The sequence below is a fragment of the Pedobacter sp. KBW06 genome, from assembly GCF_003852525.1.
Taxonomy (GTDB): domain Bacteria; phylum Bacteroidota; class Bacteroidia; order Sphingobacteriales; family Sphingobacteriaceae; genus Pedobacter.
Genome location: NZ_QAJL01000003.1, coordinates 301,975 through 359,645 on the forward strand (window position 1 = coordinate 301,975; position 57,671 = coordinate 359,645).

57 protein-coding genes (2 of these 57 only partly in view) are annotated in these 57,671 nt (G+C 40.5%); 15 read left to right on the forward strand and 42 right to left on the reverse strand.

What is annotated here, in order from left to right; genetic code table 11:
* The 15 genes from DBR43_RS16105 to DBR43_RS16175 all read right to left on the reverse strand — a co-directional run.
* A protein-coding gene (locus DBR43_RS16105; protein WP_158622516.1) for a lipopolysaccharide biosynthesis protein crosses the window boundary here: on the reverse strand, positions 1 to 391 show its 5' end (the start). Its footprint begins 920 nt before the window's first position; 391 of the gene's 1,311 nt are visible here — the first part of the coding sequence; it begins with the start codon at positions 389 to 391; the stop codon falls past the left edge of the window.
* A gap of 393 nt (positions 392 to 784) precedes the next feature.
* Positions 785 to 2,197: a hypothetical protein gene (locus DBR43_RS16110; RefSeq protein WP_124582599.1), complete on the reverse strand. Its 1,413-nt coding sequence runs from the start codon at positions 2,195 to 2,197 to the stop codon at positions 785 to 787.
* Positions 2,198 to 2,640: 443 nt separating this feature from the next.
* Positions 2,641 to 3,444: a glycosyltransferase gene (locus DBR43_RS16115; protein WP_124582601.1), complete on the reverse strand. Its 804-nt coding sequence runs from the start codon at positions 3,442 to 3,444 to the stop codon at positions 2,641 to 2,643.
* Positions 3,445 to 3,456: 12 nt separating this feature from the next.
* Positions 3,457 to 4,599, reverse strand: coding sequence for a glycosyltransferase family 4 protein (locus DBR43_RS16120; RefSeq protein ID WP_124582602.1), 1,143 nt, complete (start codon positions 4,597 to 4,599; stop codon positions 3,457 to 3,459).
* A 24-nt stretch (positions 4,600 to 4,623) separates the two neighbouring features.
* Positions 4,624 to 5,793, reverse strand: a complete 1,170-nt coding sequence (locus DBR43_RS16125) for a glycosyltransferase (protein ID WP_124582604.1) — start codon at positions 5,791 to 5,793, stop codon at positions 4,624 to 4,626.
* A gap of 9 nt (positions 5,794 to 5,802) precedes the next feature.
* Positions 5,803 to 6,999, reverse strand: a complete 1,197-nt coding sequence (locus DBR43_RS16130) for a glycosyltransferase (RefSeq protein WP_124582606.1) — start codon at positions 6,997 to 6,999, stop codon at positions 5,803 to 5,805.
* 13 nt (positions 7,000 to 7,012) lie between these two features.
* Positions 7,013 to 7,627 (reverse strand): acyltransferase, encoded by a 615-nt coding sequence (locus tag DBR43_RS16135; protein ID WP_124582607.1) that lies wholly within the window; start codon positions 7,625 to 7,627, stop codon positions 7,013 to 7,015.
* A gap of 121 nt (positions 7,628 to 7,748) precedes the next feature.
* Positions 7,749 to 9,059, reverse strand: coding sequence for an O-antigen ligase family protein (locus DBR43_RS16140; RefSeq protein ID WP_233602996.1), 1,311 nt, complete (start codon positions 9,057 to 9,059; stop codon positions 7,749 to 7,751).
* Between the two features lie 194 nt (positions 9,060 to 9,253).
* Positions 9,254 to 11,404 (reverse strand): exopolysaccharide transport family protein, encoded by a 2,151-nt coding sequence (locus DBR43_RS16145; protein ID WP_124582610.1) that lies wholly within the window; start codon positions 11,402 to 11,404, stop codon positions 9,254 to 9,256.
* Positions 11,405 to 11,427: 23 nt separating this feature from the next.
* Entirely contained in the window at positions 11,428 to 12,108 is a 681-nt protein-coding gene (locus DBR43_RS16150) for a TolC family protein (RefSeq protein WP_124582612.1), read from the reverse strand.
* Positions 12,109 to 12,189: 81 nt separating this feature from the next.
* Positions 12,190 to 13,254, reverse strand: coding sequence for a sugar transferase (locus DBR43_RS16155; RefSeq protein WP_199757104.1), 1,065 nt, complete (start codon positions 13,252 to 13,254; stop codon positions 12,190 to 12,192).
* An 11-nt stretch (positions 13,255 to 13,265) separates the two neighbouring features.
* Positions 13,266 to 13,769 (reverse strand): PleD family two-component system response regulator, encoded by a 504-nt coding sequence (locus DBR43_RS16160; RefSeq protein WP_233602998.1) that lies wholly within the window; start codon positions 13,767 to 13,769, stop codon positions 13,266 to 13,268.
* 91 nt (positions 13,770 to 13,860) lie between these two features.
* Positions 13,861 to 14,232, reverse strand: a complete 372-nt coding sequence (locus tag DBR43_RS16165; protein ID WP_124582616.1) for a hypothetical protein — start codon at positions 14,230 to 14,232, stop codon at positions 13,861 to 13,863.
* A 363-nt stretch (positions 14,233 to 14,595) separates the two neighbouring features.
* Entirely contained in the window at positions 14,596 to 15,075 is a 480-nt protein-coding gene (locus DBR43_RS16170; protein WP_124582618.1) for a YMGG-like glycine zipper-containing protein, read from the reverse strand.
* 53 nt (positions 15,076 to 15,128) lie between these two features.
* On the reverse strand, positions 15,129 to 15,368 hold the full coding sequence (locus DBR43_RS16175) for a hypothetical protein (RefSeq protein WP_124582620.1): 240 nt from the start codon (positions 15,366 to 15,368) through the stop codon (positions 15,129 to 15,131).
* 175 nt (positions 15,369 to 15,543) lie between these two features.
* Between DBR43_RS16175 and DBR43_RS16180 the strand changes: the two genes are divergently transcribed.
* From DBR43_RS16180 to DBR43_RS16195, 4 genes are all read left to right on the forward strand, one after another.
* Positions 15,544 to 15,750 carry a cold-shock protein gene (locus DBR43_RS16180; protein WP_062548063.1) on the forward strand — a complete coding sequence of 69 codons (207 nt, stop codon included), beginning with the start codon at positions 15,544 to 15,546 and terminating at the stop codon, positions 15,748 to 15,750.
* 83 nt (positions 15,751 to 15,833) lie between these two features.
* Complete coding sequence (locus tag DBR43_RS16185) at positions 15,834 to 16,685, forward strand: SDR family oxidoreductase (RefSeq protein WP_124582623.1); 852 nt, start codon at positions 15,834 to 15,836, stop codon at positions 16,683 to 16,685.
* A gap of 38 nt (positions 16,686 to 16,723) precedes the next feature.
* Positions 16,724 to 18,121, forward strand: a complete 1,398-nt coding sequence (locus DBR43_RS16190; protein ID WP_124582625.1) for an MBL fold metallo-hydrolase — start codon at positions 16,724 to 16,726, stop codon at positions 18,119 to 18,121.
* Positions 18,122 to 18,370: 249 nt separating this feature from the next.
* Entirely contained in the window at positions 18,371 to 19,723 is a 1,353-nt protein-coding gene (locus DBR43_RS16195) for an OmpA family protein (RefSeq protein ID WP_124582627.1), read from the forward strand.
* 112 nt (positions 19,724 to 19,835) lie between these two features.
* Here the strand turns inward: DBR43_RS16195 and DBR43_RS16200 are convergent, their stop codons facing one another.
* Positions 19,836 to 20,198, reverse strand: coding sequence for a hypothetical protein (locus DBR43_RS16200; protein WP_124582628.1), 363 nt, complete (start codon positions 20,196 to 20,198; stop codon positions 19,836 to 19,838).
* A gap of 167 nt (positions 20,199 to 20,365) precedes the next feature.
* Here DBR43_RS16200 and DBR43_RS16205 point away from each other — a divergent pair, with 167 nt between their 5' ends.
* On the forward strand, positions 20,366 to 20,701 hold the full coding sequence (locus tag DBR43_RS16205) for a hypothetical protein (RefSeq protein ID WP_124582630.1): 336 nt from the start codon (positions 20,366 to 20,368) through the stop codon (positions 20,699 to 20,701).
* A gap of 80 nt (positions 20,702 to 20,781) precedes the next feature.
* Here DBR43_RS16205 and DBR43_RS16210 read toward each other — a convergent pair whose 3' ends face one another.
* The 8 genes from DBR43_RS16210 to DBR43_RS16245 form a co-directional block, all read right to left on the reverse strand.
* Entirely contained in the window at positions 20,782 to 21,786 is a 1,005-nt protein-coding gene (locus DBR43_RS16210) for a TerC/Alx family metal homeostasis membrane protein (RefSeq protein ID WP_124582632.1), read from the reverse strand.
* Positions 21,787 to 21,831: 45 nt separating this feature from the next.
* The gene (locus tag DBR43_RS16215; protein ID WP_124582635.1) at positions 21,832 to 22,794 is read right to left on the reverse strand and encodes a hypothetical protein; all 963 of its coding nucleotides are present in this window, start codon (positions 22,792 to 22,794) and stop codon (positions 21,832 to 21,834) included.
* 9 nt (positions 22,795 to 22,803) lie between these two features.
* Positions 22,804 to 23,901, reverse strand: coding sequence for a toxic anion resistance protein (locus tag DBR43_RS16220; RefSeq protein WP_124582637.1), 1,098 nt, complete (start codon positions 23,899 to 23,901; stop codon positions 22,804 to 22,806).
* Positions 23,902 to 23,933: 32 nt separating this feature from the next.
* Entirely contained in the window at positions 23,934 to 24,548 is a 615-nt protein-coding gene (locus tag DBR43_RS16225; RefSeq protein ID WP_124582639.1) for a TerD family protein, read from the reverse strand.
* Between the two features lie 6 nt (positions 24,549 to 24,554).
* On the reverse strand, positions 24,555 to 25,109 hold the full coding sequence (locus tag DBR43_RS16230; RefSeq protein WP_124582641.1) for a TerD family protein: 555 nt from the start codon (positions 25,107 to 25,109) through the stop codon (positions 24,555 to 24,557).
* A 1-nt stretch (position 25,110) separates the two neighbouring features.
* The gene (locus tag DBR43_RS16235) at positions 25,111 to 25,947 is read right to left on the reverse strand and encodes a phosphoribosyltransferase family protein (protein WP_124582643.1); all 837 of its coding nucleotides are present in this window, start codon (positions 25,945 to 25,947) and stop codon (positions 25,111 to 25,113) included.
* Positions 25,944 to 26,639 carry an HAD family hydrolase gene (locus DBR43_RS16240; RefSeq protein WP_124582645.1) on the reverse strand — a complete coding sequence of 232 codons (696 nt, stop codon included), beginning with the start codon at positions 26,637 to 26,639 and terminating at the stop codon, positions 25,944 to 25,946. The genes DBR43_RS16235 and DBR43_RS16240 overlap by 4 nt, the downstream gene beginning before the upstream one ends.
* A 129-nt stretch (positions 26,640 to 26,768) precedes the next feature.
* Complete coding sequence (locus DBR43_RS16245) at positions 26,769 to 27,335, reverse strand: helix-turn-helix domain-containing protein (RefSeq protein WP_124582646.1); 567 nt, start codon at positions 27,333 to 27,335, stop codon at positions 26,769 to 26,771.
* Between the two features lie 190 nt (positions 27,336 to 27,525).
* On the opposite strand from DBR43_RS16245, the gene DBR43_RS16250 reads away from it, so the two are divergent.
* Both DBR43_RS16250 and DBR43_RS16255 read left to right on the forward strand, forming a co-directional pair.
* Positions 27,526 to 28,752 carry a multidrug effflux MFS transporter gene (locus tag DBR43_RS16250; RefSeq protein WP_124582648.1) on the forward strand — a complete coding sequence of 409 codons (1,227 nt, stop codon included), beginning with the start codon at positions 27,526 to 27,528 and terminating at the stop codon, positions 28,750 to 28,752.
* Positions 28,753 to 28,775: 23 nt separating this feature from the next.
* On the forward strand, positions 28,776 to 29,408 hold the full coding sequence (locus tag DBR43_RS16255) for a class I SAM-dependent methyltransferase (protein ID WP_124582650.1): 633 nt from the start codon (positions 28,776 to 28,778) through the stop codon (positions 29,406 to 29,408).
* A gap of 20 nt (positions 29,409 to 29,428) precedes the next feature.
* Here DBR43_RS16255 and DBR43_RS16260 read toward each other — a convergent pair whose 3' ends face one another.
* On the reverse strand, positions 29,429 to 30,394 hold the full coding sequence (locus DBR43_RS16260) for a hypothetical protein (RefSeq protein ID WP_124582652.1): 966 nt from the start codon (positions 30,392 to 30,394) through the stop codon (positions 29,429 to 29,431).
* Positions 30,395 to 30,598: 204 nt separating this feature from the next.
* Between DBR43_RS16260 and DBR43_RS16265 the strand changes: the two genes are divergently transcribed.
* The gene (locus tag DBR43_RS16265) at positions 30,599 to 31,207 is read left to right on the forward strand and encodes an ankyrin repeat domain-containing protein (RefSeq protein ID WP_124582654.1); all 609 of its coding nucleotides are present in this window, start codon (positions 30,599 to 30,601) and stop codon (positions 31,205 to 31,207) included.
* A 137-nt stretch (positions 31,208 to 31,344) separates the two neighbouring features.
* Here DBR43_RS16265 and DBR43_RS16270 read toward each other — a convergent pair whose 3' ends face one another.
* On the reverse strand, positions 31,345 to 31,518 hold the full coding sequence (locus DBR43_RS16270) for a helix-turn-helix domain-containing protein (protein ID WP_255420975.1): 174 nt from the start codon (positions 31,516 to 31,518) through the stop codon (positions 31,345 to 31,347).
* A 342-nt stretch (positions 31,519 to 31,860) separates the two neighbouring features.
* On the opposite strand from DBR43_RS16270, the gene DBR43_RS16275 reads away from it, so the two are divergent.
* Positions 31,861 to 33,024 carry a GNAT family N-acetyltransferase gene (locus DBR43_RS16275; RefSeq protein ID WP_124582656.1) on the forward strand — a complete coding sequence of 388 codons (1,164 nt, stop codon included), beginning with the start codon at positions 31,861 to 31,863 and terminating at the stop codon, positions 33,022 to 33,024.
* Between the two features lie 29 nt (positions 33,025 to 33,053).
* Here the strand turns inward: DBR43_RS16275 and DBR43_RS16280 are convergent, their stop codons facing one another.
* Positions 33,054 to 34,511 (reverse strand): adenosine deaminase, encoded by a 1,458-nt coding sequence (locus DBR43_RS16280; protein ID WP_124582658.1) that lies wholly within the window; start codon positions 34,509 to 34,511, stop codon positions 33,054 to 33,056.
* Positions 34,512 to 34,673: 162 nt separating this feature from the next.
* On the opposite strand from DBR43_RS16280, the gene DBR43_RS16285 reads away from it, so the two are divergent.
* Genes DBR43_RS16285 through DBR43_RS16310 form a run of 6 tightly spaced genes read left to right on the forward strand, consistent with a single transcriptional unit; the run spans position 34,674 to position 41,454 of the window.
* Entirely contained in the window at positions 34,674 to 35,849 is a 1,176-nt protein-coding gene (locus DBR43_RS16285; RefSeq protein WP_124582660.1) for a hypothetical protein, read from the forward strand.
* Between the two features lie 19 nt (positions 35,850 to 35,868).
* Positions 35,869 to 36,519, forward strand: coding sequence for a head GIN domain-containing protein (locus DBR43_RS16290; RefSeq protein WP_158622517.1), 651 nt, complete (start codon positions 35,869 to 35,871; stop codon positions 36,517 to 36,519).
* A gap of 11 nt (positions 36,520 to 36,530) precedes the next feature.
* Positions 36,531 to 38,033, forward strand: a complete 1,503-nt coding sequence (locus DBR43_RS32960) for a DUF4833 domain-containing protein (protein ID WP_158622518.1) — start codon at positions 36,531 to 36,533, stop codon at positions 38,031 to 38,033.
* Between the two features lie 50 nt (positions 38,034 to 38,083).
* On the forward strand, positions 38,084 to 38,689 hold the full coding sequence (locus tag DBR43_RS16300; RefSeq protein ID WP_233603001.1) for an RNA polymerase sigma-70 factor: 606 nt from the start codon (positions 38,084 to 38,086) through the stop codon (positions 38,687 to 38,689).
* Positions 38,690 to 38,701: 12 nt separating this feature from the next.
* Positions 38,702 to 39,664, forward strand: a complete 963-nt coding sequence (locus DBR43_RS16305; protein ID WP_124582664.1) for a FecR family protein — start codon at positions 38,702 to 38,704, stop codon at positions 39,662 to 39,664.
* The gene (locus tag DBR43_RS16310; protein WP_124582666.1) at positions 39,664 to 41,454 is read left to right on the forward strand and encodes a hypothetical protein; all 1,791 of its coding nucleotides are present in this window, start codon (positions 39,664 to 39,666) and stop codon (positions 41,452 to 41,454) included. The genes DBR43_RS16305 and DBR43_RS16310 overlap by 1 nt, the downstream gene beginning before the upstream one ends.
* A 6-nt stretch (positions 41,455 to 41,460) precedes the next feature.
* On the opposite strand, the gene DBR43_RS16315 is transcribed toward DBR43_RS16310, so the two are convergent.
* The 15 genes from DBR43_RS16315 to DBR43_RS16385 all read right to left on the reverse strand — a co-directional run.
* Complete coding sequence (locus DBR43_RS16315) at positions 41,461 to 42,162, reverse strand: SIR2 family NAD-dependent protein deacylase (RefSeq protein ID WP_199757069.1); 702 nt, start codon at positions 42,160 to 42,162, stop codon at positions 41,461 to 41,463.
* Positions 42,122 to 43,072: an HTTM domain-containing protein gene (locus tag DBR43_RS16320; RefSeq protein WP_124582670.1), complete on the reverse strand. Its 951-nt coding sequence runs from the start codon at positions 43,070 to 43,072 to the stop codon at positions 42,122 to 42,124. Before DBR43_RS16320 ends, DBR43_RS16315 begins: the two co-directional genes overlap by 41 nt.
* A gap of 8 nt (positions 43,073 to 43,080) precedes the next feature.
* Positions 43,081 to 43,557: a hypothetical protein gene (locus DBR43_RS16325; protein ID WP_124582672.1), complete on the reverse strand. Its 477-nt coding sequence runs from the start codon at positions 43,555 to 43,557 to the stop codon at positions 43,081 to 43,083.
* A 148-nt stretch (positions 43,558 to 43,705) separates the two neighbouring features.
* The gene (locus tag DBR43_RS16330; RefSeq protein WP_124582674.1) at positions 43,706 to 44,134 is read right to left on the reverse strand and encodes a hypothetical protein; all 429 of its coding nucleotides are present in this window, start codon (positions 44,132 to 44,134) and stop codon (positions 43,706 to 43,708) included.
* 142 nt (positions 44,135 to 44,276) lie between these two features.
* Positions 44,277 to 47,051 (reverse strand): CHAT domain-containing protein, encoded by a 2,775-nt coding sequence (locus tag DBR43_RS16335; protein WP_124582676.1) that lies wholly within the window; start codon positions 47,049 to 47,051, stop codon positions 44,277 to 44,279.
* 15 nt (positions 47,052 to 47,066) lie between these two features.
* Entirely contained in the window at positions 47,067 to 48,440 is a 1,374-nt protein-coding gene (locus DBR43_RS16340) for a S8 family serine peptidase (protein WP_124582677.1), read from the reverse strand.
* A 12-nt stretch (positions 48,441 to 48,452) separates the two neighbouring features.
* Positions 48,453 to 49,193, reverse strand: coding sequence for a hypothetical protein (locus tag DBR43_RS16345; RefSeq protein WP_124582680.1), 741 nt, complete (start codon positions 49,191 to 49,193; stop codon positions 48,453 to 48,455).
* Complete coding sequence (locus tag DBR43_RS16350; RefSeq protein ID WP_124582682.1) at positions 49,190 to 49,777, reverse strand: RNA polymerase sigma factor; 588 nt, start codon at positions 49,775 to 49,777, stop codon at positions 49,190 to 49,192. The genes DBR43_RS16345 and DBR43_RS16350 overlap by 4 nt, the downstream gene beginning before the upstream one ends.
* Before the next feature lie 248 nt (positions 49,778 to 50,025).
* Positions 50,026 to 50,610 carry a DUF6580 family putative transport protein gene (locus DBR43_RS16355; RefSeq protein ID WP_233603003.1) on the reverse strand — a complete coding sequence of 195 codons (585 nt, stop codon included), beginning with the start codon at positions 50,608 to 50,610 and terminating at the stop codon, positions 50,026 to 50,028.
* 103 nt (positions 50,611 to 50,713) lie between these two features.
* Positions 50,714 to 51,817: a DUF5074 domain-containing protein gene (locus tag DBR43_RS16360; protein ID WP_124582686.1), complete on the reverse strand. Its 1,104-nt coding sequence runs from the start codon at positions 51,815 to 51,817 to the stop codon at positions 50,714 to 50,716.
* A gap of 27 nt (positions 51,818 to 51,844) precedes the next feature.
* Positions 51,845 to 52,960: a PKD domain-containing protein gene (locus tag DBR43_RS16365; RefSeq protein WP_124582688.1), complete on the reverse strand. Its 1,116-nt coding sequence runs from the start codon at positions 52,958 to 52,960 to the stop codon at positions 51,845 to 51,847.
* 35 nt (positions 52,961 to 52,995) lie between these two features.
* A complete protein-coding gene (locus tag DBR43_RS16370; protein ID WP_124582690.1) occupies positions 52,996 to 54,096 on the reverse strand; it encodes a DUF5074 domain-containing protein in 1,101 nt (366 codons plus the stop codon).
* A 35-nt stretch (positions 54,097 to 54,131) separates the two neighbouring features.
* Positions 54,132 to 54,983, reverse strand: a complete 852-nt coding sequence (locus tag DBR43_RS16375) for a cell surface protein (protein ID WP_124582692.1) — start codon at positions 54,981 to 54,983, stop codon at positions 54,132 to 54,134.
* A 47-nt stretch (positions 54,984 to 55,030) separates the two neighbouring features.
* Positions 55,031 to 56,182, reverse strand: coding sequence for a YncE family protein (locus tag DBR43_RS16380; protein WP_124582694.1), 1,152 nt, complete (start codon positions 56,180 to 56,182; stop codon positions 55,031 to 55,033).
* A 1-nt stretch (position 56,183) separates the two neighbouring features.
* Positions 56,184 to 57,671, reverse strand: the 3' portion of a protein-coding gene (locus DBR43_RS16385) for a TonB-dependent receptor (RefSeq protein WP_124582696.1). It continues 573 nt past the right edge of the window; only the last 1,488 of its 2,061 coding nucleotides appear in the window; the start codon falls outside the window, past its right edge; its stop codon occupies positions 56,184 to 56,186.

Consider the following 57,671-nt stretch of genomic DNA (forward strand, 5'->3'; position numbering starts at 1 on the left):
GAACCACACAATTTGCCATAAAAGTAGGCAATGTGATCACAGAAATTATAGAGAAGTATTTTAAAAACAGAACCAATCCTTCATTGCTCACATAACTTGCAATGAAATATGCAGGAATATTTAATAAGAGTAGAAATACCGTGATTAAAAGCGCGATCACCCAGGCAGCACCTGCAACCACCTCTCCTCTTTCTTTTTCGGTACCCGTGTAAAATTTTACGAAAGTAATCGTTAGAAAACCTGCTCTTAATGTATCGATTAAGCCTATTGCTGCCAAAAAGAAAATGTAAGTACCAATATCTGTGACCGAAAGCCCGCGATACAAAATGGCCAGTGTGATCATCCCAAAGCCCGCCATGACTGCATTTCCCAATAGCGATTGAAAATGCATATTCTTAAATATGGAAAACAGTTTTCTGAAGAGTGAGACCATTTATAATAGGGTATCTGTGGTGAAACTTAAAATGATAAAGAAGATTCTAAAAATATTCATCTCAAAGATGTAGAATTAAAGCTTACCATGATAACTCCTTGCTGATAAAAAATACTAAAAAACATTTAACGGTCTAAATATGTGAAAAAAAAATGCCTGAAACCAGACTACAAACCGCAAATGCAATAAACAGACCAAAGAAACAAATGGCACATTAAAGAGACTGTACAAATGAATCATCAGTAGAACCTCTTCTAAAATTTAACCCCGGCATTACAAAAATCCCTTAAATAAAAAATCCCTCTGGCCAAATTGCTCAGGGGGATTTCCATATATAAAGATTAACATTTCTTATTCAACTGCCCCTGCAGAGGGTTTAGACGAAGATCTTGGATTATTATAGATATCCAGATTAACAGCAGGACTTACCGGAGACTGGAAATTTTGACTGGCCAATGAAGCACCTGAATTTTTTGCAGGTGAATTTGAGTTGAGCTGAAGCTGGTTCTCATCTGCAATTCCGGCCTCTCCGGAAGATTTAAAATATTTATTATTAAAAGCACCCGGCGGCGTATCTCCCATATCATTCCAGATGAAATTGGTATTATTTTGCCCCACTAGTGTAAAGTTATACCCTAAATTATTGAAGATATCACACTTTCCACCTTTCAGACCATACAAATCAAGTACCTGAGCTGGAAAAGCCTCCTTAGGCAATAAATTTCCACAGGTATTATTAAATACTTTCGCATTCACATACGTGGTTTTGCCTGACATGATGTTCCTGTCGAACGCCTGTAATTCAAATGCCCCGTATTGTCTGGAGTTGATAACGATATTATTAAAAATCAAAATCTCTTTTGGAGAAGTCCCGATACTGTAAGCCCAGGCACGAATGGCATTCCCCTGATGATTTTTTATTTTATTATTATAGAATTTACCGCTACCCTGCACATAAAAAATACCATTGTGGTTACTGTTATCCTGATTGACATCCTGAACAATATTATTATGTATATCATAGGAATCCGCATTTTCCAATGCGACAACACTTCCTACACCTCTGGAGTTTTTAAAACTCACAAAGCCGATTTCTATATTTTTAACCAGGCCGGTGATGGTACCATTCTCTACAGACCCTCTAAATCTCATCAGTGTCCCGGTATTGTCACAATCAATATAAAGAAACCTTAAATTCCTGGAATATGAACTTTCTGATCCGTTATAGATCTTTTGAGAATCATATTGTATGGCATTGTAGGTATTTACATTAGAAAAGGAGACGTATTTTAAGGTAAAATCATTGATGTCATTCCGTAATTGTATCGAAGCGCCATCTGAACTTTTATCCCTAAAAACAAAACCTCTACTAATTCCCGCTGTTCCATTACCGGAAACGGTCACATTTTTTAGGTTCGAAAGCGTCATTTGTCTGTTTCCCACCAATTCAACAAGCCCGTCATTTAAAATGAAGACTGCAGCATTCTCAACAGATATGTTGGAGATCTGGATGTCATTATATGAACCTCCCTTTATTTTTATCACCGAATTTCCGGTCAGATTCAATGTTTTTCCATCAATAGAAAGATTTCCGGAACCAGTTCCAACTTCAAATATTTTCGCATTTGCAGGTATGTCGGTTGTGTCTTTCGGAGGTTTGGGAATCACCGGCACATCTACAACAGGATTTTCTACTTCAGCCCCGATGGAAGGATTCTTCTTGCATGCGCATAAAATAAATAATGCACATAAAATCAAATGCATTTTTGAGGTATTTACCATAAATTAAATATTTCTATTACAATCCCTTGTAACCGCAATTTTAATCAATTTTAAACAAATAAGTGAGTACGTCAAACAATGCTCTCGTTTTTGCTTTTATTCAAAAATGGCCGAACCATTGATATGGGGAATATTTTCCTCGTTTTTTAGCATATTTGGACTGACGAAATAATTTTTTATATGACATTAAGATTACAATTCCGGACAAAAACGCAGAGAATTGGCGTTAAAGAATGACAGACAGATTAATTATTATTTAATGCCCAATTAACATTGAGGAATATATTCCACACGTTCACATGGATAGCTAAATCAGCATTCCGCTTAAAAAAAATAAATCTGGAAAATCTATGGTCTGAGGGATAAAGAAATCAGACATGCCTCCCTCCCGTCGCAAAATAAAATTATTAACTGGCAATTAAGGGCTATCCAAAAAGATAGCTTAGCCTAGCAAGGAATGCTTTAAACAGTCCACCCTGCTCCATCAAACGTCTGTCCGAAGTCCAGACCAGAGAGCGGTTTGAAGTGATTTTATGGAGTTTTCCAAATCTGCTTCGCAGTTTAAGCGCCAGATAACCATCTTCATTTGCATTTGGAGGATGGTTATATCCTTCTACCAGCAACCCCTGTTCTTTTCTGTAAGCAGAGCTACAGCCATAAACATACATTGCTTCATCCTTATTTCTTTGCAGTATACCCTTGAAAACATCACCCATAGTTTCGTACAAAAAATAGTTAAACCGCTTCGATGGCCCCTCAGAAATAAATGCAAAACGCCCGTAAGTACAAGCAATGGACTTGTCTTTTAAGGGTAACGAAAGTAAATCTACCCAATAAGGACTATAAATAGAATCAGCATCCGCATTCAGGATAATTTTCCCTTTTGCTGCAGCCAGTCCCGAATTCCTTGCATGCCTCACCCCCTGCTCTTTTTCAATAATCCAGGTTGCTCCGGAAAGCTCAATTAGCTCCTGGGTGCGGTCACTGGAATTATTATTCACCACCAATATTTCGACTTTCTGATTCGTAATCGTTTTAGATAAGGACCACAAGTTCTTCAGAATAGATCCTTCCTCATTATAGGCAGGAATACTAACGGTTACGTCAGGCTCATCGGAATGAAGCTTTTGGATCCCCTCACGGATTTCTGCGATATGGTCTAAAAACCATTGCGCATCGTGTTTCTGAGCTTCAATATAAGAAGGGATTTTTAAGGGTCTGATGGGCATTGGTTCTAATTTTTAGGAGATGGATAATGAGTTATAAACCGAAAGCAATTGCTCTGCAGATGATTTCCAGGTAAAATTTGCGGCCCTTTTAAGCCCTTTTTCTTTCAATTGAACCTCCAGTTCCTTGTCATTCAGCACTGCTATGATTTGATCTTTGATCTGATGGTAATCCAAAGGATCAACAAATAAAGCAGCATCCGAAGCAATCTCTGGCATAGAGGAGGTGTTCGAGGTGATAACCGGTACCCCACATGCCATTGCTTCTAATAAAGGTAAGCCGAAACTCTCTCTTAAAGAAGGATACAGGAATAACCTGCTGATATTATACAGCAACGGCATTTCCTCAGAAGCAATATAACCTGGAAAAATAAAGTCCTTTTCAAATTGCTGCTTACCCAGCTTAGCCAACAATTCAAAAACCAGTTTTTTATCATAGTCAAGAATAACCAGGGGTAAACCTTCAGGGTTTGCCTCTTTATAGTCAACATATGCCTTGATCACATTAACCGTATTTTTTTTAGGTGCAGTATTGCCTAAGAAAAGGATAAAATCTCCCGGAAGATGATGGTCTTTCCGGAAACGGTCTAACTGGGCTGAAGGATAAGAGGTATTAAATTTCGGACTAACCGCATTGTAAATCACCATCACTTTATCTTCCGGCAAATTTAACCTGTTTAAAATCACCTCACGCTCATAATTGGAGACTGTGATGATTAATTTACTTTTATCGACGATTTTTGGTACAACAAATTTTCTGTATAAATTACCAAAATTCTGGTAAGCAGTTCCTTTGAAATCCGTCTTTTCAAGGTAAATAATATCATGTAGCGTCAGCATCATCGGCACTGGTAAGCGCAAGGCGGAGGTGTTACAGGTAGAGTGAAGAAAATCCAGTCTGTCCTTCTTTACTTCAGCGGGCAGGGTGAATTGTTCCCAGGTAAAATAAGAACGGGCAGGAAGAGACTTAATCTTGAAATTAGCTGTTTCTGACAAACACTTTTCATCCACATCTTTGCGTGCATAAAGAATGTACTCATTATAAGTATCCAGTTTCTGTAACTCACGGATCAGCTCTAAAGCCACCACTTCCATACCATGTTTCTTTTCCCTGAATATCCGTTGTACTTCTATCCCGATGCGAAGTTTAGTTTTCATCAATTTTCAATTAAGACCTGAGTTCTATTTACTTATTTTTTCTTCATAATAATGCTCCGTTGCTACGGATATCTTATTCGCTTTCCGCACTTTCAGTAAAGCCATAAGCTGGAAATATATGAAAAGGGGTGCATTTTTCAACGACTTGTAGATCTTTTCATCTGCTTTGAAATGTGACAATGCGCGAAACACAAAAGTAAAGAATACTACGATCGCAACCACCCAATACAAAGCAAACAAGGGCATTAAAAACAAATCAGTAACAAATAACAGAAAAGAAATAATCATTAACATAAATAAGGGTGGTCTTACCAGAAGTATGCTAAATAAAAACTGATTCCAGCTTAACCTGTAAACAGACTTCAACATCAGCTTGAATCCCAGATAAAGATATTTAAACCAGGTGTTGATCCATCTTGAGCGCTGATTTACCAATTGATCCGTTTTCGTCGTTTTCTCATCATAAACAATCGCCTCCTCTGCAAAAGCAATCCGCTCCCCCCTGTTCAGAATTTCATATTGAAGAATTTTGTCAAAGCCTGCACCCGATATTTCATTATTTTCCAGGCATGACCTGTACAGTTGTAACGTAAAAGCCATTCCGGAGCCCGACAATGCAGCCGATGATCCAGCCTCATACATGAGTTTCCGATCTACCAGACGGTAATAGATATCACCCGCCTCATCCAGACAGGCATAGGTCGAATCCAGGTTCTTTGCCGCTCTGACTCCCTGTACTGCCTGATATCCCTGATCAAATGCCCTGTTTAATGCATTAAAATACTCCGCATGAACAAGGTTATCACTATCGATAATTGTCAAACGCTCATGTGCCCGTTCAAAACGGTTAATGGCATAAAAATGTGATTTCGTATTACTTGCAAGTACTTCAGGAGGACGTAGTATCACAACCCGGGGGTCATCAAATTTCAAATCACTAATATCACAATTGTCGGCAACCACGTAAATGATATAACTGGCATAATTTGATTTCAATATGGAGTCTACCACAAGTGGAATAAGACTTACTTGCTGATAGGCAGTCACAATAACCGCATAGTCAGCCTCATAAGCCTGTGTTACAGGTCTCTTTTTTCCGGTAAAACGACCGGCAATCCATAAAATGAGCGGCATGATAAAGTGCAATCCGATCAGGACCTGTACTACTGCCAAAAGAAGGTATAATAAGTTCATTGTGCAGATTTATTTATGATCAATGGTCATTTGAATTGCCTGATTTATTTTCTTAATACAATTTTCCCAGCTATGACTGGTCGCAAAAGCTTTCCTATCCTCCTGTAAAGTAACAGAATCTTCTGCCAATGCCTTTACAATAAGCGAAATATAATCTTCTTTTGAATCTGCAAGATAAACATGATCCTTAAAAATATCCATTGCCCTCGTAGCAGTTGCTACTGTGGGCTTGCCCATTGCAAGATATTCATCAACCTTCCTGGGGTAATTTCCAATGGTAACCTGATTCACCAGCTGAGGATTGATACATACATCAAAATACTGCATATATAATGGTAATGCGTCCATTGGTTTGATACCTGTAAATATAACATTGTCCAATTGATGCAGTTCACTGTTTTTAAAATCTTCATCTTCCGGTCCGACAAGCACAATTGTCCAATCCTTCCTTTGTTCGGCAATATACCTGATCAATGGGATATCCAGACGAATACTCTGTAATGCACCAACATAACCGATTATTGGAGTGGTTATTGACTGTAGCTCTTCCGGTTTCCCAGCGGTTGTGTTTTCTGTAAAGATTTCCAGATCACAGCCCTGCCCTACATCATAAGAATTATCGTTATACGTTTTGCAATAGTCGGCCAAATAGGCCGAATTCGCCATGCAAATATCATTACTGGCAATCAGCAAGGGCTCTAATCTTTCCCCATGTCTTTTCCAGTAATCAACTGCAAGCATATAATCCCTGGAATAGTAAATGCTCAAAAAAGGATTTAACAGGCTATTCAGATAGAATCCTTTAAATATCTCATTGTCATTAAACAACAAGCTGTCCTTAAAACGGAGTTCCTTCGTTCCTTTCAGAATGCTATTGGCAAACTTTACATTGTTCCGCTTATTTAAATAATTAAACAAGGTTTTATTTTTAACCCAGTTGATGGATTCGACCAAACAGTCCGGATACAGGTTCCACAAGTTCTCTCCAATCTGGATTAAGCCTTCAGATTTACCTTTTATCACGGCTATTCTCTTTTGAACTTTAGGATCGGCACTCTTTTTATAAAGTGTAATTCTATCCAAAGGTGAATTGACATATAACACCCTGTTGTTCTTTGAAAGTTCAAGTGCAATATTTTTACAATTACTACCAATGTCTGTATCCCAGGCCTGTTGTCCAATTATGATGATATCTCTACTGATCATTTGATAATTAAAATTATATTTTTTTCCATGACTGATCCTCTGCTGAATATTTTTTCACTACTCTGGCGGGATTCCCTACAGCAACACAAAAATCGGGCACATCTTTCGTTACCACACTTCCGGCACCGATTACGACATGCTTCCCAATTGTCACGCCCGCCGTAATCACACTATTTGCGCCAATCCAGACGTCATCAGAAATAATAATCTGTTTACGTATTTCTTTTTGCCGGCTTGGGGGCAGGCTCACATCTTCATAACCATGATTTAATCCCGAAACCACGATGTTCTGGGCAAGCATTACATTATGGCCAATCTTTACCGGACCAATAATTACACTTCCAATGCCAATCATCGTATTTGCTCCGATCAGTACATCTCCTACGCCATTATTTATGGTCACAAAATCCTCGATCACTGATCGCTCTCCCAATTGGAAATCGTTAAATGGAAAAACATCCATTCTGCTGTTATACCTGACAATACTCCCCTTTCCCTTTTTATGTTTGAAAGGATTCAGAAACAACCTTACCCACAACCTTGGCCGGTGGTCATTCGCAGGTATTAATAAGCGATGGGCCAACTTCTTTAACCTGGGATTCTTTTTAATTTTATCTATTAGGGACATATTTATTAAAATCTAAAGCTTATTCAACTTTCCGGCCATAGTTACTTCTTCTTTTTTATTTGCATGAAAAAGGCAACGGCAAAGCAGATCATACCAGGAATTAAAAAAATCTCAAATGGCATTACGTTTCGGGTTTATCGTCAAAATTAGGACTAAGGAAAATAAAAGCAAGACATACAGATACCACCAACGACGAAGGCATCGCATTCATCACCTCATTTCCATAACTACAAAAGAATATACCTGCGCAGGTAGACATCATCGCGATCATTTTATACCTTAAGCCTTCATTACGGATATTCCATATGATCCCGCAGCACTGACCAAAAATATACATGATCATACAAAACCAAATGGTGAATCCCACAATACCATACATCGCCCAGATTTTAACCCAATAACTATCAGGTTCTACCGTCGATAAGTACTTGTCTTTATTGTATTCTTTCCCCCAGGTTCCAATCACACCCAACCCACCTCCAAATGGACGCGAGGCGAGGTATTGCCCAATGATCTTTTGGTTGTTAATCCGCACATTTAAAGAAGCTTCCTTCGGATCCAGGGCCGTGCGAAGCCGATAGATCTGGTAACTTCCATTTCCAATATAAGTAAATTTAAGAAAAGCAAGAAACAACAATGCAACGGTTAGTCCGGCAAACAGGACTTTGATATTTTTGGTGAGAAAGATCGCAAAAAATGCCCCGACAATTAAAGCAAAAAGCGCTCCCCTTGTTCCGGAAATCAACATTCCATAAAAGAAAAGACCTGCCGCAATTAACAAGATTAACCGTTTCCACCACTGGAAAGGCCCAACAGCCAATACAATGGCCATGAGTGTAAATGAAGCCTGAGAGGCCCCAAATTGTCCTGCATCACTATAAAAAGAGAAAACACGGAGAACGCCCCATAAAACATGGGTAATTTCGCCACCTTCCGTTAAAAAACGTTGTTCACCTGGCGATAAGCCTATAAACTGCTGCTTCAGCCCGTTTAAAGTGGCCAGAAAAGATAAAGACAGAATAACGATTAAAAACAGGTCCAGCTTCTTTTTGGAATTATACAACAAAAAGACCAGCGGTATAATCAAAATCGGAAAAAGGCCGGTGCTCCTGATCTCCTGAAGCCAGCCTCTTACACTTGCTCCTGCAGGATTGATGATCTCAACAAAACTAATGATGAACCAGATCAGCATGAGCTTTGTTAAATTGTTATTGAGGCTTTTCCAATTGAACTGCTGGTTTAAAATAATTACTGCAATCCAAATCAGCAGCAAGAATACTTCGATCCCAATTCCATAAGGAATCCCTCCGATCTCCCGGGCAAAAATCCCGAAAATAAAACAATAAACCGTCAGCGCTGTAAGGCCTATTGAAGGATCTTTAAATAGAAAAATGATGAATATAACCATCAATGCCCCAACAATCAGTATCATTGGAGCTATTGGGGAAGCAAAGGTTAAAAGACTCACAACCAGTGAGATTAGCAACCCGAATACAGAAAAAATCACTGTCCGCCACGTTTGTGATAAGGATGATAAAAATCGGATCATTGTGATCGTTATAATTTTCAGTTATTTTCGAATGGCAAAATTTTAAAAATTAAAAAAAACCACTGATATTAATATGACTACTTTATTTTATGTAATACGATCTTATTAAGAACCCAACCTATAAAACCAGGCCTTTCTTTAATATAATCAATCAACTCTTTGTCCTGATCTGCGATCGGTTTACCAGATTCAAACACCGCAATGTTATTCTCTGTAAACAACAACCATTCTTTGGCAATATTTACATCGCGTAAGCTATTTACATCGATGATAATGACATCAAATTCCTCTCTTAACACTTCGAAGCCAGCCTTGAGATTTTTTGCATTCTGCATTTCAAGCAAGGAGGAGTTATTATCGTTCTTGTTCAATACCGTGATCAAATCTTCCGTCTGAATTTGTCGCTTCACTAAAAACGTTTCAAAATCCTGACGTAAAGCAAGTTCCTTTGAATTTGATTTTACCACTTCTGTTTCTCCGCCGACCAATAAAACTTTTTTACCAATCATCGCAAATGCATAGGCCAAACTACTCGATATAAAAGATTTCCCTTCTTTATCGGTCAAACTGGTTACCCCTAAAATTTTAGTATTGTCTTTTTCAAAAGTATTTGAAATTTCAAACCTCAGCGACCTCACCAGATCCCGGTAAGCTGTATATTCCGGATTGTTCTTATTGTCATTCCAGATATTCCTCATGCTCAGATCCGCATTGTTCATGTAATTCAGACTCCCAAGAACACGCGACTTAGTAGCGGCTTCCAATTGTCTTGCATCACGAATGTTATTGTCCAAAAGAAACAGCACCACTATACCGGCAAAACAAACAAAAAAACTTGAAATTCCAGAAAGGGCAACATACATAATCCCCTTTGAAGGTAAAGCAGAGCCTTCCAGTCCGATCTGAGCCAATTGAAGTTTCAGGGCAATATTTTGCTCGGTTCTGGTCTGATTGTAGGAGTCCAGAGAGGCCATATAGTCTTTTGTCGCAAGTTCAGCATCGCGTTCAAAATTCTGAATCCCGGCATCGAACGGAACCATTGTATTGTATTTTGCTTTTAGCATCGCCAATTCATTGTCGATTGACCTGATGCTTCCTTTTGCCTGGCTTACTGCAGTTTCCAAAGCGAGCTTCTGTTGAACCAGTCCCTGCCTTGAAGCTTGTGGGTTAGTTACATTATCATCAGAGATTCTGCTGCTTAACCTATCTATGATCCTGGATAGTGAATCCATCTTTTTCTTTTCACTTACTTTGAAGTTCCCATCAATATAAGCGTCATTCGCAATTTTCAACTGATTCTTCAGATTTACGATCTCTTTATTATCCACGGTAGAGTTCCCACCTGAAAAAGTATCACGGCCTCTGAGTTTGGCATCAATATCTATAATGGCGTTCTGATTAGACTGAATCTCACGAATGGCCTGAGCTTTACGTTCTTCATTCTGAGAAATTTGCGTATAGACTATTTCAGATTGTTTATCCAGATTCAGTACGCCATTCTTCATCTTAAATTCTTTCAGGGCTGCATTCTTTTGATTCATCCCTGCTTCCTTCTTTTTCAAAAGAGAGTCTAATAATTCTATTGAATTATTCTGATTGGTATTCACATCAACCCCATAGTTATTGATGAATTCTACCGATAAGGTATTCACCAGGAAGGCAGAAAGCTTAGGACTTTGTGAAACATAATCCACATTGATAAAGTCACTGTTATCCGGTCTGTAGATGCTGAGCTTTTTCTCAATATCTTCCTTATTATAGCCCATAGAGCCCAGCATATCATAAAGCTTATACTTTCCTTTGTTATCGGCTATGGTAATTACCCTTTTGGTTTGTAATTTTTCTTTAAAAAGCTGGATTACTTCCTGACGTTGGGTATTGTCCAGAGAATCTAATTTTTTACTATATGGAGTAAAAGGATCTTTTGGATTTTCAAGATCATGCAACATTAAATTGTAAGAAAGAATGCTCATGATTTTTCTCATTTTCATTCTTTCAATAATATTAGAAAACTGCTGGTTTATTTTGAAGAAATCGGCATTCTGATTTCCTGCGGCGACCACCTGCTTAGATTGGTCTACTAAACCTGTTGCAATCTGAGCTTCTGAACTGTATTCTTTTGGAAGATTCTTTACTAAAAAAAAGGTGATGACAGCTGCAGCTGCCGGTACAAGTACCAGCAGCCATTTATATTTATTCAGAAGTTTTAAAAATGCTTTAATATCCATTATAAGGTTTTAAAAATAATTATCTATTTTACTTCAGAAAGTTTCACCCCTATGATTTCCTCCAACGCATCTTTCGCACCTAATAAATTTACTTCGGCCTGAATTTTTGACGTGTTGGCATTGGTAAGGTTTATTCTTGATTGATTATAGGTATCTAAAGTAATCTCGCCTTTTTCAAATTTATACAACTGATTATCAGCAACATTTTTATTATCCTGAACACTTTGAGTATAAATTTTCAATTGACTTATTTGCTGAATATAAACATAATATCTTTTCTTTACCTCAACAGCAAGACCAAGTTCATACTCTTCTGCCTGATATTGTGCAATTTTGTAATCAGATTTAGCTTTTTTTGCAGCGAAAGGTTTTTGAAGAAAAGAACCCAGGTTAACGTTAATTCCAAATTGAAATCCGTTTACATTATAAGGGTTTATCGGATCAAGAACCGTTTTTTGCTGAGGTCTGTAAAAATAAGATCCGTTAAATATATCAAGGTAAGAAAGTGCAGTAATAGGCAGCTCTGCTTTCGCTTTTACCACAGTTTCATTCATGGCCTTTCTTCTTGGATAGTTTTGTTTTGCAAGAGCGATATATTTTTCTAAGTCACCATATTTAATCTCTCCGATTATTGACTCCTGAGCGTGGGTACTGAAATTTATAAACATTAAGGCTATTAATGCAATTTTAAAAAGATTTTTCATGATTCAATATGTTTTATAGAATGTGTTTAAGCGTTTATTTATGTTTAGTTTACTTTAAAAAGTATGGAGAATCCAATGTGGTTAAACCTGTTCCTTTTGAATCAAGGCAGGTATGGTTTTCAATATGATCTTTAAGTCAAGCAGGATCGAATAATTGTCTGCATAATAGTTGTCAAGTTCTTTACGCTCGGTTTCAGACATATCTTTCTTACCACGTTTACTGATTTGCCATAATCCGGTTAATCCCGCAGGGCCCAGAAAGCGTGTAGACCACTCATTGGTTGTGAGTTGTTCCGCTTCATATAAAGGCAATGGCCTGTTTCCTACCAGCGACATGTCGCCGATAAAAACATTGATCGGTTGAGGCAATTCATCAATACTCGTTTTCCTTAGAAAAGAACCCAATTTGGTAATGCGGGGATCGTCTTTAAACTTTACGAAAGCAGCTTTACCATTCTTGTTATCAGACTCACTGGCGTACTGATTGAGGTTGGCCATAGATGCCACCATTTGATCTGCACCACTCTTCATGGAACGAAACTTATAAAAATCGAAGATCTTATAACCTGCGCCTACCCTTTTACTTTTATAAATTACAGCTCCTTTAGATTCGAGTTTAATAAATATGGCAACGACAATAAAAATCGGGAATAAAAACAAGAGCGCCAGTCCTGAAGCAATCAGGTCAAATGCACGCTTTGTCCACGGGATCTGGTATTCAACTTCTACCTGTTGTGCAAGTTCCATCAATTTAGGTTTGATCAACTTAAATTTAACTAAAAAATTAAGTCTTTCACAAAAGTCTTCCAAAGGAAAAGGATAAGTATAATAATCATTAACTTTCAATTCCAATGCTTTTTTTCTCCAGTTCCGGTCTTCTTTGATACCTAACAGTACAATAATGAGTCCCTGTAATAAAGGGTTCTTTTTTATTTCCCTGATCTGGTCGAAACAGTTCTTATTGTCGTCCACCTCGATTAAAATGATATCAGGCAAAGTCAATAAAGACTGTTGATCAAGGTACCGCTTAAAGTCCTGTGGATCATCCATATGATCTACGTTGGCATCAAACTCCTCCGCGATGACCACTTTAAGGAGTTTTCCAAAATGCACAATTTTTGCATTTATCTGAGGGCGGTTAATCATAGACGTTGTCATTATGCAATGAGTTGGGCAATTTGAGATTTTAAAACTGCCGGGTTAAAAGGTTTCTCCATATAACTATCTATTTTAAAAGGCATCTGCTTTACTTTATCAGCAAGATCCTCTGCACCAGACAATAATATAACAGGAGTGTTTCTGTAAAAGCCACTTAACTTAAGATTTCTGATCAGGGTGCTGCCATCAAAATAAGGCATCATTAAATCAGAGATGATCAGATCCGGGTCATTCCCTTCTTCCAGCCATGCGATCGCTTCGATTCCGCTCTTCTTAATGATCAGATCATAGTCTGATGCGAGAATGAAACTCAATAATTTAAGAATACTTAGCTCATCGTCTACGATCAGTATACTTTTTTTATGATCCGGTTTACTTTCCATGTATTCTTTAGTATGTTTCTTTCCTGACCCCCAGGATAAAAATTTATCAAAATAGTGAGAATTCGCTGTTTCAGGTTCCTCGGTGGTCATTGTTCTGTTAACGATTCTATCTGTAAACATAATACTTTTTTTCTAGTTAAACCCCTAATTAAGCTTTGTCCATTGTAAATTATAAACAAAGAATTTCTCTTAAATAATCTCTGATATTGATTTATTTGACGTTGATCATAAACGTTTGCTTACGAACTTCGCCCTCAGCCCATGTATTCAGTTCATTAGAGATCACCCTGCCAAAAGAATCGATCACCAATAACCGGATCTTCTGATTCGCCTTTGAGACCACTTCAGTCTTCAGGTCAAAATCACCTGAATAGAAAAAAGCGATGTCATTACTTCCCTTATCAATCTCTACGTTGTACGCTTTACTATAAACCTGATAGTTGACTTCACAGTCACTACATTCCACTCTTAAAAGCCCTTCCCGTTTAAGAATCACATTGGACAAATTGTCCAGCGAAGTATCCTTTTTACAGCTGCTTAAAAACACAAGAATAAAAAGCAATAATGTGTATTGAATTTTCATTTTAGGTCGTGGTTACGAATTGATAAAGGAAAAAACCAAGCCAATACAGCATTAGCCGAAAACAATAGCTAACATTCGGGAATAAAACAACCATAACAAGCACGCTGACAGGGTTTTCCTCAATTTTATTAATTTTAAATTTTCTCAATTGCTTTTTATTTCAAGTGGTTTATTTTCCCAAAAACCGCCCCATTGTGGGCAATTTTCTACAATTTTAAAATATGGGAATCGTACCATTTTCTTGGTCAGCGAGCCTAAAAAACCAATTCAGGGCATAAAAAGAGCAGATAAATTCTAAGTCCATAAAAAAAGCCAGGTAAAATCCNNGGATTTTACCTGGCTTTTTTAAAGCAGATTTTATACTTAATTCTTCGGCTGTACTCTTCCTGATTTTCTATCCTGTGCCCTGCCGATTACATAACCTGTACCCGCACCCACAACTCCACCTATGATTGCACCTCTGCCGTCTTTTTTATCGATCAGAATACCTCCTAAAGCTCCTGCTCCGGCACCAATGACAGCACCTTTGGCAGCCTGGCTCCAGCCTTTTTTCTTGGCCTTTACCGGAGCTTCATTATTCGCCGAAATATTCCTGTTGCTTCTTTCTGCTGCCTCATTCCGTTCGGCAAGTAAAAGTGTTCTTTTTTCTTCTTTGACTTTTTCTTCTTTAACTATGGCCAATCTTTCTTTCTCCCGGGCATCTGCTCTTTTAAAACTATCCAATTTCAGACTGTCTTTTACCGCAACAATTGCCTGTTGCCTGATCATCGCCTCCTGCTTGGCATTGTTTGAACATGCTGATAAAACTATCGCCAATGCCGCTACTGAAAATATCTTTTTCATAACTATAGTATTTAGATTAATACAGGTATACTGTAAAAATGATGCCAAAGTGCTTATTTGTCCATCAATGGGGAATAAGCACTACGCTCATTTGTGTCATGATCATCGTCCTCACCGTCTGGATTCCCCGAAATACGGTCATTATCCGTATTCAAATGACTATAAAAAGAGAAGCTTTCCGAAGACTGGTCAGCATCCAGCCCCAGATTATCCGGCTCTTCATAAGTCCTCTTTTTAGGTCTGTCGCCATTTGCAATCGGTCTTGTTTCTTCAGGATTCGTCTCTTTATTCATTTTATCAGTTTTATATTTCCCCGAACAGTTGCTTCTTTATACCTTAACAATCTTCGTTTAAATAGGTTTTAACAACATTAAAGACCAAAAATTTAATCTACACTGCCCCCTATTTTAAGATTTTGATATTAATATTCTATTCATTATTTTCACATCGAAATATATATATAATAATATGCGTACAACAGGAAAAGTTAAATGGTTTAATTCTGCAAAAGGATTTGGATTTATAACTCCAGAAGATGGAGGAAAAGATATTTTCGTACATTTTTCTGCGATTGCAGGAGATTCATTCAGAGAGTTGAATGAAGGAGACAGCGTAGAATTCGAATTGAATGAAGGAAAAAAAGGTCCTGAAGCGTCAAACGTAACAGTTCTTTAGTCTTAATTCATTTTATAAAAAAGGGGTATGTCCAGGCATTACCCCTTTTTTTATTTACTTCTAAGCCCATAAATACGATAAGAATGTCCAATACTGATCCCTCAGTCCAAGTAATACAAACCATCAGCGTGCTCGGTTGCGGTTGGTACGGTTTAGCCCTCGCCAAAAAACTAATCTCTTCAGGCTATTCAGTGAAAGGATCCAGTACCACAGCCGAAAAATTGCCTATACTTTCCGATGCGGGAATTCAGCCCTACCTCATCGACTTTCAGGAAGACACAGCGCAGTACGATCCTGATTTCTTCCATACAGACCTGTTGCTCATCAGCATTCCGCCAAAACGAAGCAGCGGAGCACAGCAGGCATTTTATAAAAAGATAACAGGGATTGCCGGGGCGGCGCAAAAGCAACAGGTAAAACACGTTATATTTATCAGTTCCACAGCGGTGTATGGAGATCATAATACCGAAGTAACAGAACTAAGCACCCCACAACCAGACACTGCATCAGGGATAGCCATGCTGGAGGCAGAAAAATTATTGATGGGCCAAAGTACTTTCAGCAGCACGGTCCTTCGCTTCGGAGGTTTAATCGGACCCGGCAGAAATCCCGGACGATTCTTTGCCGGAAAACAGGACATTCCCAATGGACAGGCACCGGTCAACCTTGTGCACCTTACCGATTGCCTGAATTTCAGCCTCTCGCTGATCAAAAATGCCGCATTCGGACATATATATAATGTATGCTCAACAGACCATCCCAGCAGACAGGATTTCTACAGTAAAGCCGCTGAGGTTTCCGCTCTCCCCATCCCTGCCTTTATTGATGAACTGCTCCAATGGAAGCGCGTTTCGACCATACATATTGCACCAAAGTTCCATTATCAATATCTTATCAGTAATTTTTCAACTTGGATGGATACGGATAAATTATAAAAAATGATAACTTGGCTCCAAGAAGGAAGACCATAGCTATGAAATTGACCATTTGGGGAGCAGCGAGACAGGTAACAGGGAGTATGCATCTGCTGCAATTAGAGGATTATAATATATTGGTCGACTGTGGTCTGGATTATGAGAAAGACACCTATCAGGAAGAAAATCAGTATTTCCCTTTTGATCCCGGCAGTATCGACGTCGTGATCCTGACCCATGCACACATTGACCATTCCGGAAATCTGCCTACTTTAATCAGAATGGGCTTCGAAGGACAAATCCTTTGCACCCCTCCTACGGCAGACCTGACCGAATTGCTGTTATTGGACTCGGTGAACATTTTCCTCAGCAAACAAAACAAATCCAAACCAAAAGGGCGTCGCGGAAGAGGCTCCGGTTCCGGCCCGCAGCCCTTATACCTCCAGAAGCATGTCATGGATACCGTAGAACGTTTTGTGACGATCGGCTTCCACAGGGATTTCCGCTTAAACGGCAATGTATCTTTAACCTTTATTCCTGTTGGCCATTTGCTTGGTGCAGCAGCTGTAGTATTAACCGTGCAGGATCAGGGCCTGGAAAAGAAAATCGCTTTTACGGGAGACCTCGGCCGAAACAATTATCCGGTATTGGTAAATCCAGAACCCATTCCTCAGGTAGATTACCTGGTTTCAGAATCCACTTATGGCGGCAGGCTCCACAGCACAGAGATCAGCCTGGAGCAAAAGCTAATACAGACGATCAATGAGTCCTGTATCAAATTTCCCGGCCGGCTGATTATTCCTGCATTTAGTATTGGCAGAACGCAATCCCTGGTCTATGCTTTAAATCAGATTTTCAGTAAGGGCTTATTGCCTCCGGTCAAAATTTTTGTAGACAGTCCACTTGCAGAATTTGCAACAGACATCTACCGCAGGCATCATGAACTAGTGAATGATGATGCTAAAGAATTTTATAAACAGAAAGGAGATCAATTTGAATTCGAGGAACTTTCTTACGTACATGATAAAAGAGAAAGTCTATCCATCTCAAATTATCATGAGCCCTGTATCATTATTTCTTCTGCAGGGATGCTCGAAGGCGGAAGAATACAAGACCATCTTTACTATAACATACAAAACTATTACTGCACGATCTTATTTATAGGTTATTGTGCAAAAGGAACACTGGGCCATCGTTTATTACGTGGAGATCCGATCGTGAGGCTTAGGAACCGGGACCTGATGGTCTATGCAACCATCCAGCAAACAGATCTTTTAAGCGGTCACGGAGATCACAATGATCTGGTCAATATGGTAAAACGACAAGACGCCGGACAATTAAAAAGGGTATTTCTCGTTCATGGTGAAGACAAAAGCACGCAAAGCCTGTCGGATGCCCTTATCGAAATCGGCTACCAGGTGAGCATTCCGGAAAAGGGAGAAGTCTTTGAATTGTAAGTTTGCAAAGGTTCTTCATACCTTTAATTTCTTTCCAAAAAGTTACAATTGTAGCAAATACTATACAGAAAAACAGGCTGTTTATCAAAAAAGATAGATTTCATGATTTTTCTGAATCATACATTAATTCACTGATTATTAGGTTATTCTAATTTATTTTCAATCAAAAAGGCCTTTGGCAGGATTATTACAAGGAGGTTAGCAGTTCAGCAGAATGGCTGGATGCTCATCTATCTAATTGAAAAGAAAATGAAATCTAACATTACAAAAGCCGCAATGGTAGTTGCCCTATTGGGAGTATCATCGCAATTATTCGCTCAAGATACAACGCCTGAAACTACAGGTCGTTTTGGAAAAAAAGAATTCCGTACCTGGTCAATCGGTGGCCATGCAGGTGTGTTGAGTTCTAACACCATCTTCAACGGTCAAAATCGTGACTATCAAGCTGCGAAAGAATCTTTGGGTTATGGTGGTTACATCAAAAAACAAATTTTACCTGCTTTAGGTTTACAAGCTGATTTCTTAGCTGGTAAAGTAAAAGGCTTAAGAGGTTTTACAGGTAACGATCTTCTAACCGGAGCTCCTCTTTACAATACAAATTCAAGTTTTGAAACAAAATTAGAATGGTCTGCAGCTTTAACTGCGGTTTATAACCTGGCTAACATCAGCATCAACAGAGAGAATGCAGTCTTGATTCCTTATGTAAAAGCTGGTGCTGGTTACATGTCATCAGGTGCTGACGTAACTACAGGAAGTGTGGTTGACAAACAATCTTACAGAGAAGGATATTTCATCCCTGTAGGTGCTGGTTTCAAACTAGGTATCGCTAAAGGAATTAACTTAGACTTCGGTTACGATGTGAACTTTGTTAAAACCGGCAAATTTGATGGTAATGCTGTTAATGGTAGATTCGATAAGTTCTCTTACGGACACGCAGGTTTAGAATTTGCTTTGGGTAGCAAAGAAAAACCACAGTTACAAAACTACAGCTCATTGGCTAACTTACGTAACCAAAGTGCAGAAGAAAGTGCTGAACTTAGAAGAGCTTTATCTACAGCAGAACAAAATGCTAAAAGAGATAAAGAAGCAATGGAAGCTAAATATGCACAGGAAATGGGAGATGACGACGGTGATGGTGTAGCTAACAAATTTGATAAATGTCCAGGTACGCCTTCAGGAACTATCGTTGACGGTTCAGGATGTACATTAAAAGCTGCTCCAGCAATCATCAGAGAAAAAATCATCGTTACTGAAGCCGACAAAAAAGTAGTTAGCGAAGCGATCAGAGATTTAGAATTTGATTTAGGAAAAGCAACTATCCGTGCTAAATCTTACCCTACATTAAACCGTGTTGCTGCTTTATTAGTAGAGAAAAACTTCAGCTTAAAATTAGCTGGTCACACAGATAACACTGGTTCAATGGCTTTAAACTTACGTTTATCGAAAGACAGAGCTGAATCAATCAAAGCTTATTTAGTATCACAAGGTGCAAACGCTTCACGTATCGAAGCTACAGGTTACGGACCTAACCAACCAATAGCAACTAATAAAACTGCTGCTGGTCGTCAGAAAAACCGTAGAGTTGAGTTTAGTTTGTTCTAGTTTAATCAATTAATAATGAAAGGCCGGCAAGAAATTGCTGGCTTTTTTTATGCGTTATGAAATCCTGGCAACTACATTTTGAATGGAGTAGCTACAAGCCGAAACGAAGCAACTATAAAGAATCCGGTTCCCGCTCCGGCAGATCAATCCCTTTAACTTCCATACTGCCTGCCTCCTGATTTAAATAAACTGACAAGCGCATCTTTTCTGCAACTACATGATCAATCGCAGCACATACACTGTATTCTTCCAGCACATAGTTTGCCTGAACATGATACTCATTGTTTCTCAGTTCCTCCAGACTCCCCTCTTCGAAGCTGAGCCTTCTTACCTTTTCTCTGGAATGATAGCCTTGTAGCATGAACTCCAGCTTTTCCCTACCTGCAATCAGGGTAAGAAGAACCGCAGCATTGCGGTCTGTTGCCAATAAAGATTTGCTTTGATCACTGAGATGGAGAATAAGGGAATATTGCATGAAAAATCATTTTTGCTAAAACTAAGCTTAAAAAGCAACATAACAACAAAAAATACCAGTCTATCCATCGCGCGTGAACGCCAGGATTTTTATATTGCGGGTATACCGTAAAAAACCATAGGAGCAGCAGATGATTCCCTAATTTTTAGCTTTTTAAACCAGTAGTGATGACAAAACGAGAACAATATGGACTAACTTTCTCTCATTGGGTAAGTCCGGGAAATGGTCAAAGAACACCTATGTGTAGAAAGGACGTTATCGATGACTTTAGCTTCCTGCAGGTCATCAATTACTTCAGTATCAATGAAACTAAATTCTTGATCGAAGAATTGGAAAAAGCAATAAATGGAGAGCAGTACGACAATTATCCATCGTCTCAATTATTTGATGACCTTTGGATGGAGTTGCATCATCCTAATGTACACATCTACGAGACTGATGTAATTCCAATGACTGATTTTAAGGAATTGTTAGAAGAGTGGCTATGCTTTCTACAATCCTGAAGTTTTAAATCAACTCCCTAAAAAAAAGAAGTCTGTATCTTATGATACAGACTTCTTTTTTTACCATCAAAGCACCAAAATTATTTTGATTCCTTGATGGCTTCTTTCTCTTTAGGAGCGAAAATCAATGAAGCAATTACCGATAAAATCAGTACCCCTCCTACTATAGATAAAGATAGTGGAGAAGAGATATGGTAAACCGGAGCGATCACCATTTTCACGCCGATAAATGTCAGAATAATCGCCAATCCATATTTCAGTAAACTGAACATATGGATGAAATTGGCCAAAAGGAAATATAAAGCCCTTAAACCCAAAATAGCAAAGATATTGGAAGTATATAAGATCAGTGGATCATCCGGTGCAATCGCGAAAATCGCCGGAATTGAATCTACCGCAAAAATTAAATCCGTGAACTCAATTACTGCCACCACAACCAATAATGGCGTAGCGACCTTAATACCATTCTCTATGGTAAAGAATTTACCACCGTCAAACTCCTTACTTACTTTGAAGAACTTATAAACCAAACGCGCACCTGCACTTTGGCTAAAGTCTTTATCCTCGTCATCGTCGTCGCTTGCCACCCATGATTTGATACCCGCATAAATCAGGAACACCCCGAAAACAGATAATATCACGTTAATTTTCACCATCTCTCCCAATACTTTCATTTCAGGAAGATAAGTCAGGTTAATCAATCCTACACCCGCAAAGATGAAAATCGCACGGAATACCAGGGCACCAATAATTCCCCAGAACAACACTTTATGGTGCAGCTCTTTAGGAACTTTAAAGAATCCAAAAACCAGGATAAACACAAAGAGGTTATCAACTGATAAAGCTTTTTCAATCCAGTAGGCCGATTGAAACTGCGTGAATTTCTCAAATCCGGAAGTCACGTAAATTACTCCACTGAAAGCCATGGATAATGTGATCCATACGATAGACCAGATTGCGGCCTCTTTGCTTGATACTGCATGCACCTTCTTATTAAAAACGCCCAAATCCAGCAGCAGCATCACCAGGATCAGCACTGCGAACCCGATGAGTACACCGGGATGATTAATCAAATTATTATCCATTTTTTACTTTATAGTTTTAATTTACTTGTATTTGCTTTAAAAATGCTAAAAAAGATCGGTTTTAAGCATTGCTTTTAAAATATTTGCCTGCACATCGAAGTTATTCAGATGGTCCAGGAAATTGATGTCTGATATTTTCAGGTAGTTTTCCTCTAAAAGGTCAATAATTTCTTTAGGAATATAAGACTTTAGTGCCGCAGCACTGCTTTCCAGCTTGTCGTTCTTATAGGAAAGCTCCTGAATGATCTTTTCCTTTTCCGAGAGGTTCGTGGTCCAGTCCACATCCTTCAATACATTCAAATCGCAGAACAGGAACAGGTTCCTGCTGGGAAAGAAAAGGAAATGCCGGTCCACATCTACGAATTTATACACCTCAATGATCAGCTGTCCCGACTTTAATCCATAAAAAAACTCGGTCTTAAAATCATATTTGCACAACAGGCCCATCAGTTTCTTCTGAATGCTTGCATTCACATCGATGTACATGTCCTTAGGATCAAAGTCAATCAGCTGACTCAACTGGTCCGGACTGATATGGTAGAAGAAATCTTTAGCATACCTGGAGCTAAAGGAATTGATGTTCTTTGAAAAGGGAAATTCGGTACTCAGTTCAGACAATACCTGGAACAGCTTTCTTAAAGATAAATTGATCTTTAAGGCCTGTTTCTGTTTATCCAGATTGAAATTCTTATCGGTAAACACCGTGTTGTTCATCCGCTCCATCAATTCCTCATTCAGATGAATCTCATCGTAAAGCAGACTTACATTCTTTTCATTGTTTTTTTTAATCTTTCTCAGCAGCTCAATGACACTGGAGGTAAACTGAACGTGAAACAGTTCCAGTTTATCGATATCCAGGTCTTCATTGTTTTCAAACAGCTGATGGATCACCTGGCTGCGCAGATATATTTTATACACAGATTCCTCCTCAAAGAACACAGAGAGCAGCTGTAAACGGCTGATCTCTGTGCGGGATTCCTTTAAAATATAAACACGGCGTTCATCCATTGATTAATTTTAATTAACGCGGGTAACGTTTTTCTTCAGTTCTGCTTCCAGGGTTTTCAATTCCCCATCCAGCACCCTTCTGCTTTGGTTACCTTCTTCATGAATTTTCTTCACCTCATTCAATGTTTCGATCAACGAATTGGTCGTCATTTTCAGGGTTTCAAGAGATACTACCGTTTTCTCATTTTCTTTAGCCACATCAATACTGTTTTGTTTCAGCATTTCCGCGTTTTTCTGTAAAATGGTATTCGTGGTATCTGATATTTTTTTCTGCATTTCCACATTGGCTTTTTGCCTTTGCAGTGCCACAGCAATGGTCAGCTGGTTTTTCCATACCGGAATGGTGGTAGACACAATCGACTGTGCTTTTTCAGCAATAGAGGTATTGTTGTTCTGTACCACTCTGATCTGAGCCAGCGACTGCAGCATGATAAAGCGAACAATTTTCATATCTGCCAGTCTCTTATCCAGTCTGCTGAGGAAATCTCTTAAATCCGCAATTTCGTAATCCTGATAATCTGCGGGCCTGCCTTCCATCTCTGCCAGCTTTACACTCAAATCGTTGTATTTAAGCTGTCCTGAGATGATCAGTTCCTCCATTTGATGGATATACGTCACATTGCTGTCAAACATCGTCTGAAGCGAGCTGTTGTCCTTAATAGAGTTCAACCGTCCTGCCTTGATCTTATTGGTGATCTTGTCAATGTTATTCACCACAACATCATACTTCTGGAAGAGTTTTTTAACATCCACCACCAGGTTTTTCAGAAATGGTATTTTTGAAATGAAAGATTTAAAACCACCTTGTTCCAATTCAGAAACATCGATATAATTCAGTTCCGTCAGCAATTCGTTGATTAATCCCCCAACTTCACCACTGTTATAGGTCCGTACAGATGATAAGAAATCATTACTGTATTTCTCCATAGAGTTCTGTGCCTCCACCCCATAATTCAGGATCGAGTTTACATCCGAAGGCTCCAATGACTTACTCAGCTCATTGTATTTTTTCGTCTCTTCAGGGGTAATGGTCGTCAGATCAACATTTCCGTCCTTATCCAGTTTTACGGGTGTAAGGTTTTGGGTATTACTTGGGTTTGTTTCCATAATTTAATAAAATGATCATCAACCTTTAGAGCTTATAAATAGCTTTGTGTTACGGTATTTACCGTTTCCTCTAATTTTTTATCTTTTGTAGGCTCTCCGATCGCATTGAATTTCCATTCTCCGTTTTTCTTGTAGAACACACCCATTACCATAGAAACATGTCCGGCAAAACCTGAACCGTTTGCAATGTCGTAAGTAGCAAACACTTCGTTTACTCTTTTAGGTGTTCCTTCATAAATGCGGATCGAAGCAAATGGAATCGTTCCGAAATCATGACCTCTAAAGCTGTTCAATACGAAAGCCACATAGTTAACCGCAGGGTTAAGCTGAGAGAAATCCAGGGTGATCACCTCGTTATCCAGGCCATCATCACCGCCCATATCACCGGTTAAATCATCACCACTATGCTTTACTGCACCGTCTTTAGATTTTAAACTGCCGAAATAAACCACGTCCAGCAGTTGTTTGCTCTCGCTGAATAAAGCACAGCTCGCATCCAAATCCACCGCTTCTTTAGTTTTACCAAAACCAAACATGCCTTTTTTCTCAATGGCACCCCAGTTGATTCCTACACAAATATTTTGAAGTTTACTTCCGTTGCTTTTTTCAAGACTGATACGTTGTCCTTTTTGAAGATTGATTGCCATAATTTCTTATTGATATTTGTTTAAATAATCTTGTAAACCACCTTTCATGCCCATGCCTACTGCCTCGAATTTCCATTTTCCTTCACGTTTGTAAATTCTTCCGAATTCTACAGCCGTTTCGATAGAGAAATCTTCTTCCAATTCATATTTTAAAATCACCTCGTTGCTTGCTGCATCAAAAATACGAACAAAAGAGTTTCTAACCTGTCCAAAATTCTGTCTTCTGGCTTCTGCATCATGAATTGTTACTACAATACAAATCTCTCCAACTTTTGCATCTATATTGGTCAGGTCAATTTTGATTTGCTCATCATCGCCATCACCATCGCCAGTCAGGTTATCGCCGGTATGTTCTACTGCGCCATCCGGTGATTTCAGGTTATTGTAAAATACCAGGTGCTGATCTGACACTAATTTTTTCTGATCATCTAATATAAAAATAGAAGCATCTAAATCGAACGCAGTCCCTGTCGTAGAGCTATTGGTATCCCAGCCCAGACCGATTGTAAATTTAGGGGCATCAATGTTTTCTCTTTGCCCTTTTTGCAAGTTAATCGCCATATTAAATCAATTTATAATTGTTATTATGTATGTAGTTCTTTAAGTAATTCAAATTTTCCGAATAGGATTCTATCGTATGGTAACTGTTGCCCAATGACAAATCGTACAGATTATTGATAAATTCTGTACTTTGACGTTCCAAAAAGATAGAAAAACTATTAAAATCGCAATTTAGGATATATTTAACAATCCGCGTATTTATACAGAAATTTCCTCCCTGAATGATTTCCTCCAGGTCAAAAATCGATTTCACCTGATGGTAGTTCAAATGATTTTCCACATTCGGATGAATGTCTTTGTTCATGAGCTCTGCAAAATACAGCATGTGAATGTCGTTCTTCAAGCCATATTCCTTAACCATTTTCAGGATCATCCGCTCATGACTGCCGGTAATTTTAATATCGTCCAGAAAGAGCAATGTTTTGCCCTCCAGAAAGTCCTTATCAATATGAAAGGAGTCATTTCCAATCAGGTTCATCCGTTCTTCAGCACTGAGGCCTCCGTAATCCTCCTTATACGTGATCGTCCGGTGGACTTTGGCCTCCTGAACAACCAGTCCGCCATGCTCTACCAGCCAGCGGTTCAGTTGCGAAACGAAATAGTTTTTCATTGCAAAGGTTGCCGTTGGAATAAAACAATAAGGGCTGGAAATGACCACGATCTGTCCCGTAATAAAATTCTCGGTCAGGTAATACCGGATAAATCCATCCGCAAGGTCTTTACCGAATGACCTGGCCACCTGTTCATCACCGAACTTAAACCGGCTGTAATCGTCGGCCTCAAACCCAAAATGATCCGTGTTGTGGATTTTATGTAAAGAATAGGTGTATGGTATCATGAAAGTAAGTGTGAAATGGACAGGTCGTTTGAGTTGATGAGCAAGCTGTTGATGCCGATGGCCTCAGCTCCTCTGATATCCGCAACCGGATTGTCTCCGATATGAATGATGTCTTTTAATGCGATTTGTGGATGTTTTTTCTGATCAATAGTATCCAGCATCAGCTGAAAAAATTCGCGGTTTGGTTTGGACAGACGGACTTCATCCGAATACAACTGAAAATCTAACAGGCTATCCAAGTTCAAATGCTTTAATACTTTTCTTAATGTTTTTCCCTTAATGAATCCGGTATTGCTCAAAATATTCACCGTGCTTAAACCAGATTCCTTTAACTTGCTTAATACGTCTATACATTCTGAACAATATAACAGGGGCATATGTTTTAACAATAATGCTTCCATTTCCAAATATAATCCTTCAACATCGATGTCCTGAAAGGCCGTCGAATAATCATTAATGATGCTGATCACCATCAGGTACATTTCGTCGGCATCAATGTTCTTTCCGGTTTTTTCGTTAATGGCATTCACCATCAGGTCTACCTGCCTGAACACCAGCGCAACTTCTTCTATTGTTTTTTTTGCGGCATTAAAATTCGCATGAAAGTATTTTGTTCTTTCAATTTTAAAGGCTGGATCTGACTTGATTAAAGTTAACCAAAGATCAAAGGAATAGTGTTTATAAAAAGGCATCTTCAAGGGGATATTTTCCAGTCTGATTTATTTAGGACTATAATGTTACAAATTTTGGACTGTAGTTCGAAATTAAATTTACCAAGCTGAGAATAAACACAGTCTTGCATTTCAGGCCATTCAGGATGATTATTTCACCTTATCCAGTGGGTTTCTGCGGTTTGAGCCCGCGTTTTTATATTTACTGGGTGTCATGCCGGTCAGGGATTTAAATTGAGCAGATAAATGTGCACTGCTGCTGTATCCCATCTTGTACGAAATCTCGTTCAGGTTCAGTTCCCCGTATTCCAGGAGTTCTTTCACCTTTTCAATTTTTTGCTGGATGATGTATTTCTCAATGGTAATGCCTTCCACATCAGAAAACAAACGGCTTAGATAGGCGTAATCTTTGTCTAAACGATCGGCAATCAGGTGCATCAGGCTTTCGTTGATCTCATTAAGGTCTGAATAATGAACAAGTTCAATGACCTTATTCTTGATCTGTTCAACCAGCTGGTCCTTTTCTTTATCGATCAGTTCAAAACCAAGAATATGAAAAGAAGCCGCAATGTCCTGAAGCTGGTGTGCATCAGGTTCAGGAGAAACTTCCACCTTCCCCAGTGTAATATCTTTCACATCAAAATGGAGGTGTTCCAGCTGTTGGCGAACGATCATTACACAACGATCGCAAACCATATTTTTAACATATAACGTCATATTCCCAGGTTCTCTTCAATTAAAAATAACAATTCAAACTACAAAAATAATACCTTTTGCTTCCGCCCAACTTATATAATCCTGCGTAAAAGTTATATAATTAGAAGAATGTCGATTTGATGTTATCTTTTTACTTTGAAACCAGAATCCACGCTTCCGGAAAGTACAATCCCTATATTTGCCTGTTCAAATGACAAAACAGAAATACTTCCTCCTGATTCTTTTACTGGGATCATTAACGGCCCTCGGTCCTTTTTCTATAGACATGTACCTGCCCGGATTTCCGGCGATTGCGAAAGACTTAAATACGACGGTCCTTCGGGTATCCTTGTCCCTTTCCAGCTTTTTTATCGGCATCTCGGCCGGGCAACTCCTTTATGGCCCCTTGCTGGACCGTTTCGGGCGGAAAAAACCACTGTATATCGGACTAAGTGTATATATTCTTGCTTCCGCAGGATGTGTGTTTGCGACCAGCCTGGATGCCCTGATCGCCCTTCGTTTTATGCAGGCAATAGGAAGTTGTGCCGCAGCCGTAGCTTCCATTGCGATGGTGAGGGATTTGTTTCCGGTCAATGAAAATGCAAAGGTATTCGCGCTACTCATGCTCGTGGTGAGTGTTTCGCCAATGGTTGCGCCTACGATTGGTGGTTATGTAACAGTCGCCCTGGGATGGCATACGGTATTTATTATCCTGATGGCCCTGGGCCTGCTAAACCTCATCGCCAGCTGGCTTTGGCTTCCTGACAGTTATCAGCCCGATACCAGCTTGTCTTTAAAACCCATTCCCATTGTTAAAAACTTTCTTTCTGTAGTTAAAGAACCTCAGTTTTACACCTATGCCTTCACCGGAGCATTTGCTTTTTCAGGACTCTTTGCCTATATCTCGGGTTCTCCACTGGTCTTCATCGATATTTTTAAGGTTTCTGAAGAAGGATATGGCTGGATCTTCGCTTTGCTGTCTGTAGGATTGATTGGCTCCAGTCAGGTCAACACCCTGATGCTCAGAAAATATAAAAGTGAACAATTGATCCTGGCTGCATTAAGTTGCCAGCTGATCATTGTGTTGTTTTTCCTGCTTGGCAGCATTAACCATTGGTTTGGACTGATAGAAACCATTATTCTGCTCTTTTTATTCCTATGCTGCCTGGGCTTCACCAATCCGAATACTTCGGCCTTATCCCTTGCTCCTTTCAGCAGAAATGCCGGAAGTGCTTCCGCATTGATGGGCGCTGTACAAATGGGATTGGGCGCACTGGCTTCCTTTGGCGTAAGTATGTTTGACCTTAAATCGGCAGTTCCGATGGTCGCAATCATGACGGGTACAACGATCGTCGCTTTATTAATCTTACTCCTGGGCAGAAGAAATATCAAAGTTCAGATACAGGCGGATAAAGATAGCGGCATGGTGATTCACTAAAATAAAATAAGGAGATATAAGGTATGACAAATGATAAGGACAAAACAGAATTCTGGGAATCCAGCTTTATAGAAAAGCAGGAAATGTGGGGTTTTGAGCCCTCTAATTCTGCAATATTGACAAAAGACTTTTTTGTCGAAAAATCACTGAAGAACATCCTTATTCCTGGAATTGGTTACGGACGGAATGCCCAGGTTTTTAGAGAAAATGGAATTACGGTAACAGGTATTGAGATCTCAAAAACTGCGATCGAAATGGCAGAAAAACATTACGGCAGCGAGATGACGATCTATCATGGCTCGGTCACTGATATGCCTTTTGATCAAATCAAATATGACGGGATATTTTGCTATGCTTTAATTCATTTATTGGACGGTAACGAAAGGGATAAATTAATTCGTGATTGCTATTCACAGCTGTCAGAAAATGGATACATGGTTTTCACCGTCATTTCGAAAGAAGCCCAGACTTATGGAAAAGGCAGGTTTCTCAGCGAGGATCGGTATGAAATATTTGATGGCGTCAATATGTTTTTTTATGACCGCACATCAATACAGGCAGAGTTTGGCCAGGCGGGACTATTTGAAATCACAGAAATCACGGAGAATTTCCCGTTCTTTTTAATCAAATGTAAAAAAAACAATCACACGACCTGACCTATCTGAATTAAGCTGGATTATCTTTCTATTATCTTGAAACCAGGCCTTTTATCCAGACTGTATTGAATATTCAAGTTTACCATTCCTTGCCTTTTTTTGACCTTCACTTTCTCCAGCAGATTTAGTGAGCTCTCCTCTAAATCTAAAGTATTGCCCTCATTAATCCTGATCTCTGTCATCAGGTACAGCTGGTCATCTTCAGATACGTTGGCTTGAATATCCTGATCATCGAAGTTCCAGTTTCTCATTGGGGAATTCCCGATAATAGCGTACATCGATGCTTTATTAAAATTGATCAATTCGGCAATTCTTTGCGGTTCTCTGGAATTGCCGCTTAGCTTGCATAGTGAGACTTTAATTTCTTCAGGCAAAAAGACAACTTCTTTAGGCAATTGGCTTGCAAGATTAAGCATAATTGCTACCTGAGGTTCTGCAACCAGCGCCCGGCACATCGTTTCACTGATTACAATATCAATCTCAGATGAAGGCACATCCCATAATGAAGCATCACATTGATGAATGTTTTTAACATAAGCATGCAAATCAAATAAATCGATCACCCGTTCTAATATCTCTATACTTTCAGGATTAATCTCCAGAAATGTAAACTGTACGTCTTCAGGCGGAAGCATCATCATAATTGGCAATGCGAGTGCTGCGAATGGGCCCGTTCCGGCATATAGCACATGGACTGGCCCCCTATTTTCGTCTTTAACTCCTAACACAGATGCATAAAGAGCCCTTGAAAAGCGTTGGGTTCTAAAAATCTCCCTGATACATTTTGCAGCCCAAAAAGTACCTATTGCATTTCCATTAAGTGTTTGAATATGCGTTCTTCCAGCAGAGCTATCGAGATCGAATTCCTCAAATAAAAGATCTGCATACCCCATTACTGCTGGGGCCAGTTTATCATGAAAGTTTTCTGGATTGAGGATATCTAAACTATATTGGGACAGTCGTTCTTTAAATTCTGCTTTTTTCAATTTGATTAATAGTTATCTGGTTAATGATAAAACATAGTATGCAAGGTGCCATTCAATCCAAGTAGCCAAGCCTCAGATGGTTAGAACAGGTAACATCAAAATCTTTTTCGTAAATGTGATTACCCCGGACCAGCTTACATTTTTAAACATAACGAAAGTATCGCAACGATTTATTCTAAAATTATAATATCTTTAAATATAAACATGAAAAAGAAAGAAATAAAGGCTTTTTTTAAGGCGATCAGAGATAGCGATATGCGAACGATATCACTACTTGTCGATACTGATAAAGCGTATATTGATGTTTGTAATTTTACGCCACCTAAAAAAGATGATGGTCAATCCGGACTTCAGGTTGCATTTAAAACGGGTAATTTTGACATTGCCTTATTTCTCATTAAAAACGGTGCAGATGTAAATTTTATCGAGACATCTGAAGTTAATGAATGGAGGGCACCCGTATTGCACGATTGTATACGTGCAACAGTATTTAATTCATATACTTTACAAAAAGACACCCGCATTTTTGACAAAGCATTATCGCTTCTAAAACTGATGTTAACTGAAAAAGCCAATCCAAATGCAATTGACACATACGGTAACAATTGCTTACACAGAGCGCTGTTAGACAGCCGCCAGATGCTTGATAATCCTTCTGCCGATTTCTCAAACGGAATTTTACTAAATCAATTAAGAAGCATATTTAAGGAATTAATACAAGCAGGTGCAGACATACATCAGGCATCTGATAAACGACCAGGTGCACTTGATTTCATGGCCACCTTTCGATTGGAAAAATACGAATTATTGTAATGAAAAAAACCTTACCTAATCAAATAATACTTTTTTCTCTTTGGCATCTTCACCGGCATGTAGCATGCAGTTCCCTGTCAGCATATTCATCTGTTACGGACCATAAAGTTAAACGAAGCATAATTACCATTCGCCCTTTACAACCTACTTTTAAATTCAGTTGGCCGCATATTCGTCAACTGAAAAAATGTATTGCCGAAAGTTGAAATATCAGAATATCCTATACTATAAGCGATCTCTGTAACCATTAGATCTGTATCCTTCAGCAATTTCATCGCATGAATAATCCTTAACACTTTCAAATATTGAATAAAAGATAGATGTCACCTTCCGCATCATATCCGAAACTACTCCTATTGCGGATGAAATGCCGGAATCAACAACGAAGCCCACTCTTCCTGACCAACAACAAAATTTCGTTTCCATCACTGGTTTATGCGGTTAATATCCTGTTCATTTCCTTTTAATTTTTACTGATGATTATTTGATCATTAACAGGTAGTTGATAGGTCTATCATTGGTCAAACTTACCTGTTAACCATGCATCTAAAGTGAGGTAAATATTAATTTTAATAGACAACATATCATCATCATATAAAAAACATTTCGTAACTTGTTTTAAAACAAATTAATAACTTAATTAATAAACAGATATGGGAAAATTAATAAACGGTATATTTGGCGGTTTTCATGGCAAAATCGGCAATCTCGTAGGTTATACCTTAAAGGGTAAATACGTCATCAGAAAAATAGGGAAAAGTTCCAAACCGCTTACTCCGGGCAGAAAAGCAAATTGTCAAAAGATGACCCTCGTCAATGAGATCCTGAGCCCTTCACTCGCTGTGATCCGCATAGGATTCCGTCATCTGGTAGCGGGAACAGACAAAAACGAATACAATGAAGCGGTTTCTTATAATAAAAAGAACGCCATTCAGGGAACCTATCCAAACATCAGCCTGGATTATACAAAGGTAATGATGAGCATGGGACCACTTCCTGCAGCCGTTCGGCCAGGCATCAGTCAAACAGGCAATAAAATCACCTTTAGCTGGGAAGTAATAGCCGGTCAGGTCGATCAATATAAGGATGACCGTGCGATGCTGGTGCTTTATTTTCCACATTCAAAAGAGTCCTTCTACGAATTGATCAGTTCAAAAAGAACTGAAGGCACATATACACTCGAGATCAGTGAGAAACACGCAAACGAATACATGGAAGCCTATATCTCTTTTGTAAAAGACGATGGAAGGGCAGTTTCAGACAGCAGCTATGCGGGTGCTTTAAATGCAGATAAAGAGATCGCAATTTCAGAGAAAACCGATCCGGAAACCAAGCAGTCAAACCGGGATTTCAGTTATGCAGGCCAGGATTTTGACATCATCAGCTATAGGAGCTATCTTTTGGCCTCGGGTATAAAGATCCTGTCGCCCGCCAAAAGGCATCAGAACAAGATCATAACTGATTCCTGGTTTAAATATGTGCTAAAAAACACCGTCAACCAGGAGGTTATTGGCGATTGCTCCCTTAAACTCAAAAAGAACGAGCACTGTATCGCCGAAATGAAGGTCAATATTTTTCCTGCCGAAAAACGCAAAGGTTATGCAAAAGAAGCTGCATCGGCGATGATATCCTTCGTGTTTGAAAAAACAGAAGTGAACCAGATTGTAAAAATCGTGGATGCTCAGGATGAGGCCGCGATCGCTTTGCTGAAAAGTCTGGGCTTTATCGCAGGGGAGTATTTCAAAGACAGTGTCTTTTCAGATGGCAAATGGATTAGCGAATATCAATTTGTGCTGCTAAAAGCGGATTGGATATAGCTTTTTATCTGAAAGAATTACCCCTGCATCTACCGTTTTCCGGGGCTTTGAGATACAGGTGCTTTTTTCTGACTTAAAATAACTTGCTCAAACCTTATAAAGTCCTTATTCAGTTTGAGCAACAATTTTTGTCTTACTGATGGCTCTTTGATAAAAGAGTAGTTGATGCTGTTATAGACTAATTTTTTAATGTCTTCATAGTTGAACTGAGGATACCTGGCGGCTAATAAAACGTACTGCTCCGTTAAATTGGTCCTCAATACTCCTGCATCATCCGAACTGATGACTATCGGTACCTGAAATTCTTTATACAAACTGATTGGATGCCGGTCGCCCTTTATCTTCAAAATGAACTCATTGCTGGTCAGGTTAATTTCTACAGCCACATCTTTCTCTTTCATATACCTCAGCAAGTCGTAGCTTTTTGACTCATAAGGTAAATCCACTCCATGTCCGATACGTGAAGCGCCCGCTTCACGTACGGCAGCATTGATGTGCCAACTCAGTTCTTCTGGTTTGACCAACCCCAGCGTCAGCTCCCCTGCATGCATCGAATACTTCACCTGAGGATATTTATTATGGCAGTATTTGAACATCTGCATGTGTAACCAGTAATCCCGCATTGACACATCGTTATTTTCGGGCGACAAGATATTTACGCCGACAATTAAAGGGTTTTTGCTGGCGGCATCAAATGCGATCAACAACCTTTTAAAGACCTCCGTGGCTTCCAGAATTCTAACCGTATAGGTCTGATACCGCATGGTAAAGGAGTCATCGTCTATTTTTAGCGATTGATGAAGTTTAGTTACCGTATTTAGGCTGAAGTCATCTGCACAGGCTATCACCTCTTTTTTAAGCAGTTCCTGATACAAAGTATCCAGCAACAACCGGCATTGCTCCGCATTATTTTGTTTTTGAACGAACTGAAGGCGGGGATCGAAACTTAAGCTTAAATCGTCCGTTCTGCCACATTTTGCGGAGGCAAGCATCGTCTCTATATAACTGACATTTTCCTGGATCGCCCGTTTTTTTAGCTCCAGCAAACCGGAATCAATATTGTGTTCACTTGCAATGTCAAAATGATTGAAAGAATCAAAGAACTGTCTGTCAGACGGTCCGCTAACCCCATTATAGTCTTTAACCGACCACCTTTGTAATAACCTGAACTTATATTCTTCCAGCAGTCCTTCTTTTTTAATCTCACTTAACCTCGCCCATTCCTGTCCGGCAGAAGGCTTTTTATCGTTGACCTCCAGGGTGGTTCTATTGATAAAGCAATCCTGTGCAATCACATAATTCACAAAGGTTTCCGCATACACAGAACCACTATAGTGGTGATGAAGGTCTCCTCCCTTAGGCATTTGCGAAAAAAAGGCAGTCAGCATTGCAGGATTGTTCCTGATTTTCTCCAGGTATTGATGTACCGTTTGAGCAGAAGTAGAAAAAAACAGTAGCGTAAAGAAGATGACCAGGTACTTTTTCATGAATATGGTTTAGGCAGCTGATTCTGTCCATGCCACAATATTAAGAAAATGATTTATTTAAATGTCATTTCGTGATTTCATTTTTGATATCATAATATTTTTTCCAACCCCGGCGTAGGGGTAAAACTTCATCTCGTTGTCTCATTTTAAAATAAGACAGAAATGAACACATTTTACAACAGAAAAACGCAACCTTCTACTCCTTTCAAAAGCATCATAAAGGCCCTCGGCTTCGCCGGACTTTTATTATCCGGGATGAATGGCTATGCGCAGGACAAGAATCCTGGAAAAATCCACATTGGGTTTGTCTATCCCCTCAGCACCAACGGAACACGTGCTCCTTTAGACACGAATCACTTTTCTTTTCATCTGATAGCCGGCGTATCTTCTGTAGAAACAGGTTTTGCCTTTGCAGGTCTTTCCAATATCGTCCGCAATGAAGCAACAGGAACACAGTTTGCCGCATTCTCCAACCATATCGGTAAAAAAGCCGAAGGATTACAAATTGCAGGCTTCGCAAATACTTATGGAGAAGGTCAGGGTGCCGCTTTTGCAGGATTTGGAAATATTTCCAGAGGAAATGTCAAAGGCGCACAATTTGCAGGCTTCGGAAATATAGCCAAAGCAGTAGATGGCGTTCAATTCGCCGGTTTCTTCAATAAAGCGAGCTCAGTGAAAGGCGCACAGCTTGCGGGTTTCATGAACCTATCGAACAAAGATGTTTCTTGTTCCCAACTGGCAGGTTTTATCAATAAAGCCGAAAATGTGGGCGGTTCTCAGTTTGCGGGATTCATCAATATTGCCAAAAAAGTAAAAGGCGTTCAGGGCGCCGGTTTCATCAATATCGCAGACAGCAGCGACTATCCTATCGGTATCATTAACCTCATCAAAAAAGGGGAAAAAGGAATTAGTGTAACCACTGATGAAACCACCAGTACCATGTTGTCCTTCAGATCAGGTGGAAAAGTATTGTACGGAATTATCGGGATCGGTTATAACTTCAAAAACAAAGATGAAGTATACGCAATGGAGGCCGGTTTCGGTGCACATTGGTTTCAGAGCAAATCCTTCAGGTTAAATACCGAATTAACGGGAATGTCGGTAGAAAGTTTCAAGGCAGGAGAATATTTCAAATCCTCTTTAAAAGTATTGCCTTCGTTCAGGATTGGAAAACACTTCGAGATTTTCGGCGGCCCTTCATTTAACTTCATCAGTACCAATACCGCTGAAGGCAGAGACCTGCACAAAAAATTCATCCACAGCTGGGGAAACAAATGGGGAAATAACCTTCAGGCCTTATACATCGGTTATGGTGGCGGAATTCAATTCATTCTTTAAAACACACAAATATCAAGCTATGAAAAAGATCATTACAGCGATGTTCATCGGTATTTTCCTGATGTCATGCGCCAAAGAAAAACTTACGGCGAACGGGAATAAAATCACAGAAACAAGAACGCCAGGTAACTTTACCGGTGTCAACCTAAGCGGGGCAAAGGCCGTTCAGGTGACTTACGGAACGGAATATAAAGTAGAGATAAAGGGTTCCTCCAACCTGATTCCTTATTTCAAAACAAAGATCATTGCCAACAACCTGTACCTCTCTTATGATAAGGTCAGCGTGCAGCACGATGACCTGGAAATCCTGGTCACCCTGCCTCAAATTAAAAACGCGGCACTCAGTGGCAGTGGCAGAATGGCGATCTCAGGTTCTTTTCCATTGATTGATGAATTGAAAACATCTGTCAGCGGTTCCGGAGAAATTACCGCGCAATCTGTTTTTGAGGTGAAGGACCTGCTAATGAACATTTCGGGCTCCGGAAAAATCGACCTCGAGAAAGTTCTTGCAAAAGAAGCTGATGTGGACATTTCCGGGAGCGGCAATGGCAAAGTCAATGTTCAGGAAGAACTGAAAGCCCGGATTAGTGGAAGCGGAAACCTTTTCTACATCGGAAATCCGGAAATAGATTCGAAGATCAGCGGATCAGGAAAACTCGTTAAACTTTAATCCTAAAGGCCATGGCAACAATTACTTCTATCTGGACAGATTTCATTTCTTTATTCGGAGCAGCGAGAATTAATCTCGATTCCATTGCTTCCGTACAGGAAAAGGCACCAAATATCGTGGCCTATGCACTTCCGACAGTATTCCTGCTGACCATCGTTGAGTTTATCTTCTCCCATTTCGGGGATCATAAAACCTATGAAAAGAAAGAAACTCTAGGTTCTTTACTGGTTGGACTGGGAAATCTTGCCGTGAATCTACTGATGAAGGCGATCCTTATTTACGGTGCCATCTGGATTTACAATTTGTTGCCATGGCGAATGGAAATGAGCTGGTGGACTTTAATTCCCTGCTTCGTACTATACGATTGCTGCAGTTACTGGTCGCACCGCATCTCTCATTTCAACCGCTTTTTTTGGGCTACACATGTTGTTCACCATTCCGCAGAACATTATAACCTGACCGTGGCCTTCAGACAAAGCTGGGTACAGCACTTTAAGACGGTATTTTTTATTCCACTGGCGATGATGGGCTTTCATCCGGTTGTCTTTTTGGTAGCCAGCCAGCTGAGTACCCTGTACCAGTTCTGGGTGCATACAGAAGCAATTGGAAAATTAAACCCTTTTATAGAGAAATACTTTGGTACCCCATCTAATCACCGGGTTCACCATGGCAGTCAGGCGAAATACCTGGACAAGAATTTTGGTGCTACATTTATGATCTGGGACCACCTGTTCGGCACCTTTCAATATGAAGAGGAAAAACCGGTATACGGGCTCACTACCCCATTGGAGAATAAAACAAATCCTTTTGTCCTGAATTTCCACGAATACCAGGACATGCTGGAAGATGTCCGGAAAAGCGATGGAATCAGAGAATGCCTGTTTTTCATTTTCGCCAGTCCGGGAAAGATCTACCTTCATAAGCTGAAACGCGATCCGAAGCAGCAGCCTGAAAGAGAAAGCAGTGGCCATGCGAAGGCAACAGCCATCATACTGATGATCATGCTCCTGTTAAATCAGGTGCTCAATGCCCAGCCTGTTGGGGATGGCCATCCGCTGCCTACCCCTACCGGTAAAAACCTGTTGTTCTTTCTGCAAAGAACTCCGGATGCGAATACCGTGATCTATGAGCTCAATTACAGGGAAGACGGCACATTGGACCCGGAAGCACCTGTTAAGGGTTCCTGGATCAGATATGAAGAGCAGGCGAAGACAAAAGAGCTCAGCAGTATAGAAAAAAAGTTCGCCTATGGCCTGAAATGCAAAGCACTGGGAAACGACCAATATGAGATCCGCCTGGTGGCCTATAAAAAGATGCCAATGTACCTGTTGAAATCGGGAGCAGACAATAAATACCATATCTACATCAAAGATGAAGGAAAAAACCTGCTCCTGAAAAGGGTTTTTGTCAAGGTCAACGGCGGCTCCTTCTGGTTTCCCAAAGTGACCTATATCGATCTGATTACGGCGAACTCCGAAACCGGAATGGAGATTTTAAAAAGAATTAACATTTAAAAGAACAGATTTAACCACCGCCAGTATAAAAGCAAAGGAAACTAATATATTTGAGTAGAATTATACAAGTGAAATTAACCGATCCCGTTTCCGAGCCCCAGTTGCAACGCTATGACGATGCCACCTTTGAGCAAATGTTCAAAACGCATTATAAGGCCCTGCATGCTTATGCCAATGTGATGCTTAAAGATGATGACCTTGCAGAGGAAATCGTACAAAGTATGTTTTTAAAATTCTGGGAAAAGCGGGAGCTGCTCAACATCCAGAGTTCCTTAAAAGCATACCTCTATAAATGCGTTTACCACGACTGCCTGAATCACCTTAAACACGAAAAAATAAAGTTTAAACACCAGGAATTTACCCAACACACCATGGACACCTATCATGAATCCGCTTCGGCGAAAGCAGAGCTTACAGAACTGGAAGTCAATCTGGGAAAGGCTTTGAATGAACTGCCGGAACAATGCCGGACCATATTTCAAATGAGCAGGTTTGAGGAATTGAAATACCGGGAGATTGCAGATCAGCTGGGCTTGTCGATCAAAACCGTGGAAAACCAAATGGGTAAAGCACTGAGGGTATTGCGACTGAAACTCGCAGATTTCCTGACCCTGATTTTATTAGGGATAATGTATTATAAAGATTTTTTGAATTAAGCAAGAACAGCAATGACTGATGAATTATTGATAAAGTTTCTATTGAAGGAAACAAGTGAGGAAGAAAACACAGCCATTCAGGAATGGCTGGCTGCTGACCCTGCAAATATCTCCGTTTTTATTCAATTCGAGAAAATCTGGGAAGCTGGTAAAACACTGGCCCCTACAAGTAAAGTTGACGAAGAAGCGGCATGGAATAAGTTCAGGGAGAAAACAACGAAACTGAAGAAAGAAGCAGCAGTGGTCCTTCCACTAAAGAAAAATTATACCTGGTTAAAAGTAGCGGCCGTATTTGTACTTGCCATCGGTGCATGGACATTGTATCAGCTGCTGTCTCCTGTGGCCTATACCAATCTGACGGCGAGCAATGAAGTACTCATCAAAACCCTTCCGGATGGGTCAGAGCTCACTATCAACAAGAAATCACAACTGAGCTATGCCAGTGATTTTAAAAATGACCGGAGTGTACGCCTGGATTCAGGAGAGGTTTTCTTTAACGTTGCGCATGACAAAACCCGTCCATTTATCATCAAGGCGGATCAGGTATCTGTTGAGGTGGTAGGAACTTCTTTCAATGTAAAACATACGGTTAACAAAACAGAAGTCATTGTCGAAACAGGAATTGTGAAGGTCAGACTGGGTAATGAAGAGATCAGACTGATCAAAGGAGAAAGGGTATCTATCAGCAACGATACAAAAAAACTCCTGAAAGAACAAAGTGAAGACCAGCTGTACAATTATTACCGCAGCAAGCTCTTTGTCTGCAATGGAAATCCCTTAACCGAAGTGGCTGAAGTGCTGAACGAGGCCTATGACGTAAATATTAGCGTAGATCCCGCAGCCAGAAAATACACTTTATTTACCACATTAAAATTAAGCGCGACATTAGAAGAGAACCTAAAGCTCATCTGTGAGACCTTTGATTTAACCTTCTCACGTAACCAACGGGAAATCCTGTTGTCTAACAAAAAGTAATGAACATCAAACTGACCCTTCTGTTTCTTTTTTTATATGGTACCAGTCAGGCCCAGACTAGTGTAAACAGGTATCAGCAAAACCTTTCCAAGCGGGTCAGTTTTGACATCAGGCAGGAAAAGGTGAGCTCCGTACTGAGCAAAATGAGTAAAGCGGGAGATTTCTATTTTGCTTACAATGGGGTTTTATTTTCGCAGGATAGCCTGGTGAACCTGAATGTCAGGAATACACCCGTCCGGGATGTGCTGGATAAAATGTTCGATGGCAAAGTCGATTACAAAGAAAACGCAGAATACATCATTTTGCGTTATGCGGTAAATCACCTGACGATCGAACCGGAAAACATCACCACCGCCGAAAACCTGTACATGATCAGCGGATATGTAGTAGATACCCAAACAGGAAAAAAAGTAAAGCAGGCCAGTGTATACGAGAAAAGATTACTGCAGTCTACGCTGACCGACAATGACGGTTTTTTCAAACTGCGTTTCAAAGGAGAGCATAAAGAAGTGATCCTGAACGCCAGTAAGGAAACTTACAGGGACACGGCACTCGTATTTCTTGCAGATATCACGATTAAACCGGAGTCTTACGATGATCCGGACAAAGAAAAAGGAACCTTTTTCTCCAATGCCATAGAAGATCTGGGCATCGGCAGGTTTTTCATCTCTTCCGCACAACGTTTTCAGAACCTGAATATTCCCAATTTTTTCGCAAACACACCCTTTCAGGCTTCTTTTACCCCCGGATTAAGTTCTCATGGCATGATGAGTTCCAGGGTGGTCAATAAAGTTTCCCTTAATGTGCTTGGCGGTTATACTGCCGGAGTAGATGGCTTCGAAATGGCCGGAATGTTCAATCTAACCAAGGGGGATGCCAGAAAGTTTCAGGCGGCAGGGCTTTTCAATGTGGTGGGGGGCTCTGTAGAAGGGTTTCAAATTGCCGGATTGCACAATGATGTTAGAGGTAAGCTGGATGGTGTGCAGGCAGCGGGTCTGCTGAACGTGATAAAAACAGATGCAAAGGGAGTTCAGATTGCAGGGATCGCCAATATTGTAAGCGGGAATATGAAAGGTGTTCAGGCCGCAGGTATCGTCAATATCGTAAGTAAGAAAAATGACGGAGTCCAGATCGCCGGGGTGGGAAATATCAATTCCAGAGACTCCCGCGGCGTAGCGATTGCCGGAGTCGGAAACCTGACTTCCGGAACTTCTTCAGGCGTACAACTGGCAGGCCTTTTCAATTATGCCAGAAACAATAAGGGTTTCCAGCTGGCATTGATTAATTTCTCTGACTCCTCTACAGGAACGAGCCTTGGTTTGCTCAATTTTGTGGGCAATGGATATCATAAAATCAGTATTTATGCCAATGAACTGACCAATACAAACGTTGCTTATAAGACCGGAAATGCCAACTTATACAATATCATCTTTGCAGGTAAAAACTTTTCAGACTCTTCCAGGGTAGAAACTTTTGGCCTCGGTTTCGGACATGATTTTGTCTTCAATAAACGATTGTCTCTTGCTCCGGAATTGAGCTTTCAGTATTTATACCTTGGAAATTGGAAATACGGCAACACTTTAACCAAGTTTCAATTGAATCTTCAGATTCAGCTATTTAAAGGCTTTACCATATTCGGTGGTCCCTCCTATTCTTATTATAACAGTGAGGCGCCTCCAGGCGCAAGTGCTAAAGGCTACAGACAGGAGATTCCGCCAAGAAAACATCATAATTTTAGCGGAAACAATCAGGGATGGTATGGCTGGAATGCGGGAATCACTATTTTTTAGTCAGCTTTAACTTTGACGACTGATTTCAGGTAGCAACTGCAACAATTCTTTCAAACCTTCGGTAGCGGTCTTTTCGATTCTGATGACCTGTTTGCGGTTTCTTACTTCCGGAATCCTGGGATCAATGATATATCGCGGACTTTGTGAAGGGACGAAATTAATCAAACCTGCTGCCGGATATACGGCCAGTGAGCTGCCAACCAGGACAAAGATATCCGCCGATTCACAGATTTCAGATGCCCTTTCTATCATAGGAACGGATTCCCCAAACCAGACGACGTGGGCACGCAACTGGCTTCCCAGTTCACACCGGTCACCCATCTTGATTTCCCATCCATCGATGGGATAGGTCAGCGCCGGGTTAAGATCGGATTGGGAACGCGTAATCACCCCATGCAGGTGAATTACTTTGGAAGAACCTGCCCTTTCGTGCAGGTCGTCTATATTTTGGGTAATGATGTAAACATCATAGTATTTCTCTAATTCTACCAGGCCACGGTGTGCATCATTGGGTTGCGCCGCCAAAACCTGCTTCCTCCGCTGATTGTAAAAATCCTGCACCAGGTCTGGATTTTTCCGCCAGGCCTCCGGGGTCGCAACATCGTAAACATTATAACCTTCCCATAAGCCATCGGTATCCCGGAAAGTTTTCAATCCACTTTCTGCACTAATTCCGGCACCCGTTAAGACCACTAATTTCTTCTTCATAAGCATTGCTCTTGCGATCAAATATAGCTAAAAAGAGCTGATTTGACCACTTAAACAAGATGCCTCCAAAAGCGCTAAGGTCGAACACAATCATGATCCAGGCAAACATTTGCAAGCCCATAGCAGCGCCGATAAAAACATGCATTAACAACACTCCGATGAGGACAAAGGCCTGCATTTTACCCCACTTAACCCAGATGAGCAAAGGGAAAAACAGTTCTACCGCCAGTGTTCCCCAGGTCAGCAGAGCCGAAACCCATGGATAACTTGCCAGCGCCTTGACAAAAGGGGTCAGATCCGTATAAAACTGAGGCTGGTTGATCGCCTGCCAGATGGCCGTCCCATTCATCCATTCCTGTCCGCCCAGCTTTGAAAACCCTGCAGTGAAATAGACAATACAGAGGTGGATCTGTAACACACGCAGGTACAAATTAAGCCTTTCGGGAACAATGGTTTGTACCTTCTTACTCATCAGCTGATCCAGTGAAAAAACCTTTTGTACCGGAAAAATCAGGGTATAAAACAATAGCGTAAATAGGAATCCATCGAAGCCGAAAGCAAGGAGATTATAGCCATTAAAGACCATCAAATGAATCAATAAACAGATAAAGGTACTTATTTTGGTATAGAGGCCGAACAGCAGAAAGCAGGCGGCAAGCCCGAATACAGCGTAGAGACCGGTCAGAAAGAGGTGTTCATTCCTGATCCCAAAAAATTCGATCACTTTGGGCAAAGACAAAGCATAAGATACGTCCAGAGGTTTTGTGAGCACATCCTGAATGATCCCATGCTGACTAAACAACATGTCCAGCTGATCGAATTCCACCAGAATCTTCGCAAGGATGGTGAGGGCAACGCCAATGCGCAATACCGCAAGTTGCATCGCATGATTGAAGGTAACAGGTTTCATGATACAAATTATTTATAGGTATAAGTTCCGTTGCAGATCTCCCGGAATTGATTTTTCTTCCTGGATAAACGGTATTCAGACATAGTTGGAGGCATGTATTCTCCTATCGAAATATAGGTAGGCCCCGCATTGGGATATTTGGCAAAAATATAAGAAGCCACTACCCTGGACATTAGTTCGTAGGCTTTATGGTTCCTGAAAGTATGGAGTACCGAAGAAAACCGGCAATCCAGGATGTCTCTTCCTGTACCAAAAGCATCCTGTTTAAGGGTTTTATGTCCGATAAGGGTATAGGTTTTAACGACGGTCTGGTTGCCCACATTTGGGGAAAAGAAACTGTAGCCAAAGCCTCCCCCTGTCCAGGAGGAATACCTTAACATGAGGCCGTCAAATACTTTATTATCGGAGAACTTCATCAAACCTGAGCCCAAAACAACGATGCAAAGGTGGAAGAAGAGAAAGCCTTTAAGTAATTTATCTTTCATGGGGATATAATTTTTCAGCGGTTATGAAGTGATGATGAGCATGTATATTGTTTGTAAGCGTTATGCTAATGATCGTTCATGACTTGGGGTTAAAAAAAGGAAGCGGGCCTGGGCCCGCCCCTCAATCAGGGATGACTGGCATTTACATTTACAGGCCTTTGCCTTTAACTGCGTTCAGTTTCACAGACTGCACTGATTTTTGTGTCAGACTGGTATTCAACTGAGAGATCACAGCATTTTGAAGCTCTTTTCCATTGGTAATTACCTTTACGGCAACGATGATGTCAGAAGCAGCTAAGCCCCCTTTTCCGGTGATTCTGGAACCGCTTAATTTTCCGATGGTCCCGATAGGTGCAGTACCATATACTTTGGAGCTGGAACGGCCTCCTTTGTTAGTGGTTACCGTTAAACGGTAAGTAGAAGGGTCTTCGTTTTTAAGGCTGGCCAAAACTTTATCTACTTCAGCTTGTGAGCTGGTGTTAATGATCAGACCTTTAGCGGTTTCCTGAGCTTTTGATTGTACAGCTCCAAACAATAGGAACAAACTTGCACAAATAGGGATAAGTAATTTTTTCATGTTTTTGGTTTTTAATGGTTAATTGAATTTGATGAATTATCTATAGATTTAACACATTAGTCGCAAACCAGGAACAAAGGGAAACAGGTTTATAATTATTTTTTTATTTTTCTTCAAAACCCGGCATTTTAATAGAACCAGGCTATATTTTTAACAGAAAAAAATCCAGCATGGTCAAGCCCATCAACAGGATGGTTGCTATCCCTGTGATCAGGAATATACGGATCGGCGGTTGTACAATTCCATCGGTATTGCCCAAAACGATTGTTGCAGCCCAGAAATAAGGCAGGTTGTACAATTGATCATTCTCCTGCAGAAAATCCAGCTTGGCCTGATTTAATGCTTCATCCTTTGGAAGTCCTTTCTGCAGGTATTTATAGAACAACTCGGTTAACTGATAGGTCGTCTTGTTGTCTACCTGCCACAGGTTGGTCACGGTGCAGGGCACACCGGCGGTCATAAATGCCCTGGCCAGACTAAAGACCCCCTCTCCTTCGGCATGATAACCTACGCCTGTATTGCAGGCAGACAGGACAATTAGTTCGGTATGAGGAAAACTCAGCTTCTGAATTTCGGAAAGGGAAACCGTTGAATCTGCGAGGTACAGGACTGGTTCTTTCTTTGTGCTGTCTGCCGCAGCATGGGCATAAATCTGTACAATTTGATACCTGTTCAGGTGGTTTAAAAAACCCGCTCTTGTGGCTGCGCCGTTAATGATGAGCCTGGAGGTTTTAAAATAGCGTACAATATTTCCCAGCGACTGGTCTGCACCGGGAAGGGCAGCAAGCTTAAAGTTACGGTTGTAAGCGGAAGGTGCTATGCCCAGAAAGGTATGCTCCTCTACGGTAGGGAGATTGATCTTTTTCATCATGACACGCATGGAATGAACATAACTAAAGACGTATTTCCTGGCCAAAAAGCTGCTTTTGTCCAGCGAATCTGACAACAAAGCTTCAAAAGGGATAAAATGATCATCCAGAGAGACAATCACCCTTCCCTCAGGGATCTTTAAAGGCTTGATCAGTTTATCATACAATTGATAAGCGACCTTCTCATAGCAATCGTAATACTGATTCAGTAAAGATTTGTCAGCGCAAAGGGTCAGCAGGTTTTTTCTGTCCTTTCCGTACGACTTATAAGGAATCCTCAGCAATTGCTGTTGTCCCGGGGATAAGAATAAAGCATATACGGTGGAGTCGCCGGTAAAATACTCAACCAAAGATTGTTTCTGATCCTCAAGCTTGGTCATCACTGCGCGGTAAGGATATACAGAGTTGTCGTATTTATATTGATAGTAAGTCGGATATTTCAGTTCCAGCCCCCGGATAAACCCTTCCCAATTGTCCTGAGAATTGTACCACTTTTCCAGAACCTCCCTGTAATGCGCATCGCTTTTACTCAGCGACAAAAGTTTCATGCTCAAGGTATAGGTTTTTACCCGGAGCTGTTTTTCTATCCTGCGGTCTTTTTCAGCAATGTAATTTTCTGCGATGAGTTCGCAAAGCTTGTCGTTGAGTAACACTGCCCTGCTTTTTTCAAAGAAGTAATAAGCTTTCTCTATATTTTGAAGGTAAAAACAAACTTCTATCGCCTCCTCATACATTTCTTTGGTCTTCTTACGCCAGATGAGTTTTGATTGTTCCCCATCTTGTTTCCAGCGCATAATGTCTACCGCCTGATCTGCAATTTCGTAAGTTTTCAAAGCGAGGAGCAGGGTTTTCTTATTCTTCTCTTTTCGGTATAGCCCAAGCAAAGAAGATCCTTTATTGGCAAGGATCGTGGACACGAAATAGTCGTTGGAAACGAGCTTCAGCATGTCCCGGCTGAGGTTGCTTTTTACCGCTGTATCAATAAAATTCAGGGGCAGTACATTTAAAGCTTTCTGGTAATATTTCAACGCTTTATGAAAGTCCTTATTCCGCCAGTATACCACCCCGATATTGGAATACAGGCCCGCAAGCTGGTAAGTATCACCAGCCCTGGCAGCCATTTTTAGGCCTTCATTATAATAGTAAACCGCTTTTTCACTCTGACCTAAACCATGAAGGTAAGCACTGCCCAATTCCAGAAAATCCCGGGAACATTGCTCCCAGTTCTCTTTTTCCCTATTCAGTTCAAGTGATTTATGGTAATACCTTAAGGCCGAAGCGATCTTTCCCGATTTCTGAAGCAGGTCTGCATATACGGAATAACTGGTGGCAAGGTGTTCCGCTCCCCCATCTTCTCCCTCCAATAGGAAGATTGCTTTTTTTATGCAAACTTCCGCATCGGCAAATGCCCCTGATTCAATTTCCGACTGTGCTTTTTGGGCCAGAAGCGGGGCCATTGCAAGTACATCTTTATGCGCTTCGGCAAATAAGATTCCCTCATCGGCCTGTTCGATACTTTTTTGATAATCGCCGGTTTGAAAAAAAGAATAAGCTTTTTGTTCATAAGCCATAAAAACAATGGCCCGTTTATCGGGATACCCCCGTCCCACATCAATGCAACGCTCAAAATAATGGTGAGAATCCTTCAAAAAGTGAATTTTCTTATAAAATATGCCAAGGTTAAAATAGCTGTTGGTCAGAAATGAGGGATCAACACCTTCTCCTTTTCCCATATTTACAGCCACTGCTTCTTTGGTATAGATAATGGCCCGCTCCAGGTCGCCGGCCTTACTATAAATATCACCTATCCGGTGTACAATCTGGGCATATGCTCCGTTTTTCGAGGAATGACATCTAAAAAAAACCTGCTGTAATGCTTTCAACTGCCCGATCTTGTCCGAATAACTGTTACTGACATTCGATTGAATATCAGCCACAGCATCAACAATTGCAGCATCCCCCGGACATTGGCCTTTTGAAATGAAAGCCAGGCAAAAGATGACTGATACCAGGAAAGGGATCCTCAATCCCAATGAAAAATATCGCATGATAAATCCGCTATTTTATTTAACACAGGCACCGTCACGGATGTGCTTCCTGGCAAGAGCTGGATTGTTGACCAGAATACGACCGCTACGGTCATCGTTCAACAGAAGTTTAAGTGCTGCAAGAAAATCTGATTTCTTAATATTAGGTACATACAGGTTTTTCCTACAATTGGCCCCAATGAGTCCTGTGGCAATGGCCGTGGCAAAAGAAGAACCACTGATCCACACTTCCGGTCCGCTCGTCTCAAAGGGCAATTTAAATTTCATCCCCTCTTTTGAAACCTGATCTGCCAGTACTCCCAGGTCTACATATTCTTTTGAATAATTCTGACTGGTGCTTACGCTGGTACCATCCGTAGTTGTTACTGTAACGACGCTATTGGTAACTGTACTCAAATGAGCAGGATAGAAATTATGAATGGCCAGATTACGCAGCTGACTATCTGTTAAAACCAGGCCATGGGCTGCGAGGTAAAGCTGTTTTGCCAGCACATCCTCGGCATCAATTTTATTTCCGGAAGCCGTGACAAAAAGAATTCCCTGTTTTCTAAGCACATTGCTGATCAGCGTTTTTAAATAAGGGACAGGAAGTTCATAGTAATAATAAAACCCCCAGCTGGCATTGATGATCTGCGCACCTTTTGCAATCGCAAAGTGAATGGCACAGATGATCCCGAAAAGATCTCCTTCCCCATTCTTATCATGTGTTTTAAGGGGCATAATTTTCAGTCTGTTTTCCTTTGACTGCTTAAATTCATTGATGATGTACTGACTCACCACTGTCCCGTGCCGCCCGGCATGGTTATCCCGAAAATCAGCATTATCGGACACAAAATTCCAACCTGTTTTCTGTTCCTTATAGCAATCGCCGGTTACAGTCCCTGCTGTTTCCTGCCATAAATAAGCAGGGTCAACGAGATCGGTATCTATACCGGTATCCAATACCGCGACTATGATCTCCTCCCTGTTCCCATCAGGAGATATTGCCGTTCCTCTCTTTAGTTCCTTCCGTTTTGAATCAGTTTCAGGAATGGTATTCAAAAAGTTCAGGGAATAAGATTCTCCAACGGTGGTTGATTTCGGGCCAGAGCCTGCCCTTACAGAATCCGTATTCACCAGGGTATGGATTCCCTTTGCCGACCACAACTGCACCGGGATTTTACAATTGCCGCAGGAGCTGATCTTAATCCCATCGGTATCGAGAAAACCACTCTCCCTCAAAGATACCTTGATGATATTGATATCTGCTGTTGTCGGGACCTTTTTAAAATACAGCAGAATCTGATCTTTACGATAACTATTGCCCAATAACCTTTCGGTTTTGTTACTGGCCTTTTTTATCCAAACGGGAGGATCCTTCCGTTCAGATTGTTCTTGATTCTTATTCATAAATAGGGATGTTTATAGCTTTTGTAACCAAATTTCTGCTTCTTTACTTCCTGCCAGATTGCGGTCAACCACTTCCTGCAGGAGCTTTTTTGCCGCTGCCCTGTCATTACCGGCAGACCTTTTCATTAAGACCAGTGCTTTGTAAAAAAGACCGGGATTGCTGTACAGGTCGTAACCCGAGAGGCGGTCAAACTGTACAATCGCCTCTTCATATTTCTGGGAAACGAGGTAGGTGATTCCCAGATTTTTAACGGCTTCCGGTTCAGTCCTTCCTTGTGTAGTTATAGAGCTGAAGATCTGTACTGCTTCCTCATACTTTTTAGCATTGAAAGCCGCAATGCCTTTCTGTAACTGGTCTGTTGTTTCTGCCCCGCCCATATTCAAGCCGAGGGTGTTAAAGTTTGCTGCAATGTAATCCTCTGACAACTGTGTTACATGGGTTGTTTTCCATAGCAGGAACCAGCCAAACACCAGCATGATACAGGCCGCAGCCAAGTAAACTGAAAGCTTTTTAATCCTGATTCCTGCTTTCTGTGAATGCCGTGCAGGAGCCATTTCGGCATAAAGCAAGGCGAATTCCGCTCTTTTTTCCTCTTCCAGGTGCTGCCGGACCGCATCTCTCATAGCAATATAGCCTGCTACCTCTGCTGCAAAATCAGCATCGTTAACACAACGTTCTTCAAAGGATTCGCGTTCCTCTGCAGACAACGAACCGTCGAAATAGGCTTCTATGATATTTAATGAATCGTTCATCTTAAGGTTTGTTCCACATTAACTTTCTTTTTAAGCTTTTCCAGACAACGCAGGCGACTGGTTTTTACCACATCAGCGGAGTTGTATTCCATAAAATCTGCAATATCTTTGTCGCTATACCCGTCTTCAAAAAAAAGTAAGATCTGTCTGCATTTCTCTCCCAGCGCAATCAGCTTCTCCATCAGGTACTGCCGTTCTTCCTTCATCAGGATTTGCTGAACAGCGGTTCTCGCCTGATCAGGAAGCTCATACACAAGACTATCGATCGGCATGGCCTGATTTACCTTTCTTTTATTAGTCGTATCTTTCCTTAAAAGGTCAACACATTTATTGGAAAATATTTTGTAGCCATAAGATTTAAGGGCAGAACGTCCCTCAAAACTGCCTTTAACAATGTTATCGATGATGCTGATAATGGTATCAGAATATGCGCTCGCTGCGTCTTCTTCTGTCATACCGTACTTTTTTACGCCCTGATGGATAAAATAAAAGAAGGTTTTATACAAATCCCGTTCAAAAATTCTTCGCTGTCCCCCACCTGCTTTTAAGCCCTCCAAAATTGCCATATCTGAGTCTGCCCCCATAGTTCAAGATATTAAGCTTAATGTAAATTATCGGTTACAATAGGAAAGTTAGTAAAAATAACTTAGGTTAAAAACAATATTCAGACAGAACATTAAACACTGAAGGTCAGTAATTTAAAGGAAACAGCGATGAGCGATGCTAAATCGAAAAATCTAAATCCTGAATCCTAAAAAAGAGGGTAAAAAAAATCCCGGGCTCCTCATGATTGTTCATGGGAATCCCGGGATTCAGTTGGCAGGATAACTGATTAAGCAGCTATTCTGCTATTCGTTAAACTCAAATATGGATATTTAGCTTTAAGCATTTCAAAAGCACCAAACATCACTGCTCCGTAAGCAACTGTTCCGTAAAGGAAACTCTTCTCAAATGGAATGGCCGCAATTAAGCATGCGATGTAACCAGCAAATGTAGGCGGGTATAAACCAGGAATATACATGGCGCTGATGTCGCTCACAATCCAGTGCACAAGAACCGCAGCAACTGCAGAACCGATAAAAGTTAACACCGTGACTTTATTCAGCATCACTTTACCAATTACTACCATCAGGATAAATGCGATATAGGTCCAGTACCAGCCGCCATAGAAAAATCCATAACCTGAAGTTTTTGCTATAAAGAGGTCACTCAGTAATAAAATCAGTAATGGAAAAGCGAAAGCCTTCACATTGTTATTGAAATATGCCCCTCCGAATAAAGCGATAGCCCCTACTGCAGAGAAATTAGCGATCACTTTAAAGTCACCGGAAAATGGAGCTGCAACACGGATAATGCTGACAAAGATGATAATCAATAGCAAGATCATCGTACGCGGATTGAATTTAGATTCAGACATGTTCATTTAAAATTATACAGCAAAGTTATATTTTTTCTATCGGATAATAAAACGGGGAAACTCCAGTTGTGGAATTCCCCCGTTTTTCATTCATTTATTGGTCTTAATGAAAGACAAACATCGCCGGAAAATAGTATTCTCCGTAAGTAATGGTTTTATTCAATACTCCTGTTTTGGCGTTATAAAAATAAAGTTTATTCACGAGGTAGTTTGCTCCAAAACCATCCTGAACAGTTCCTGTAACCAGTTCATCCGTCTTTGCGTAATAACCCAGGTTATTTTTATAAAAGGATTGTTTATCCGGAGTAGTTACAAAAGGCTGGTCCAAAGAAGCCTTATTGCCAGATACATATCTGTATAAAGTTTTTCCTCCGCCCCAGCTATTGGCTTTAACCAGGAATACGGTATTTTCTGTACTTGAAGCAGTAATAGGTGAAGCATACCAGGTAGACCAGGTGGTACTTGGTGTAAACGGAAGCTCTACACTATCTGTGGCTAAAGATTTAGGGTCAGACTGGTACAGGTATTTACCTGCAGTATACCAAACCTTACCGTTTGGAGTTCTGGCAAAACCAAGGGTAACCCCTTTGATTTTTTTTGCCACGGAATAATCCGAAACATTGTAGATCACTGCGCCATCAGACTGAGATAATGCATACACATAGTTTTCTGCCTTTAACATGTCTCCGGTTTGTCCCTTGGTACCCAACAGGCGCATCATCGGTTTATACGTTTTCAGGTTAACAAGGTAAATTCCATCTGAACTGCTCAACAGGCCATTGTTATCATCGATTCCTACAAAAGCACGCCAGTCGTACTCCGAAGATCCGGGAATTCGTCCCACTTCTTTCATTGTTTTAGCATCGGCAACCACAACCGGTCCCTTAGCTTTGCTCACTACATATAAGTTGTTTTTGAACATTGTTCCAAACTGCACGGTAGAGGATGCCGGTTCAAATCCTTTTCCCGGATTTTCTTTCTGAAAAATACTATCCTTCAAACTCGCAGATGCGGCATCAAAAAAGCTGACAGATCCTGTACCATGACCGAACCATCCTTCATTGATGATAAAAAATCCATCTTCATACTTGCCCTTTACCGGGTTTACTTCCTGCTCTCCTACCGGAGCACTGTCTTTCTTACACGAAAATAGTGCAGCAGACAAAACTACTGCTGCTGCTATTCCCTTAAATTCTGTTATTCTCATTTATTATTGTGGTGTATTTATATTTGTTTAATTCGCTTTCACAAGGCTCAGGTCTTCTACACCGATCACTTCTGTAGATAACTCACCTAACCAACCCATATTTGCCTGTATTCCTGTCTGTATCTTGATAAAATCAATTCCACCAAGTGCTACAGGTTTACCATCTTTATCTACTGCTTTTGCAATGTCAATTTTATCTCCGCCAACCGTATTATCTGCATATCCCCATGCAAATGGAGCGCTGGTGATATAAGTGGGAACGGTCATGTCAATTCCGCTTGAAGGCAGCAATGAGCCGGTCAAAGTATATTCATTACCCATTACCCATTCCGGAAAATAGGGTTGTTTATGAAAAGTATTGGTTTTAACCACTCCCGATTTGCCGTCACTGTCTGTCCATGGCACATCAGCGGTAGCGGGAACAGGTCTTTTATAGGTGACCGAGTAATTACGTTTGTAGCCCGGTTTATTGAATTCACTACCTGGAACTTCATACCAGGTATCGTCTGCCAGGCCATTTCCGTTTTCATCCTGCATCACCCAAATGACTCCGGGTTCAGCAAAATTTGCCATTGGGTTTCCATAAACAATGATGTCGTCTTTGTTGACTTCATTGATCACCGTATGGTCGAAACCAAGGACGATATATCCACCCCAGGCACCAAGCGTAACCATTCCCTTTTTGCCCAGTATCCCCTGGGCACTGACCAGATTTCCGGGTACTTTATTAATAAACTGTCCCGGTGCAGGGTTGTATTCCAATAACCTGGTCACAAAACTACTGCTGCCAGGCGTTGCAGGGACGGTAGGTACACCTACATTTAAAATATAAACATAAGTAAATGTACCACCCTCTGCTTTTGCAGTATAGGTAACGTTATAAATTCCCGATTTAGGAGGTGTAAATGCGAATGAACTCTCCGTAGTCTTGATCACTCCATCAAGCGTCCAGGTCTGCTCCACAGCTACACCGTTCTCAATACTTGCAGAGAAGGAGATCTTTTCGTTAACTTTTCCGTTTAATTCTTTATCGGTTATGCCCATCTTCACAGCGGGTACCGGTTTCTCCTCTTCATCCTTTTTACAAGATGTTAAAACGCTAAAACCCAGAAGCGCAAGAATGAGGTAATGTTTGATTTTCATTTGTGTGTAAGTTTAAGAGAGCGGCGTTTATTAAATTATTTATAGCCGTATCTGAATGCAGCAAGCTTAGGCATATCTCCGGTTTCAAAAGAGAATTTATTTTTACCGTCAGCACCAAAACAGAAAAATTTTGAGGCACCGGAATCGCCTACGAAAACATCCTTATCCAGTGTATTTACAGTAACACCATATGGGTTTTTAACATCAGTAGCATCGGTAATAAATTTCAAACCAACTGTTCCGCTGGCTACCGTAAACACATTTAAAAAAGGGTTTGTATAATCACCAATCGCAAAGGCACTATTTGCGTTAATCGTTAAAAACTCTATATTGATTTTATCATTTTCAGAAATTTTAGTATCGGTAACACTGCTCACTTTAGTAAGGGTGGGTAAAGCGCCATTATATACTCCTCTGGTTACTACAAAAAGATCTCCGGAAGTGGTCGCGGAAATTCTTGTAGGGTTAATTGGCACAGGAATATCTTTCAGCTTGGTGAAGGTATTTAGATCGACCACTGAAATTGATGCATTATTTGAAGTTCTATACATAAAATGGTCAGAGTTGGCTACATAAAGCTTATTGTTTACAATAGCCATTTGCTCCAGTGCACCGCCTACAGCAATTCTGGAATCAATGGTTAAGGATGCCGTATCAACTTTAGCAATCTTTCCATCATAAGAAGAAACGTAGGCCTTATTCTTATAAAACAGGACATAACGGGGAAGAAAACCCACTTTATCATCCGAAAAAGAGATTCGTTTTAAAGATTTTCCGGTAGCGGTGCTCATCACTTCTACATAAGAATCTTTTGCTTCAGGAGTAGTACCTGTAACCACGCAATACAATTTACTTCCGTACTGCTGAAGATCATTTGCATTGAAGCCCAGATCAGTTCCATTCTGCTTTCTGAAATAATCCTTCTCTACCAATTTCGAAGTAACATCATAATAGCTGATGCTGCTATTGGCCCTGTTGTTTGCCATACTAAAATATCCCTCGTTCAGCACATAGACACCAAGGGTGGAAACCGGTCCCGGTACGATGTCAGGCATTTTATCCTTTTTACAAGAAGAAAAACCAGCCATAAGAACTGTGGCAAGTAAAATCGGTTTTAAAGTAATGTTTAGTTTCATAATCTATATTTTTATAATGTTTAGGTAGTGTACATTTATTTAACAAGACTCAGGTCTGCGACACTGGAAATCTCTGTAGAAAACTCCCCTACGGCTTTCAGGTTTGCCTGAATCCCCGTTTGGATTTTGATAAAATCTATGCCCGACAGGACCACGCTTTTTCCATCTTTATCTACCGCATTTGAAATGTCAATTGCATCTCCGGCGACCAGGTTGTCTGCATATCCTGAGGCGAAAGGCATGCTCGTAATCAGCCCTGGATTCGTCATATTTATATTGGTAGAAGGAAGTAATGAGCCCTTCAAAGTGTATTCAGTACTACTAAGCCAGTCCGGATAATAAGATTGGCTGTGAACAGTATTGTTCCCTATCACTCCTGTATTTCCCTGATTGTCTTTCCAGCTCACATCTCCTGTGCCGGGTACCGGTCTTGTATAAGTCACTTCGTAATTCCGTAAATACCCTGTTTTACCAAATTCACTTCCTGCGATCTCATACCAGGTATCATCGGCTTTACCATTTTTATTGTCGTCTTTCATCACCCATATGATCCCTGGTTCCGCAAAATTTGACTGCGCGTTACCTTTTACCATAATGTCTGCAAGGTCTTTTCGGTTAGGCACAGTATGGTCAAATCCAAGAACAATGTATCCGCCCCATGCGCCCAGGCTAACCAGCCCTTCTTTCCCTAAAATGCTCTTTGCCGCATTCATATTGCCCAGCGAAAGATTGATAAACTGTCCCGGTGCAGGAACATACTCGACTAAGCTGGTTACAAACTGATTACTTTCAGGAACAACAGGACTGTCGATTTTCCGGTCCTTTTTACATCCAAACCATAATACACTTGCCAAAAGCGTGATACCCAGATAATGTTTAGTGTTCATTGTGTTTGATTTATAATGATTTAATTGTGCCCTCTTTAGTCTCTTTCTTATCTGTAAACAAAAGCAAAATGAGCAGGAATATCTCCTGTAGTCACGTTCCATTTCTTTACGCCTTCCGGACTAAAACAATACAGTACTCCCGGTGAAACATAATTCCCTGCATCGGTTACAAATACTTCTTTCGTAAAAGGATTAACAGCAATTCCGTAAGGGATCACAATATTTTTGTCCGTTCCGTCGGTAATAAATTTTTTATCCAGCACTTTCTTACTGAGCACATCCAGCATCCCATAAGAAACGGTCATCTTTCCGGTATTATGGCTCCATTCAGAACCATAGAAATAGACAACGTCATTACTAATCGTTAAATTACTCACTGCAATATCATATTGTAATTTTACCTGATCTGTCTGGGTATCGATCACGAATAACTTGGAATGAATGTCCAGATAATCTCCTCTTGAGGTTACATACAGGTCGCCAAATCTATCCGCTTTTAAGCGGTGAAGGTTAATGGCTACATCGATTCGTTTTGTTTCGGTAAAAGAGTTTAGATCTACCACAGAAACGGTACGTTCATAATTGCCGGGGCTGTATCCTCCGGAGTTGGCAATGTATAATTTATCTTTAACAATCGCCATTTCTTCCGGTTGCCGCCCTACTTTCACCCTTCTGACTTCCGACAAGGTGGTTGTATCAATTTCTGCGACAATCCCGTTTGGCTCTGCGGGATTTCCCACCTGCCCTAAATAAGCACTCACATAAGCTTTGCCTTTATTAAAAGTAATGTACCGGCAATTGGTAATGTTAATTTGTTGGATACGCTTACCCGTTTTCACATCTAATACTTCCACCTTATTAGAAATATTAACAACGATGTACAACTTGGAACCATACACTCCTGCATCATTACCCACATCTCCAAGGCCTTTAACCTGCAAGGGGTTAGCTTCGTTGTAAATATTCCTTCTATATTGTCCGGCTTCAAAGTCTACATAATCAAGAGAGGCTTTGTTCATTCCCATATTGCCTTCGTTTACCAAATAAATACCTTTAACAGGGTCGTTGGGTCTTGGTGGAAATAAATACTCTTTTTCTTCTTTTGGTGGTTGAAGATCTTTTCGACAAGCACTCATCAGTGTTACCGCTAGCAGTAAAAATGTGAATGCATTTTGAAATTTATATCTGATTTTCTTCATATTAATAATCATAAGTTAGGCTAAAACGATAGGAACGACCGGGCATCGGGTAATTGGTAACCACTTCAAATGGCTGGTTAAGGAGATTATTCACCTCTGCAGTCAGACGGATTTTCCGCTTATGGAGCATGGTATTGTAATGTATCGCCATGTCATGCGTATAAAAGGGCTGTATATAATTAACAGGAATATTGGCCGACTGGTCATAGCGTTCCCCGGTATAAAGATAACTGTAGTTCATGGAAAACTTTTGATATGATGCACTCGCCAGGATTGAAATGTTGTGTAAAGGAATATAAGGAATCCGGTCCCTGTAAGTTCTTGATGCCTTATCTATATCTAAAGCCTGCTGGTAGGTATAATTCAAACCAGCGTTCAGGCTAAAATCCTTGTTCAGCTGCCATGCAGATTGCATATTTACATCCAGACCTTTTATCCCTACCAGGCCCAGGTTCATCATCGTCCATATCGCCTGTGAAGTTCCCGGAACTGCAACGATTTTGTCTTTTACTTTATTGTAATACACATCTGCCTGTATAGAGAACTGGGTTAAGGCCTGATTTTCATAGCCCTTTATATAAGTAAATCCGAGATCATATTGTTTGGTATACTCAGGCTTAATCGACCGGGGCTGATAAAAGGTAAAGTACAAATCATTTAGTGTTGGCATCCGGAAAATGCTCTTATAAAAAGAACGTATTCTAAATTCCTTTTGGCCAAATGGCTGCCAGGATACCATAACTGTTGGTGTGAGTTCATTATGGTTATCGGGAAGTGGTCCGGTCTCCACCTTGTCGTACACCAGTGTACTCAATACATTTGCCTGAATATCTACTTTGCCAAAATGGAACTGTGTGGCCAATGCATTTAAAACAGTATGTCTCCTTGGATAGGCAAAGCGATAAAGATTGCCGTTCATATCATTCATCTGATAATCTGCAGACCAGACTAAGTCCCAGAAATTATTGACCTTAAACTTATTTGCCAGCGAGAGGTAAATTTCCTGCTGATGAACCCTATTGTCTAAAAGACCATCCACCGACACAATATCAGGATTCAGGTAACGTTGGTAATCGTTTGCATATTTTGCCGCAGCCATCAGGCTATATTTCCCTATATTTTTCTCATAAGTCGATTGTGCGAAGAGATTCCGGTTCCATTGCCGCTGAGAAAAATGCCAGACATTCGCAACGATAGCTCCCGGTAAACCTTGGTTGTCGTTATAACCATATAGTTTCACACTCCATTTGCTGCTGTCCCGAAGGATCCCATTCAGGCCCAATTCCAGCCTCATGCTTTGGATATCTCCATCAGTCCTTACCCCTGTAGTGTCCCAGCTCCCATTGGTAGAACGAAACTTATAACGCCCGTTCGCATTTTTAAACTCCGCACTGACAGAGCTATAGGTATGATCCGTGATTTTAGATTGCAGTAGTAGAGAAGGGTTAACGAGGCCAAAGGAACCTGTTTTAAATACTCCTTTAAAACG

Bases quoted from the DNA above. Each gene is read 5' to 3' on its own strand.
- DBR43_RS16110 (WP_124582599.1), bottom strand. From the start codon at position 2,197: ATGCATTTGATTTTATGTGCATTATTTATTTTATGCGCATGCAAGAAG.
- DBR43_RS16115 (WP_124582601.1), bottom strand. From the start codon at position 3,444: ATGCCCATCAGACCCTTAAAAATCCCTTCTTATATTGAAGCTCAGAAA.
- DBR43_RS16120 (WP_124582602.1), bottom strand. From the start codon at position 4,599: ATGAAAACTAAACTTCGCATCGGGATAGAAGTACAACGGATATTCAGG.
- DBR43_RS16125 (WP_124582604.1), bottom strand. From the start codon at position 5,793: ATGAACTTATTATACCTTCTTTTGGCAGTAGTACAGGTCCTGATCGGA.
- DBR43_RS16130 (WP_124582606.1), bottom strand. From the start codon at position 6,999: ATGATCAGTAGAGATATCATCATAATTGGACAACAGGCCTGGGATACA.
- DBR43_RS16135 (WP_124582607.1), bottom strand. From the start codon at position 7,627: ATGTCCCTAATAGATAAAATTAAAAAGAATCCCAGGTTAAAGAAGTTG.
- DBR43_RS16140 (WP_233602996.1), bottom strand. From the start codon at position 9,059: ATGATACTGATTGTTGGGGCATTGATGGTTATATTCATCATTTTTCTA.
- DBR43_RS16145 (WP_124582610.1), bottom strand. From the start codon at position 11,404: ATGGATATTAAAGCATTTTTAAAACTTCTGAATAAATATAAATGGCTG.
- DBR43_RS16150 (WP_124582612.1), bottom strand. From the start codon at position 12,108: ATGAAAAATCTTTTTAAAATTGCATTAATAGCCTTAATGTTTATAAAT.
- DBR43_RS16155 (WP_199757104.1), bottom strand. From the start codon at position 13,254: ATGATTAACCGCCCTCAGATAAATGCAAAAATTGTGCATTTTGGAAAA.
- DBR43_RS16160 (WP_233602998.1), bottom strand. From the start codon at position 13,769: ATGTTTACAGATAGAATCGTTAACAGAACAATGACCACCGAGGAACCT.
- DBR43_RS16165 (WP_124582616.1), bottom strand. From the start codon at position 14,232: ATGAAAATTCAATACACATTATTGCTTTTTATTCTTGTGTTTTTAAGC.
- DBR43_RS16170 (WP_124582618.1), bottom strand. From the start codon at position 15,075: ATGAAAAAGATATTTTCAGTAGCGGCATTGGCGATAGTTTTATCAGCA.
- DBR43_RS16175 (WP_124582620.1), bottom strand. From the start codon at position 15,368: ATGAATAAAGAGACGAATCCTGAAGAAACAAGACCGATTGCAAATGGC.
- DBR43_RS16180 (WP_062548063.1), top strand. From the start codon at position 15,544: ATGCGTACAACAGGAAAAGTTAAATGGTTTAATTCTGCAAAAGGATTT.
- DBR43_RS16185 (WP_124582623.1), top strand. From the start codon at position 15,834: ATGTCCAATACTGATCCCTCAGTCCAAGTAATACAAACCATCAGCGTG.
- DBR43_RS16190 (WP_124582625.1), top strand. From the start codon at position 16,724: ATGAAATTGACCATTTGGGGAGCAGCGAGACAGGTAACAGGGAGTATG.
- DBR43_RS16195 (WP_124582627.1), top strand. From the start codon at position 18,371: ATGAAATCTAACATTACAAAAGCCGCAATGGTAGTTGCCCTATTGGGA.
- DBR43_RS16200 (WP_124582628.1), bottom strand. From the start codon at position 20,198: ATGCAATATTCCCTTATTCTCCATCTCAGTGATCAAAGCAAATCTTTA.
- DBR43_RS16205 (WP_124582630.1), top strand. From the start codon at position 20,366: ATGACAAAACGAGAACAATATGGACTAACTTTCTCTCATTGGGTAAGT.
- DBR43_RS16210 (WP_124582632.1), bottom strand. From the start codon at position 21,786: ATGGATAATAATTTGATTAATCATCCCGGTGTACTCATCGGGTTCGCA.
- DBR43_RS16215 (WP_124582635.1), bottom strand. From the start codon at position 22,794: ATGGATGAACGCCGTGTTTATATTTTAAAGGAATCCCGCACAGAGATC.
- DBR43_RS16220 (WP_124582637.1), bottom strand. From the start codon at position 23,901: ATGGAAACAAACCCAAGTAATACCCAAAACCTTACACCCGTAAAACTG.
- DBR43_RS16225 (WP_124582639.1), bottom strand. From the start codon at position 24,548: ATGGCAATCAATCTTCAAAAAGGACAACGTATCAGTCTTGAAAAAAGC.
- DBR43_RS16230 (WP_124582641.1), bottom strand. From the start codon at position 25,109: ATGGCGATTAACTTGCAAAAAGGGCAAAGAGAAAACATTGATGCCCCT.
- DBR43_RS16235 (WP_124582643.1), bottom strand. From the start codon at position 25,947: ATGATACCATACACCTATTCTTTACATAAAATCCACAACACGGATCAT.
- DBR43_RS16240 (WP_124582645.1), bottom strand. From the start codon at position 26,639: ATGCCTTTTTATAAACACTATTCCTTTGATCTTTGGTTAACTTTAATC.
- DBR43_RS16245 (WP_124582646.1), bottom strand. From the start codon at position 27,335: ATGACGTTATATGTTAAAAATATGGTTTGCGATCGTTGTGTAATGATC.
- DBR43_RS16250 (WP_124582648.1), top strand. From the start codon at position 27,526: ATGACAAAACAGAAATACTTCCTCCTGATTCTTTTACTGGGATCATTA.
- DBR43_RS16255 (WP_124582650.1), top strand. From the start codon at position 28,776: ATGACAAATGATAAGGACAAAACAGAATTCTGGGAATCCAGCTTTATA.
- DBR43_RS16265 (WP_124582654.1), top strand. From the start codon at position 30,599: ATGAAAAAGAAAGAAATAAAGGCTTTTTTTAAGGCGATCAGAGATAGC.
- DBR43_RS16275 (WP_124582656.1), top strand. From the start codon at position 31,861: ATGGGAAAATTAATAAACGGTATATTTGGCGGTTTTCATGGCAAAATC.
- DBR43_RS16280 (WP_124582658.1), bottom strand. From the start codon at position 34,511: ATGAAAAAGTACCTGGTCATCTTCTTTACGCTACTGTTTTTTTCTACT.
- DBR43_RS16285 (WP_124582660.1), top strand. From the start codon at position 34,674: ATGAACACATTTTACAACAGAAAAACGCAACCTTCTACTCCTTTCAAA.
- DBR43_RS16290 (WP_158622517.1), top strand. From the start codon at position 35,869: ATGAAAAAGATCATTACAGCGATGTTCATCGGTATTTTCCTGATGTCA.
- DBR43_RS32960 (WP_158622518.1), top strand. From the start codon at position 36,531: ATGGCAACAATTACTTCTATCTGGACAGATTTCATTTCTTTATTCGGA.
- DBR43_RS16305 (WP_124582664.1), top strand. From the start codon at position 38,702: ATGACTGATGAATTATTGATAAAGTTTCTATTGAAGGAAACAAGTGAG.
- DBR43_RS16310 (WP_124582666.1), top strand. From the start codon at position 39,664: ATGAACATCAAACTGACCCTTCTGTTTCTTTTTTTATATGGTACCAGT.
- DBR43_RS16315 (WP_199757069.1), bottom strand. From the start codon at position 42,162: ATGAAGAAGAAATTAGTGGTCTTAACGGGTGCCGGAATTAGTGCAGAA.
- DBR43_RS16320 (WP_124582670.1), bottom strand. From the start codon at position 43,072: ATGAAACCTGTTACCTTCAATCATGCGATGCAACTTGCGGTATTGCGC.
- DBR43_RS16325 (WP_124582672.1), bottom strand. From the start codon at position 43,557: ATGAAAGATAAATTACTTAAAGGCTTTCTCTTCTTCCACCTTTGCATC.
- DBR43_RS16330 (WP_124582674.1), bottom strand. From the start codon at position 44,134: ATGAAAAAATTACTTATCCCTATTTGTGCAAGTTTGTTCCTATTGTTT.
- DBR43_RS16335 (WP_124582676.1), bottom strand. From the start codon at position 47,051: ATGCGATATTTTTCATTGGGATTGAGGATCCCTTTCCTGGTATCAGTC.
- DBR43_RS16340 (WP_124582677.1), bottom strand. From the start codon at position 48,440: ATGAATAAGAATCAAGAACAATCTGAACGGAAGGATCCTCCCGTTTGG.
- DBR43_RS16345 (WP_124582680.1), bottom strand. From the start codon at position 49,193: ATGAACGATTCATTAAATATCATAGAAGCCTATTTCGACGGTTCGTTG.
- DBR43_RS16350 (WP_124582682.1), bottom strand. From the start codon at position 49,777: ATGGGGGCAGACTCAGATATGGCAATTTTGGAGGGCTTAAAAGCAGGT.
- DBR43_RS16355 (WP_233603003.1), bottom strand. From the start codon at position 50,610: ATGTCTGAATCTAAATTCAATCCGCGTACGATGATCTTGCTATTGATT.
- DBR43_RS16360 (WP_124582686.1), bottom strand. From the start codon at position 51,817: ATGAGAATAACAGAATTTAAGGGAATAGCAGCAGCAGTAGTTTTGTCT.
- DBR43_RS16365 (WP_124582688.1), bottom strand. From the start codon at position 52,960: ATGAAAATCAAACATTACCTCATTCTTGCGCTTCTGGGTTTTAGCGTT.
- DBR43_RS16370 (WP_124582690.1), bottom strand. From the start codon at position 54,096: ATGAAACTAAACATTACTTTAAAACCGATTTTACTTGCCACAGTTCTT.
- DBR43_RS16375 (WP_124582692.1), bottom strand. From the start codon at position 54,983: ATGAACACTAAACATTATCTGGGTATCACGCTTTTGGCAAGTGTATTA.
- DBR43_RS16380 (WP_124582694.1), bottom strand. From the start codon at position 56,182: ATGAAGAAAATCAGATATAAATTTCAAAATGCATTCACATTTTTACTG.